Consider the following 49,494-nt stretch of genomic DNA (forward strand, 5'->3'; position numbering starts at 1 on the left):
GTCGAGTACAACCGCACCCGCCTGCGCAAGCATCCCGTCTACGGGTACGTCACCCCCGTTGAAACCAGGGCGCTGACGGCGCAAGACCTCACCCCCGCAGCGTAACCACCCGCTGTCCAGGCTCAAGGGGGAACTTCAGCTCTGGGACATCTGGTCGTGGCGGCACGAAGTCATGCTCGACACGGGCGTCACACCTCGGCCCGGACTTGCCGAAGCCATCGCCGGACTCCAAGCCGCAGGAACAGCTCGGGTCTACATGGCGACCGTCACCGGATCGCAGAGACGTTTCACGCTCTTCCTGTCGGAAGACCTCACCCAGTGCGTCGCCTGCTGGTGACTACCTCATTATGTTAGGACCTCTAACTCCTGCTTAATTAATTCCTTCCTTACCGACGCCGAACCGGGCACCATGCGGTTCCGGCTCTACTCACCTGCCCGCCCGCCTGGCCCGGCATGCCCGGCGCCGATGGCTCCGAGTCGAGGCCACCTGGCCCTGGGCAAGCGCGTTCACCACCGCCTGGAGCAGGATCTCCAGCCTCCCAACCATCACCTGACTGCCGGCCCCCGCCCCGACGAAGACCAGAACGGGGGGCATCACCACCCCGCGCCCTTGGAACCCGGCGCAGCCGCAGCGACACGTGACGCACCCAGACCTCTCCACGAGGACAAACCAGGGTGAACCGATCACCTCACCAAGACCCCATCACCACTGACGAATCGGGTCAGGTATCGGCGGCGCCGGAAGGAATATCCGTCAGCAACCACCCAGCCCGAAAGCACCATCTGAGTTGCCTCAGACAGGCCGCATCACCTGGGCCAGACCCTTGGGAGTGTCCTTCACCTCCGGCGGCGGGCCTGGGTTGCTCTGATAGACCACACCAGCGACAGTGATCCTGCCCGTCGCCTCGGACACCGGCAGATGCTCAGTCCGGCCGTCGGCCGGGCCACCGACGAAGGTCACCAGAACAGTGATAGAGCTCGGGTCCATCGAAGCCGTCGCCTCCAGATGCTCGTGTCCGCCGTGAGGTCGGGCAGAAATCCCCGATCCACCACAGCCTACGAGCAAAAACAGCAGGCAAAAACAGCCTGCAACTCTGACTACGTGCACTCCCACATTCTGCCAGGCACAGGGCCACACGCCTACGGGAGACCGGAAGCCCTTCCTGGAGGCGCCGGGGCCCCCTGTAGTAGGGCCGTGAGACGAACGTTCTGGGCAGCCACTTCGTGGGGGCTGTACGGCCCCACCGCTCCCCGGGCGTGGTTGGGGGACTTGACCAGCCGCGCTCAGCGCGGCCGTTCTCAGTGTCCGTGAACACCGCGATCCGGTCGGCGAGCGCCAACCGGACCTGCCGGCGGCTTGTCGCATGCCGCTCCCAGCAGGCCCTCCGGGAGTGGCCCAACTTCGAGATCTATTGATCCGAAACGGTTTGGGTTCTGGGTCGTTGGCGGGGTGTGAGCGATCTGGTGGGGGACGCGCGGCATCTGTCGCCGTCGGCGCAGGAGGCCCTGCGGCTGCGGGCGGTGGCCGCGTTGGTGGCGGGCCGGAACCGTGAAGACGTGGCGGCAGTCTTCGGCGTGTCACTGAAGGCCGTCGACATCTGGTGGGCGAAGTGGCAGGCCGGCGGGCGAGAGGCGCTGGTCATGCAGCCGCGGGGCAAGCCGGTCGGGGTGCACCAGATGCTCGGGGAGGCCGAGCAGGCCGCCGTACGGCAGGCGGTCCTCGACCACCGCCCCTGTGACGTGGGCTTGAGCGGGCAGCTGTGGACGCAGCGGCTGATCGGTGACCTGATCGCGAAGCTGTACCGGGTGCGGATGACCGAACCGGGGGTGGGCAAGTACCTGAAGCGGTGGGGGCTGTCCTTCCAGCGCCCGGACAAACGGGCCGTCGAACAGGACCCCGAGGCCGTGCGCCGCTGGCACCAGGAGACCTGGCCGAAGATCCGCGCGAAGGCGAAGGCCGAAGGCGGTGAGATCCTCTTCGCCGACCAGGTCGGCATCCCATCCGGCCAGGTCACCGGCCGCACCTGGGGAGAGAAGGGGAAGACGCCCGTCGTGCGGCGGAGCGGGAACCGCTTCTCCGTGAACGCGATGTCGGCGATCAGCACCAAGGGCCGGATGCACTTCATGGTCTTCACCGAGAGCTTCACCGCGGAGGTGATGTGCCGCTTCCTGGACCGGCTCGCCGGTCACTTCGACCACAAGGTCCACCTCGTCGTCGACGGACACTCCGCCCCCCGGTCCAGGAAGGTGCGCGACTGGCTCGCCGCACACCCCGACGACGTCGAACTGCACTTCCTGCCGCCGTACTCGCCCGAGCTGAACCCCGACGAGCTGGTAAACGCCGACCTCAAGCACAGCCTGCCCCTGCAGCACCAAGCCCGCGATCAAGCCGAACTCGCCGCCGAAACCCGCCGCCTCTTCCGCCGACACCAGCGCCAGCGCCAGCCGCACATCGTCCGGGCTACTTCGGCGGCCCACACGTCCGCTACGTCCTGGACGAGAACCCCATGAGTTTCTGATCAATAGCCGAGTGTGGCGGGGCGGCCCCAACGGCAAGATGAGTCACTCGCCGAAAATCACCATGTGCGTCGGCGGCTGCCCAGGAGCAGGGGCAGGAGGCCGGAATTCGCCGGTAATGAGCACATCTCGCACAGCACGGAGAACACTCTTCACCGCCTCTCCTTGGTACTCGTTGAATGTAGGTGTAGCTTGAAGCATGATTGATCCGTTCGGCAGTGGAGAGATCACCCAGAATGCGCCCGAATCTCGCAAAACATTCACACCGCCCAAGGCGCGCACCACCTCTCCAGGAATCGTCATCAGCCATGAGTAGCCCCTAAGACACTCGCGCCACCGGGGAGTATTTAGCGTCGGAACGCGGGCAGGCCCCCGCAAGTAGCGTTCGAGCTCGGTGGCTCCACCCGCGTGATCGTAAGACAAGTGGCCGAACACTACGTCATATTTACTGCACACCCAGTTAGATGCCGCAAGTAGGCGCGCATGCTCAACCCTAGCGGTTTCCGGGCCAGTCAGCATCGCATCGTCGACGTGATACCTCAATTTCACATAACTCGGCAGCTCCTCGTCGAAGGACACCGAGAAACGCAGGTCCGAGTTCCCGACCTCACCACGCTCCGAAAACTCTCCTATTTCCGCAATGACCGATTCCGGACGCCCATCGATGCAACGCTCAAGCCAAGGCAGAAATTTCTGAGAATAGGGTTTACTAAGCACCTCAAATGTTCCCGCAGGGGAGACAGTCAAGCGCCCCCATAGCGCCCCGCCGCCACCGGGCGAAGCCCCCTTCCCCCTGGGCCGGAATCCAGCTGCAGAGAGGAGATCCGAAGGGGGATCACCCTCACCCTCTATTGCGACCGAAGCTCGGAATCCTTCAGTGAGCCACGCGAACGCAGCCGCCTCCAAATACCCCCCCTCTTCACCGTACACTGTGAATTCGGCGACAAGGCCGTGACTAAGGCCGGAATTAATTGAAGAGAAGACGTCCATCTAGAACTCCAGAGTTTCACTGAGCGCGGGCGGGAAATCGAACAAACTCATGAACACCCTGCCCCGCACCTATCACCGGGAACACGCCCATCTCGAATGATAGTAAAAGCTCTCTTCGAGGCCGTGAAGCGCATGGCGCAAAATCTTCTGATTGGAACTGGCAGGCACGGGCGGCTACCACTCCATGCTTCCGCGCAAGTTCAGCCCAGGGCTGCGCATGAGGCCGACGTCGGCTACCGCGCCATGATCAGCATGCTGGCCCGCCACCGTGAGTGGCTGCCGCGAGCCATACCGCAGGGCAGGCTAGCCTGGAACATTCAACTCAACTCCGATAGATCCAGATTCCCAGTCCGCTAGGGCAATCCGGAAGCTTAGGGGCGGCCCTTTGAAGTGCTCGACCGCGATAAATCCGTTTTCAGGCGGTCGTTTTCATCGCGCATTTCTGTAATTCAGGGTTAACCTGACAGACCAGTAGGATCGGTCAGCATCCTGCCGAGTACATAGATTACTCCCGCCGTAATGGCACCCAGTGCAACATCGCGCTGCTGTTGCGGCGTCGGCTGCCAAGCCTGAACTGTAAGCGGTGCAGGCACAGTTACCGGCTCCATCCCCTCCGGAGATCTCCCTCTCGGCAATTGCCTACGCGTCCACCAGCCGACCACCCCTTTATACTTGCTGCCTGTTCGCACAGAAGCCGGGCGTGTTCGAGTTGATTGCGCGACCAGCTGATTTCGAGCGTTCAGCGGGTCCACTGTCGCCACTTGCGGAAGTTCCCAGCCTCGGTGCACGGACCGACCAAATGGTTTCTTCTGCTCTATCTTATTCAAGGCATTAATATAGCGATCCAGTGTCGCTGGTCCATCGGTCTCGGCTTGAATGGCGGACTTCATCTCCCAGACATATATGTCATCCTCAAAGACCATGACGATGTCGGCCCAGCCTCCCTTGCCGTTCTCACGCTGCGCACCTGGTATCCAGTATTCGGTGTGCACCTGCACTTCGGGGTTGTGCGCCCACTGGGCACGTAGGAAAGCGGCCACAGCCGTGACTGCAGCGTCGTGCCTGGTCTTGTCCGCTGCAATTTCGGCACCCGACCGGCCCTGCTGCTTTGAAGGAGACTCGTTTACTCCGCCCCTGGGCTTGCCGCTTCCCTCGCCAGTCTTCTTACCCGGACGCTCTGTGCGGCCGGTGCCGTCGTCGAGGCCGAGGCCGGTGGGGTCGCTGAAGGTGACGGGGTTTTGGGCTGCGTAGCTGTAGCCGTTGAGGGTTTGGGGCTTGTCGATTTCGAGGAGGGGGTCGGCGCTGATGAACTGGCCCAGGGTGGGGTCGTATTCGCGGGCGCCGATGTGGGTGAAACTGGTGGTGGGGTCGATGTCGCCGCCGACGAAGCCCTTGTGGCCGGGCCAGAAGGCCGGGGCCGCGCCGCGGGGGGCGCCGTACGGCAGCGTCTTGCGGCGGTTGAAGGTGAGGGTGGTGGCGCTGACGGAAAGGACGTTGGTGTTGTGGTGGTCGGCTACCAGCAGGCGGACCTTGCCGTCGTTGCTGGTGCGGATCGCCGAGCCGCCGGGGACCGTGTAGTAGCGGGTGCCTTCCAGGACATTGGTTGCCTTGGTCAGGGCGAGTTCCTGGCCACCGGGCAGGTAAAGGGTGGTCTTGTCCGGGTCCCGCTTGAGGATGCGGGTGCCCTCGGCGTCGTACAGGAAGCTCGTGGTGGCGCCGGAGACGGTGGAGCTGGCGAGCTTGCCTTCGTCGTTCCAGGTCAGGGTCTGGGCCGGGCCGGAGGCGGTGTCCTTGAGGGTGAGGTTGCCGGTGACGTCGTAGGCGTAGGTGTCTTTGCCGGTGGCGCCGCCGGTTGCGGTGACGCTGCGGACGCCGTGCGCCTGCGCCGCTCCCTCCGTGGTGGGGTAGGTGTAGGTGCGGGTGGTGTCGGCGGTGACGGGGCCGGCCTTGTGCTGGGTTTCCGTCTTGCGCTGGCCGGTGTCGGTGAAGGTCCAGCTGGTCCAGTACGGGTCGACGCCGCCGAGGTTCGGGGTGCCGGTGCCGTCCACGGGCTTGGTGGCGCAGGCGTCACCGGTGGTCCAGGCCTCGGTCATGCGGCGGGCCCAGTCGTAGCTGAAGCACTGGTCGTCGACGGTGGTGGCGTCGTTCTGGGCGTCCCGGATCCGGGTGATGTTGCCCGCCGGGTCGTAGGTGTAGGCCAGACGTGACAGGAGGGAAGGACCGGCTGCCTCACGGTCGACGTCGACACCCATAAGGCGGCGGGTGGAGGACTCGTAGGTGAGGGTCTGGATGACCCGCTTGCCGAGGTTGCCGAGATGGGCCTGCTCGAGTTCGCCGAAGGGACTGTAGGCGGCGCCGCGCAGGTAGACCTGGGCGATGGTCCCCGCAGTGTTGGTGCCGCTGACGATGGACAGCTGGTCCTGGGCGCCGTACTGGCTGGTGACCGTCTCCTGGGGCAGAGCGGTGGTGGCGTGGGTGTTGCCCGTGGTGTAGGTGGCGGTGCTGGGCAGGCCGTTGACCGCGGTGGCGGTGGTGGCGACCGTGTAGGTGCCGGCGAGTTCTTCTTCGCCGGTGACGGAGGGGACGGTGACCGTGGTGCCGGTGGGCCGTCCGGCGGTGTCGTAGCCGGTCACGGCGGTGGTGTACGCGGCTGCCGGTGTGACGGAGTTGTCGTACCGGATGGAGCTGGCGGGCATGCCCTTGCCGCCGGTGGCGGTGTCGTAGGTCCATTCGGCCAGCTTGGTGCCGGTGACGGAGTCCTTGCGCAGGCTGGTCTTGCGGCCCAGCTCGTCGTAGGTGGTGGCCAGGGTGACGTCGCGGTCGTCCTTGACGGTCTGGATCCGTCCGTCCGTGCCGTACGCCGTTGCGACCGTGCCCTTGTCCGGGTCTGTCGTGCTGGTCTGGCGGCCGCGGAGGTCGTAGGTGTAGGTCCAGGAGTTGTGCTTGGAGGCGTCGGTGAGTTTGGCGAGGCGGCCGGCACTGTCGTAGGTGCGGGTGGTGGCCTCGTACTGGGTGGCCGCGGCGCCGATGAGGGGGTTGCGGTCCTTGTACTGGCGCGTTTCGGCGATGCGGCCGCGGACGTCGCTGACGGTGAGGGTGGCGGTGCCGCCCGCCGGGGGCACACTGGCCGTCCAGGTGGGGCCGTAGGTGTGGGTGGTGCGCCACTTCTCGACGTTCAGGGAGAGCGTGATGGCGGCGGCGGTGCGGCCGCGGTTGTCGTATTCGGTGAGTGTGGCGCTCGGGATCTGGTTGTCGGTGACCGAGAGGATGGTCTGGGAGACGGGGTTGCTGTTGAAGTACGGAGCGTTGGTGCGGAAGGCGCGGCCGTGGGTGTCGTAGAAGGAGTCGGTGATGACGCGGCCGGCGGTGCTGATGGCGTCGGTCTGGGTCTGGCGGGCTCGCAGAAGTGAGTCGTAGAGGGTGACGGAGGTGCGCCAGGTGCCGTTCTCGTGCAGCGCCTTCGTCGTCACGGTCGACGGCGCGGTCGCGGAGAGGTTGTAGGTGTGGGTGACGTTGGGTTCGTCGGTGGTGGCGCGGCCAGCGCGCCAGCCCTGGGTGAGGCGGCCGAGCGCGTCATAGGCGCTGGTGGTGGTACAGCCGTTGGCGTCGGTCGCGGTCAGGGTGAGCCCGCGCATGCCGTCGAAGGTGCTGCTGCTGGCGTACCCCTTGGGGTTGGTGACGGTGACCTTGGTGGGCTGTGCGCCAGTGGTGGGGGTGTAGGCGGTGGTGCTGGTCTGGCCGTCCTGGCCCTTGACGGTGAGTGCGCGGCCGTACTGGTCGTGAGTGGTCTCGGCCAGCGTTTCCCACACCGGTGCGCCGTCGAGGCCGAACCGGGCTGCCTGCTGCGTCTTGGTGACGTGGGCCTTGCCTACTGCGGGGGCGGCGCCGGCGGCCTTGTTGTCGTAGAAGGTGCGGGCCTTGCCGGTGATCGCGGTGTTCGCGGGGGCGGTCTCGCAGGCCGTGTGGCTGCTGGTGGTGACCTCGTCCGGGTAGGCGATGAGCCAGTTGGTGGTGTCGGGAGTGACGTAGCTGGTGCGGGTGCACTGCGCCTCCACCTCGCCGGCGCCGTCGTCGCCTGCGCTGGTGAGCAGGCCGTAGGTGGTGTCGTAGCCGCGGCGGGTGGTGAGGGTGCGCCAGGTGCCGTCGTCGAGGAGGGTCTGGTCGGTTTCCTTGACCGTGCCGGAGTATTGGGCGGTCTTGGCCGGGAGGGTCGGCGCCGGGGTGGTGGGCTTGTCCGGGTCGGTGATGCCCTTGACCGTCTGGGTGGCGGTGGCGGCCGACTCCCAGGGGGTGTAGAGGGTCTTCTCGACGACCTTGCCGCCGGTGCCGTCCTTGTCGTAGGTCCAGTCGCCTGCCTTGCGGCCGGCGAAGTCCTCGCGGTCGGTGATGCCGTTGATTTTGGCGACGGTGCGGGCGGTGCCGTCGGCGAGGGTGTCGCCTGCCATGCCGAGGAAGTAGGTGCTGGAGGTCTTGACCCGGTTGACGGTGCCGACGTAGGTACGGACGGTGCCGTAGCCGCGGAAGTCGCTCCAGGAGCGGTGCTTGTCGAGGGTGAACTCACTGGTGTCGCGGCGCCAGTGGGGTCCGTTGACGTACTCGTAGGTCGTCGTCTTGGACTCCGAGCCGGTGCCGGCGGTGGTGTCGTCCTCGACGATGCGGTTGACGAGGTATTTGTGGAACCAGTCCTTGACCGGGTCGACGGCGCCGTCCGGTGTCCACCAGGACGGGTAGCAGCGCTTGGTGTTGGTGTCGGCGGCCGGCAGCGCGGTCGGGGTGCACTCGGCGGGGGTGTAGGTGACCAGGGTCTGGCCACCGGTTTCGTTGGTGACCTGCGTGATGCGCTTCTTGTACAGCGGCGGGCGGCCCTCGGCGGCGTCGACCCGGTTCGCCATCATCTCGCCGCCGAAGACGGTCTTGGGCAGGGTGATGTCAGCGACCGTGCCGGCCTTGCCGGTGCGCTGGATGGAGTCCAGCCACAGGGAGGGGGTGGAGGTGTCTCCGGTGGCGGGGAAGGACTGGGTGAGGGTCCAGGTGTCGACCGGCTGCAGTGCGGTGCCGACGAGCGAGTAGGTGTTGATGCTGGTCAGCCGCTTGCGGTCCCAGAACGAGGGAGACGCCTGAAGGCACTCGGTCGCGACCTTGCAGATGAGGTCGACCGGTGTGTCGGGCCAGCTGGCGGCGTGGGCCGCGTCGAAGGTGCAGTCCGACAGGCAGCGGTCGGACACGCCGAAGGTGACCCGGCCGGCCGGGAGGGCGGTGGAGTACACCGCGCCCGCGCGCAGGCCGTAGTCGATCTTGGCGAGGTAGCCGCCGCGGGTGTAGGCCACCGGGGCGTCGAACTTCTTGTTCTTCGCGTAGTAGCCGGCGCCCTTGGCGTAGTAGAGGGCCATGGCGTTGCCGTGCGGGTCGACGACGTAGTCGAGGTTCCAGCGCCAGCCCTGCTGCTCGGCGGAGGCGGCGAAGGTGGACTCGTGGCCCTGCTCGCCGGAGTGGTTGCCGAAGACGGGGACGGTGTAGACGGAGTCCGTCTCGTCCTTGCCGGTGCTCCAGCCCGGCAGACGGTTCTTGCCGAACCAGTACTGGGTGCCGTCGAGGGTGGTCACCCGCCAGTACTCGGAGTCCTCGTCACCGGAGTTGTTCGGGCTCGTGTCGTAGATGCGCTCGACGCGCGAGCCGTCGTCATTCGCGAGCTTCCACGTGCCCTTACCCGCGTCCCAGACCAGCTCGTTGGAGGAGCCGTTGAGGGAGAGGACGGCGTTCTCGGACTTCCAGCACAGGTCGCCGGTCTTCTCGGTGTTGTTGCCGCCCTGCTTGTCGTTCTCGCACGAGGCATAGCGGCGCTCGATGAAGCCGGGCGAGTACTCCCAGCCTTCGCCGATCCAGGAGGGCTGGTTGTTCGTGGAGGCCGTGCGTCCGTCCACGGCTGAGGAGTTGTAGGAGAGCTGGACCTTGGGGGTCAGACCACCGGGCGCTGCAGGGATGTCGATGGGCACGCTCCAGCCGAAGCCGCCGGAGTTGCCGCCCGCCGACCAGGAGCCGGAGGGGGAGAGTGAGGTCGCCTTGAACGAGCCTTCCGCTCCGTCGGTGCCTGCGGTCGCCGCGAGGACGGTCGCGCCGGTGGGCGCGGCAGTGGGCGCGGCGGCCATGGCTGCGGCGCCAGCGGTCGTGGCCGTGCCCGTGGCCGTCGGTTGTGCCAGGGGGACGGTGGCAGTGAGCGTGTGCTTGCTGGTGTTGTTCTTCGTCGGCAGCAGGGTGCGCGTGCGGCACTCGGCCTTGGCGGGGGTGGTCAGGGCGCAGGCGGGCAGGGTGACCAGCTTCAGGCGGGAGGACCAGCCGGCACCGTAGGCGCCGCGGATTCGGCTGTAGTCGATCTCGAGTTCGGCGCGGCCGGTTGTGGCCTGGGCCTTGGTGCGCTGCACCGACAGAAGGAGGCCTTCGACGCCCGCCTTCTGCGCGGTCTTGCGGTCCTTGAGGGTGACGCGCAGGTGGTCGGCTGCGGGTTTGGCCGCGGGTGCTGCCGCCTTCGGTGCCGCCGTCGGGGCTGTGCCGATGCGGACCGGCAGCCCGCCGATCGTGTGGAGCGCCTTTGCGGCTGTGGTGCCGGTGAGGGTGACGTCGGCCTGGCCTGCCGTCGGCCAGGTGGTGGGGGGCGGCGTCCACCGCTGGGGCGTGGGCTGCGGGGCGGATTGGGTGGACCGCGGCAGGTCTGTGCCGTTGACCGAAGGGGTCTTTGGTACGTCGCGGACTGTGAATCCGGGGTTGGGTGCTGCCCAGGCGGGCGCTGTCAGGAGGGAAATGCCGAGTGCCATGGATATGGCTCCGGTGAGACCGGTGCGCAGGTGTGCCCCTGCCTGTCTACCGGGTCGCTTGGAAAACGGCATGGCGAAGCCACGGCGCAACGACATTGAAAACCCCACCCCGATGAAGCCAACTAAGCAGAAGAACTCCCGCATCCAACATCGTCAGGGGTACTTGTGGCAACCAATCGCTTGATGGTGACTCATTTTCCAGGGCTCACGACGGCCTTGAAGCGTACATGCGGGATCTATGGGTCGTGACGCTCCTACCAGCAGGTTTGCTTCTTAATCAGACCAAACCTGATCAGCATCGTGGTCGCTGCCAGAACCGGAATTCACCACTCCGGATCTCGTTTCCCGGTCGCTGAGCGCTCCTTGGGCGCATGGATTCGGCGGCGTGCGGCTGCGAGGGGTTCGGCACCCCGGGGGCAGTCTGGATAGAGTCGCGGGCCGTTGGGCGTGATGTTTCCACTCTGCGGCTTCCCATCCAGCGCAGTCACGCCCTGGAAAGGAATCTCCATGAAACGTCCCAACCTCAGGCACCGAAGATCACGTTCTCTTCTTTTCCTGCTCGCACTGGCCCTTCCGCTGACTGCCGCGAACTCCCTCGCCTTTCCCGAGAAGTCCGTCGCTGCGGAGGACAACTCTCCTCTTGCAAAAGAGGGTTACGAGGCGACCGCGTACGCCGAGGCGGCCAGGAGCGGTCAGCGGGTGGAGATACTCGACCGGCGCGAGGAGACGGTGGAGGTCTTCGCGAACCCGGACGGCACCACCACCCGCCGGGCTCATGCCACGCCCGTCTGGTCGAAGCTTGAAGGCACCTGGCGCAAGACCGACCCGACGCTCACCAAGCGGCCGGACGGCACCGTCGCTCCCCTCTCCCCGACTTTCGCGATCACGTTCTCCGGTGGCGGGAACAGTCCGCTCGCCACCATGGACAGGCAGGGCAAGAAGCTGTCGCTGACGTGGCCCTCGGCGCTGCCGGAGCCGGTCCTGGAGCAGAACACCGCGCTGTACCGGTCGGTGCTGCCGGGGGTCGACCTGAAGGTGATCGCCGAGGTCGACGGGTTCGCCGAACATCTGGTCATCCACAGCGCCGAGGCCGCCGCCAACCCGGCCCTGAAGAGCATCACCTTCGGCGTCAAGGCGGAAGGGGTGACCCTGGACGAGGACGCGGGCGACAACCTGATCGCCCGGGACCCGGCCGGCAATGTTGTCTTCAGCGCGCCGCGCCCCAAGATGTGGGAACAGCCCGCTGCGGCGGAAGCCGAGCCGGCTCCCACCGCCAAGACGGCCGCCTTCACCAGCTTCAGCAGTGTTGCGGCCGAAGAGCAGGACCCGCAGCCGCAGACCGCGCCGGTGGGCGCCGATGTCACCGGCAGCACCCTCACCCTGACACCGGACCCGGCGCTGCTGGCCTCGGCCGACCAGTTTCCTCTGATCGTGGACCCGGCCTTCACCGGCGGCTACCGGGAGCGGTGGGCGGTGGTGTACTCGGCCACCCCCTCGGACTCGTACGTCAACGGATCGGGATGGAACTCCGACCGTCCCGCCGACGAGCCCCGCATCGGCTTCAACGGCACCGGCAGAACCCGGTCGTTCTTCGCCATGAACACCACCGGCCTGGAGGGCGCCACCATCCTCGACGCCACCTTCGCCGTCGAGCAGACCCACTCCTGGGGGTGCAGCGCGTCCGCGGCAGGACCGACCGAGCTGTGGGCGACCGACCCCATCAACACCGCCCCGACCTGGAACAGCCAGAACACCAGCTCGTTCTGGAACACCCTGCTGGACGCCGACTCCTTCGCCCACGGCAACCCCACCTACTGCCCCGGCGTCCAGGGCCACGACTTCCGCAGCGCGGCCCTGAAGAACTACGTGCAGCAGACCGCCTCCAGCAAACTCGGTTACCTGACTCTGGGGCTGCGCGCGGACTCCGGCTACGAGGGAAGGGTCGACAGCTTCAAGCGCCTGCGCAACAACCCTGTCCTGGAAGTCACCTACAACTACCTGCCTACCGTGGACACTTCGGCGGCCTTCGAAGGCACCTGGGCCCCGGGCGGTGAGGACAACAAGCAGGTCGCCTGCGGGGGTGTGATCGGCAACAACGGTCTCGCTCTGACAGCCAAGGTCACCGACAAGGACGGTGGCAACGTCGGCGCCTACTTCACCGTCCGCAACGCGAACAATGCTGTCGTGTCCTTCGGACCGAATCCGTCACTGTCCACGGTGGCCTCCGGCAAGACCGCCTCGGTCACCATGCCCCACTCGCAGCTGGCCAACGGGAAGTACTCCTGGACGGTCCAGGCAAAGGACCAGGAAGGAACGGCCAGCGCCGTCACCACCGCCTGCTCCTTCACGGTCGACCGGATCGGCCCCGACAAGGCGGTCACGGTCCGCACCCTGGACGGCAAGGACCCTGCTTCGGACACGGACGTGGTCAAGTTCCCCGCCCGGCACGCGGCGCAGCTGAAGCTCTCGCACACCGCGAGTGACCTCGCCGGATTCTGCTATGCCATGGACCGCGAACTGGCCGTGTCCAGCTCTCGGTGCTACCGCGGAACGTGGGTGGATGCCGCCGCTGACAACTCAGCCACCATCACCGTCACCCCCACCGGCAGCCCCGCGAGCAAGCTCACCGTCATCGCCTACGACGACGCCGGCAACCATTCGCCGGTCGACGGCACCCTCGACAGGGTCAGCCTGAAGACCACGCCGTACGACTTCGTCTACTCCCCCGGCACCGGCCCTGGATCCGGCGGCTACCGGCACGACGTCGCCGGCGACCTCAACGGCGACGGCTACGCCGACCTCATCACCACCAGCCAGCCGGCCAGGCTCTTCCTGTATCCCGGCAACGGCACCGGCAGATTCGCCGGCGCAGGGCAGCAAATCGGCGACGGCGGCTGGAGCGCCGCGCTCATCGCCCACCGCGGCGACTACGCCAACTTCACCGACCCAAGCCTGCCGCCCGACGGGTACGAGGACTACATCGTCCGCCTGCCCGACAACAAGCTCTGGCTCTATCCCAACAACGGGCTCGGCGTGCCGTGGGTCCACACCCGGCAGGAACTCGTCCACCCCTACGACGGTGACTGGAGCCGCCTGAGGCAAGTGATCGCCTCGGGCAACATCGACGGCAAGCCCGGCAACGACCTGGTCACCATCGAATGCATCGACGCCCCATGTTCCAACTCCAAGCTCTGGCTCTACAGCGGACGGCAGATCGCTGACGGCACACCCGACCAGAACACACCGTTCGACCTGGTCAACCGCGCCCAGATCAACAGCAGCGGCTGGACCCACTACACCAACGTCGCTCTCGGCGACGTGACCGGCGACGGCGTCCCCGACCTGGTCGGCCGCAACCCGAACATGGGCCAGCTTCTGCTGTTCGCCGGCAAGCCCACCGACGGCGCCTACCTCCTGCACCCCTACCAGGTCTACGGGACCAGCGGCTGGGACAGCGCCAACCGGCCACGCCTGACCTCGCCGGGCAACATCCACGGCACCGTGAAAACCCTCACCGACGAGGACGACGGCCACACCATCACCTACCGCCAGTTCCAGCCCACCCCCGGCGAGGAAACCGGAGGCATCTGGGCCACCACCCCGGCGGACAACCGCACCATCACCTACGTAGACGACGCAGGCACCACCAAGACAACCACCTGCCCCAACGGCTGCCTCCTCTTCTACCCCGGATGGACCGCCGACAGCCCCAACCGCCTGCCCAAACTCGTCGGCACGAGCGCCTGGGCCACCACCGTCATCAACATCTACTAACCCCTCGCCGACCCGTCCTCCGCGCGTCATCGACCGAGGCGCGGAGGACACCGCGCACAGAAACCACTACCGGAGATCACCAGCGCTTCGAACCGACCTAGATCGGAACGATGTCCGGCGCCCCCAGTCGCGCCGCGTCCGCCGTCAGGTCGTCCGGCTGACGCTGCGACTCCCGTTCCGCCTCGACCCGCTTCTCGTAGTGGGCCACCTCCTTCTCCAGGTGCGCGGAGTCCCAGCCGAGGACCGGCGCCATCAGCTCGGCGCACTCCCGCGCGACCCGGGTGCCCCGGTCGAACGTCTCGATGGAGATCCGGGTACGCCGGGTGAGGACGTCGTCCAGATGGCGCGCGCCCTCGTGGGAGGCGGCATAGACGACCTCGGCGCGCAGATAGTCGTCGGCGCCGCTGAGCGGCTCCCCGAGGCCGGGGTCCTCGGCGATGAGCTCCAGCAGTTCGTCCGTCATCGATCCGTAGCGGTTGAGCAGATGCTCCACCCGGACCACATGGAGGCCGGTCCGGGCGGCGATCCGGGCCCTGGCGTTCCACAGCGCGTGGTAGCCCTCGGCGCCGAGCAGGGGGACGTCCTCGGTGACGCAGGCCGCGACGCGCTGGTCGAGACCGTGCACCGCCTCGTCGACGGCGTCCTTGGCCATCACGCGGTAGGTCGTGTACTTGCCGCCGGCGACGACCACGACCCCGGGGACCGGGTGGGCCACGGTGTGTTCGCGGGACAGCTTGCTGGTGGCGTCCGACTCGCCGGCGAGCAGCGGGCGCAGACCCGCGTACACGCCCTGGACGTCGTCGCGGGTGAGCGGCACCGCGAGGACCGAGTTGACGTGCTCGAGGAGGTAGTCGATGTCGGCGCTGGAGGCCGCCGGATGGGCCTTGTCGAGATCCCAGTCGGTGTCGGTGGTGCCGACGATCCAGTGGCGTCCCCACGGGATGACGAAGAGGACGGACTTCTCCGTGCGCAGGATCAGGCCGGTGGTGGAGTGGATCCGGTCCTTGGGCACGACCAGATGGATGCCTTTGGAGGCCCGTACGTGGAACTGCCCCCGCTCCCCGATCATCGCCTGGGTGTCGTCGGTCCACACCCCGGTGGCGTTGACGATCTGCTTGGCGCGGATCTCGTACTCCCCGCCCGCCTCGACGTCCCGTACCCGTGCGCCGACGACCCGTTCGCCCTCGCGCAGGAAGCCGACCACGCGGGCCCGGCTGGCCGCCTTGGCGCCGTAGGCCGCGGCGGTGCGGACGAGCGTGGTGACGAAGCGGGCGTCGTCCATCTGGGCGTCGTAGTACTGCAGCGCCCCGACCAGCGCGTCCTTCTTCAGGCAGGGCGCCACCCGCAGGGCGTGACGGCGCGTGAGGTGACGGTGCACCGGAAGGCCACGGCCGTGTCCTGAGGAGACCGACATCGCGTCGTAGAGCGCGACGCCCGATCCCGCGTAGAAGCGCTCCCATCCCTTGTGCTGCAAGGGGTAGAGGAAGGGGACCGGCTTCACCAGATGGGGTGCGAGCCGTTCGAGCAGCAGTCCGCGCTCCTTGAGCGCTTCCCGTACGAGCGCGAAGTCCAGCATCTCCAGATAGCGCAGGCCGCCGTGGATCAGCTTGCTCGACCGGCTCGACGTGCCCGACGCCCAGTCGCGCGCCTCCACGAGCCCGGTCGAGAGGCCTCTCGTCACCGCGTCGAGGGCGGTCCCGGCGCCCACCACTCCGGCGCCCACGACCAGCACGTCCAGTTCACCCTCGGCCATGGCCGCGAGCGCCTCGGCGCGCTGCGCGGGTCCCAGTGTCGCTGTCCTCACCGCTGCCTCCCGTCGTCCCCCATGTGGGTCGGGCTCACAGATTCGATTCTGGCTCCGCTCAGCGACTTCAGCCACCGCCTGTGGATATCTCCGGGTCCCTGGGGGTGACGGGGACATCCACAACCGGACAACACTCGGTGCACTCGCGGCACCACAATGCCGCATATCGGTCATATTTACGCCTAGTCTGACATTGCGTTCGCCTCGTTCTGTCCACCGGGCTTGCGCGTCTCGTGCCCTCCGGCTACAGGGAAGGACGGCCCCATATGCCCGCCGACCTCGCCGTCATCGGCCTCGGCCACCTCGGACTACCGCTCGCCCAGGCCGCCGTAGCCGCCGGTATCGACACCATCGGCTTCGACACCGACCCCCGCGCCGTCTCCGAGCTCGCCGCCGGGCGCCCACCCGTCGACGGCTCCCTCACGGCCTCGGAGATCCGCCGGATGCTCTCGGGGGGCTTCCGGCCGACCACCAACCCGGCCGAGCTGGGCCGGGTCCGTACCGCCGTCATCTGCGCCCCCACGCCCCTCGGCGCGGACCGCACACCCGACCTCGGCGCCGTCGCCGACGCGGCCCGCGCCCTCGCCGCCCGGCTGCGCCCGAACACCACGGTGCTGCTCGAATCGCCCGTCCACCCCGGCACCACCGAGGGCCTCCTGCGCACCCTGGTCGAGGAAGGCTCCGGTCTGCGGGCCGGCCGGGACTTCCATCTGGCGTACTCCCCCGGCCGTGTCGACCCCGGGAACCGCGGCCACGCCTACGCCACCACCCCCAAGGTCATCGGCGGCCTCACCCCGGCCTGCACCGAATCCGCCGCCGCCTTCTACGGCCGGCTCACCGACAAGGTGGTACGCGCGCGTGGCCCCCGCGAGGCCGAGACGGTCAAGCTCCTGGAAACCAACTTCCGCCACGTCAACATCGCCCTGGTCAACGAGATGGCCGTGCTCTGCCACGACCTGGGCGTCGACCTCTGGGACGTGATCCGCTGCGCCGAGACCAAGCCCTTCGGCTTCCAGGCCTTCCGCCCCGGCCCCGGCGTCGGCGGCCACGGCGTCCCCGTCGACACCATCGGCGCCCACCGGCCCCTGCGCCTGGTCGAATTGGCGAGCCAGGTCAACGAACGGATGCCGCGCTACGTCATCCAGCGCTGCGCCACCCTCCTCAACGAGCACGGCAAGTCGGCCCGCGGCGCGCGTGTACTGCTCCTCGGCGTCACCTACAAGCCCGACCTCGCCGACTGCGAGGCCTCCCCCGCCCCCGAGATCGCCCGCCGCCTGATGGACCTGGGCGCGGTGGTCAGCTACCACGACCCGTACGTCGCGGACTGGCGCGTACGCGACCTCCCCGTCCCGCGCGCCGACTCCCTCTACGACGCCGCCGCCCACGCCGACCTGACCGTGCTCCTCCAGCACCACCGCACGTACGACCTCCAGGGCCTGGCGGTCAAGGCGCAGCTCCTGCTCGACACCCGCGGCGCCACCCCGGCGGGAGCGGCCCACCGCCTCTGACCCGCCCAGGCACGGAAAAGGGCCCCGCACCGGCCGGTGCGGGGCCCTTTCCGTACGCCGTAGATCAGCGGCTGTGCTGCGAGTCCGCGACGGTCACCTCGACGCGCTGGAACTCCTTGAGCTCGCTGTAGCCCGTCGTCGCCATCGCCCGGCGCAGCGCGCCGAAGAAGTTCATCGACCCGTCCGGGTTGTGCGACGGACCGGCCAGGATCTCCTCGGTGGTCCCGACGATGCCCAGGTCCACCAGCTTGCCGCGCGGCACGTCCTCGTGGACGGCCTCCATGCCCCAGTGGTGCCCCTTGCCGGGCGCGTCCGTGGCACGGGCCAGCGGGGAGCCCATCATCACGGCGTCGGCGCCGCAGGCGATCGCCTTCGGCAGGTCACCCGACCAGCCCACACCGCCGTCGGCGATCACGTGCACGTACCGGCCGCCGGACTCGTCCATGTAGTCACGGCGGGCCGCGGCCACGTCGGCGACGGCGGTCGCCATCGGGACCTGGATGCCCAGCACGTTACGGGTGGTGTGCGCGGCGCCGCCGCCGAAGCCGACCAGGACGCCCGCGGCGCCGGTCCGCATCAGGTGCAGGGCCGCGGTGTACGTGGCGCAGCCGCCGACGATGACCGGGACGTCGAGCTCGTAGATGAACTGCTTCAGGTTCAGCGGCTCGGCGGCGCCGGAGACGTGCTCCGCGGAGACGGTCGTGCCCCGGATGACGAAGATGTCCACACCGGCGTCGACGACGGCCTTGGAGAACTGCGCGGTGCGCTGCGGGGAGAGCGCGGCGGCGGTGACCACACCGGAGTCGCGCACCTCCTTGATGCGCTGCCCGATCAGCTCTTCCTTGATCGGCGCGGCGTAGATCTCCTGCAGACGGCGGGTGGCGGTGGCCTCGTCCAGCTCGGCGATCTCGTCGAGCAGCGGCTGCGGGTCCTCGTAGCGGGTCCACAGGCCCTCGAGGTTCAGCACACCCAGGCCGCCCAGCTCGCCGATGCGGATGGCGGTCTGCGGCGAGACGACCGAGTCCATGGGGGCGGCCAGGAAGGGAAGCTCGAAGCGGTAGGCGTCGATCTGCCAGGCGATCGAGACCTCCTTCGGGTCCCGGGTGCGCCGGCTCGGTACGACGGCGATGTCGTCGAACGCGTACGCCCTGCGGCCGCGCTTGCCGCGCCCGATCTCGATCTCAGTCACGATGTGTGGCCTTTCCCTCTACGTCTGCGCCTACCAGTATCCCCGACACACACAGGAGGGGCGGCCCCGGGAATCCCCGGTTCCGCCCCTCCACGCGCGTGTGGGTCCTTCTTACTACTTCCTGCTGTAGTTCGGCGCCTCGACCGTCATCTGGATGTCGTGCGGGTGGCTCTCCTTGAGACCCGCCGAGGTGATCCGGACGAACCGGCCCCGGTCCTGGAGCTCCGGCACGGTCCGGCCGCCGACGTAGAACATCGACTGGCGCAGGCCGCCGACCAGCTGGTGGACGACCGCGGAGAGCGGGCCGCGGAAGGGCACCTGGCCCTCGATGCCCTCGGGAACCAGCTTCTCGTCGGAGGCGACGCCCTCCTGGAAGTAGCGGTCCTTGGAGAAGGAGCGCTGCTCACCGCGGGACTGCATGGCGCCCAGCGAGCCCATGCCGCGGTACGACTTGAACTGCTTGCCGTTGATGAAGAGCAGCTCGCCCGGGGACTCCTCGCAGCCCGCGAGCAGCGAGCCGAGCATCACCGTGTCGGCACCCGCGACCAGGGCCTTGGCGATGTCGCCCGAGTACTGCAGACCGCCGTCGCCGATGACCGGGACACCGGCCGCCTTGGCTGCGAGCGAGGCCTCGTAGATCGCGGTGACCTGCGGGACGCCGATGCCGGCGACCACGCGGGTGGTGCAGATGGAGCCGGGGCCGACGCCGACCTTGATGCCGTCCACACCGGCGTCGATCAGCGCCTGGGCGCCGTCGCGGGTGGCCACATTGCCGCCGATGACATCCACGGCGGAATTCGACTTGATCTTGGCGACCATCTCGCCGACCAGCCGGGAGTGGCCGTGGGCGGTGTCGACGACGATGAAGTCGACGCCCGCCTCGATCAGAGCCTGGGCCCGCTCGTAGGCGTCACCGGCGACACCGACGGCCGCGCCGACGAGCAGCCGGCCTTCCTTGTCCTTGGCGGCGCTCGGGTACTTCTCGGCCTTGACGAAGTCCTTGACCGTGATGAGGCCCTTGAGCAGCCCGGCCTCGTCGACCAGCGGCAGCTTCTCGATCTTGTGGCGGCGCAGCAGCTCCATGGCGTCCACGCCGGAGATGCCGACCTTGCCCGTGACCAGCGGCATCGGGGTCATGACCTCGCGCACCTGGCGGCTGCGGTCCGACTCGAAGGCCATGTCGCGGTTGGTGACGATGCCGAGCAGCTTGCCTGCCGCGTCGGTGACCGGGACACCGCTGATGCGGAACTTGGCGCAGATCGCGTCGGCCTCGGCGAGCGTGGCGTCCGGGTTCACCGTGATCGGGTCGGTGACCATGCCGGACTCGGAGCGCTTCACCAGGTCGACCTGGTTGGCCTGGTCGGCGATGGAGAGATTGCGGTGCAGCACACCGACGCCGCCCTGGCGGGCCATGGCGATGGCCATCCGGGACTCGGTGACCTTGTCCATGGCGGCCGAGAGCAGCGGGATGTTCACCCGCACGTTCTTGGAGATGTACGAGGAGGTGTCGATCTGGTCGGGAGCCATGTCGGACGCGCCCGGCAGCAGCAGCACGTCGTCGTAGGTCAGCCCGAGTGTCGCGAATTTCTCGGGCACTCCGTCGACGTTTGCAGTCATGACACCTTCCCCAAATGGCCTTGATCGGTGCGGATGTCCATGCTAACGGGCTGCGAGGGTGTCTCATTCCACGATCAAGATCACTCAGCAGATTTGTGTGTTCGTACGTGTACGAGACGACGTACGGGCGCCCGCTACTGCTCCGCGAGGGCGCGGAGCCGGCTCAGCGCGCGGTGCTGGGCGACCCGTACCGCGCCCGGGGACATACCGAGCATCTGGCCGGTCTCCTCGGCGGTGAGCCCGACGGCGACCCTCAGCACGAGGAGCTCCCGCTGGTTCTCCGGGAGGTTGGCCAGGAGCCGCTTGGCCCACTCGGCGTCGTCGCTGAGCAGGGCGCGCTCCTCGGGGCCGAGCGAGTCGTCGGGCCGCTCGGGCATCTCGTCCGAGGGCACGGCGGTCGACCCGGGGTGGCGCATCGCGGCCCGCTGGAGGTCGGCGACCTTGTGCCCGGCGATGGCGAAGACGAACGCCTCGAAGGGGCGGCCGGTGTCCTTGTAGCGCGGCAGCGCCATGAGGACGGCGACGCAGACCTCCTGCGCGAGGTCCTCGACGAAGTGGCGAGCATCACCGGGAAGCCGGTTCAGTCGCGTACGGCAGTAGCGCAGCGCGAGGGGGTGGACCCGGGCCAGGAGATCGTGCGTGGCCTGCTCGTCGCCCTCGACGGCACGGTGCACGAGTGCACCGATCTCCCCCGGCCCTACGGGCGTGGGGGACCCCGTCTCGTCGTCGCGCATCGGTCCATGGTGCCTTGACGCCCGCTCGTTCGTGGCATCGCGTCCACTGTTGTGCACCGAAGCGTTATGAGCAGGTGCGCCGGAACTCATCCCCTGCGCCCTCCCCTTCCGCTCGATCGACTCGTCCCCGAGGAACTCCACACCTCAAGGATGCGGCATCCGGGAGGGAAGTGACACAAGCCGTCGCCGCCTTGGGCCCCGGGGCCCGCCCCGCCCGCCCGACGGCGGACGGGGATCCGGCCGGTCACGCGGCTGGGAGTGCCTTGTGGATCAGGCCGGATCAGCGGCGTCGGGAGCCCGGCAAGAGCCACAAGACACGACCTAGCGGACCAGGCCCCAGCGGAATCCGAGCGCGACCGCGTGCGCCCGGTCCGAGGCGCCCAACTTCTTGAACAACCGCCGCGCGTGCGTCTTGACGGTGTCCTCCGACAGGAAGAGCTCGCGGCCGATCTCCGCGTTGGAGCGGCCGTGGCTCATGCCCTCGAGCACCTGGATCTCCCGGGCCGTGAGCGTGGGGGCCGCGCCCATCTCGGCCGAGCGCAGCCGCCGCGGGGCGAGCCGCCACGTCGGGTCGGCCAGCGCCTGGGTGACGGTCGCGCGCAGCTCGGCGCGGGACGCGTCCTTGTGGAGATAGCCGCGGGCACCGGCGGCCACGGCGAGCGCCACGCCGTCCAGGTCCTCGGCGACCGTGAGCATGATGATCCGCGCGCCGGGGTCGGCGGAAAGCAGTCGGCGGACGGTTTCCACACCACCCAACCCGGGCATGCGCACGTCCATCAGAATCAGATCCGAGCGGTCCGCACCCCAGCGGCGGAGTACTTCCTCGCCGTTGGCCGCGGTGGTCACGCGCTCGACGCCGGGCACGGTCGCGACCGCGCGGCGAAGCGCCTCTCGGGCAAGCGGGGAGTCGTCGCAGACGAGGACGGATGTCATGGCCGCCCTCCGCAGCTGATGCGCGTCACCTTGAGCCTCCAGGGCTGGTACGTATCGTCACCTGTGCGGTTGACGCTCTCGGACACCTGCCCGATCGCTTGTTCTTTCAACCGCCTCCGCACTCTCAACGATGGTCACTCGAAAGAGTTACGGGTCGGACGGCGGCCTTCGGCACTCTATGTGAGGGAGCGTATGCGGAGCAGAGCGTCGCAGGTCATCCATCCTCGATGTCAAGCTATGCCCCATTTAGCCTGACTTCTTTCCATTTCGAGGTGTCTGCGACTAGATTCGCAATGAGTCATATTTACATCTACTTAGACAGTAGTTGTACGGTCGGAACGGATCATCAGCCGTCCGCCGACCACCGACGGACCCGTCGGCCCACCGTTGGCCCCAGCTATCAGCCATCCACCCGACTATCCGTTCAGCACGGTTTCAAGGGGACAAGCGCAATGGCAGATTTCTCCCGCCTTCCCGGACCCAACGCCGACCTGTGGGACTGGCAACTCCTCGCCGCCTGCCGTGGAGTGGACAGCTCTCTGTTCTTCCACCCGGAGGGGGAGCGCGGCGCGGCACGGAGTGCGCGTGAGAACTCGGCGAAAGAGGTCTGCATGCGGTGCCCGGTCCGCGCGGAGTGCGCGGCGCACGCACTCGCCGTACGGGAGCCGTACGGCGTGTGGGGCGGCCTCACCGAGGACGAACGCGAGGAACTCATGGGACGGGCGCGCAACCGCCTGGTCACGGCGAGCGCATCGAGCGCGGCCGGCGCGGGGCGCACCTGAAGGAACGTTTCTGCACAACGCCTGCACAACACCTGGACACGTACGCCTGAACAGCGGCCGGCCCGCCGCGCGTGGGGACGCGTGCGGCGGGCAGGGGCGTGACGTGCGGGAGGGAGGGGACTTACGCGCGCGCGGCCGCGAGGGAGAGCTGGTCGAGGGTGGCCGCGACGGCCGGGACCTGGGCGAGGTCCGGCAGGGTGAGGGCGACGATCTCACGCTCCACCGCCGGCTCCACGGCGACCGTCCGCGCGCCACGGGGGCGTACCGACTCGATGGCCAGTCCGGGCAGTACGGCGACGCCGAGCCCGGCGGAGACGAGTCCGACCACGGCCGGGTAGTCGTCGGTGGCGAAGTCGATGCGGGGGGTGAAGCCCGCGTTCTCGCAGACGTCGACGAGCTGGCGGCGGCAGCGCGGGCAGCCGGCGATCCAGGATTCCCCGGCCAGTTCGGCGATGGCGACGGCGCCCGCCTCTGCCAGGCGGTGGCCTTCGGGGACCAGGCCGACGAGACGGTCGGCGAGCAGGGGGCGGACGACCAGGTCGTCCCACTCGGTGGCGTTGGCGCCGTACCGGAAGGCGAGGGCCACGTCGCAGTCGCCCTCGCGGAGCATCTCGACCGAGCGGGGCGGCTCGGCCTCGACCAGGGAGACGCGGGTGCCGGGGTGGGCGGCGCGCAGGGCGGCGAGGGCGGTGGGTACGAGTGTGGAGCTGCCGCTGGGGAAGGAGACCAGCCGGACCCGGCCGGCCCGCAGGCCCGCGATGGCGGCGACCTCCTCCTCGGCCGCGGTGAGTCCGGCGAGGATGCCCGCGGCGTGGCGTACGAGCGCCTCGCCGGCCTGGGTGAGGCGCATCTCGCGGCCGGTGCGGATCAGCAGGGGGGTGCCGGCGGACGTTTCGAGGGCCTTCATCTGCTGGCTGACGGCGGGCTGGGTGCAGCCCAGCTCGCGCGCGGCGGCGGAGAAGGAGCCGGTGGCGGCGACGGCGCGCAGGACGCGGAGATGACGAGCCTCGATCACCCTCTGAGCATAAGTGAAGCTTGGGCTTCGCAGCCAATGCCCAGAGGAATCTTTGAGCAGGGGTCACTTAGAGTGCCGGTCATGAAGGTACTCAGCGTCAACGTCGGAGAGGCCAGGGCGGCGGAATACACCGATGCGCCCGGTGGGAGGACAGGCATCGACAAGCGGCCGGTCCAGGGGCCGGTGCGGGTGGTGGTCCCGGGGCCTTCTGGGACCGGGGGGAGCGGGATCGTCGGGGACAACGTCTGCGACCTGCGCTTCCACGGCGGTGAGGACCGCGCCGTGACCGCCTTCGCCCGGGAGGACCTCGACGCCTGGGAGCGCGAGCTGGAACGGCCGCTGACCAACGGCGGGTTCGGCGAGAACCTCACCACCACCGGCCTCGATGTGAACGGCGCGCTGATCGGCGAGCGCTGGCGGGTCGGCTCGGGCGTGGTCCTGGAAGTGACCGGCGGACGCATTCCCTGCCGTACGTTCGCGGGTTTCCTCGGCGAGAAGGGCTGGGTGCGGCGGTTCACGCAGGCGGGCCGGCCGGGCGCGCTGCTGCGGGTGATCGAGCCGGGCGAGCTGGCGGCGGGCGACGCGGTCGAGGTGGTCCACCGTCCCGACCACGGCATCACGGTCTCCCTGCTGTACCGGGCCGCGACCACCGAGCGCGCGCTCCTGCCCGGCACTCTGGTGGCGGCCGAGTGGATGGAGTCCGGGTTCCTGGAGATCGCCCGGTCGTACGCGGCCAAGTACGGCTCGTAGCGGCTGAAGGCCGTCCCCTCCCGGGCCGTGCGGGCCCGCGGCCTGGGGGCGTTACCGTGCCGCGTATGACGACTGCACTGATTACAGGAGCGACGGCCGGCATCGGCGCCGCCTTCGCGCGGCGCCTCGCGGCGGACGGACATGACGTGGTGCTGGTGGCCCGCGATGTGAAGCGGCTTCGCGAGCAGGCCACCGAACTGCACGACCGGCACCGCGTGGAGGCGGAGGTCCTGGTCGCCGATCTGTCGGAGGAGGAGGGGATCGCGGCCGTGGAGGCGCGGCTCTCCGACGCCCGCCGGCCGGTGGATCTGCTGGTGAACAACGCCGGGTTCGGCAACAAGGGCCGGTTCCTGGAAGTGTCCATGGCCGACGAGTTGAAGATGCTGAAGGTGCACTGCGAGGCGGTGCTGCGGCTGACGTCCGCGGCGGCGGAGTCGATGCGGGAGCGCGGCCGGGGCGGTGTGGTCAACGTCGCGTCGGTGGCGGCCTTCGTCCCGCGCGGCACGTACGGCGCCTCCAAGTCCTGGGTCGTGCAGTTCACCCAGGGCGCGGCGCGGGACCTTGCGGGCAGCGGGGTGCGGCTGATGGCGCTGTGCCCGGGGTTCGTACGCACGGAGTTCCATCAGCGGGCCGGGATGGGGACGGACAACATCCCCGGCTGGCTGTGGCTCGACGCCGACAAGCTGGTCGGGGTGGCGCTGACCGATCTGGCGCGGGGCAGGACCGTGTCGGTCCCGGACCCGCGGTACAAGGCGCTCATGGGTGTGGTGAAGCTGGCCCCGCGCGGCCTGCTCGGCGGTGTGAGCTCGAAGGCGGGGCGTAAGTACGGGCCGAAGTAGGGGCCGGCGCGGGGAAATTCAGGGGCCTACGGGGCGGGGTCGAGGGCCAGCGCGGTCGTCGTTCCGTCCTGCCAGGTCACCTCGATCGTGCCGCCGTCGATCCGGACCGTGGCGAGGGTGGCGACGGGGGCGGGCTCGGGCTCCGCGGTGAGGGAGGCGAGCGCGACGAAGAGCGCTCGGGGGCCGGTGACCGTGCCGTGCAGGGCGGCGGTGCGTGAGCGGGGGCCCTGGAGGGTGGAGCCGGTGTCCATCTCGACCGTTTCCGTACGCCGGGCGTAGCCGTGGACGGGGTGGAGCTGGGCGGTGGGGCCGCCGGGGGTGGTGGCCCAGCCGGTCTGGCGTACGGGGGTGCCTTCGGGGGCGCCGGTGACGAGATGGGCGCGGACCTCGGCGCGGCCGTGGGCGAGGGTCGCCGACAGGATCTGGATGCCGCGCAGCGGGGTGTGGCGGGAGGCGGCCCAGCCGGGGCCGGTGCCGTGCGGGGTGGCCGGGCCGCGGGTGGTGACCTTGCCGCCGACGACCAGGGCGAAGTGGTTGTCGGCCTGGTCCCCGGGGGCGGTCGGGCCGGTGCGGGTGGAGTAGGCGAAGCGGGCGTAGAGGGGGTCGTCGGTCCGGTCGCGGCCGGGGGCAGGGGCGGCGCCCGCGTTGCTGCCGTGGTTGTGGAGCCGTACGAGTCCGTCGGCGGCGGTGGACTGGATGAGCAGGCCGGGCGCGGCGAGCGGGGTGACGGCGTCGGCGGTCTCGGCGGGGAGGGGCTGTTCGGGGTCGGTCCAGGCCGGGTGGCCGGGCGGCAGCAGGAGGCCGAGGAACCCCTTGGCCGCCCAGTAGGGGGAGGCCGGGCCGGAGTAGCTCTGGATGACGGGGGCGTACGGGCCGTGCCAGCCGAGGGTGAGCAGGCCGCGGTCGTCGGTGGCGCCCCGGTCGAGGAAGTGGCGCAGGGTGCCGGAGGCGAGGCGGCGGGTGGCGCCGGGGGTGAGGGGGGTGTGGCCGGTGAGGGTGCCGAGCCAGGGGGCGGCGGCCGCGGCGAAGCGGTAGGTGAGCGAGCGGCCGTACGGCATCGGGGAGCCCTCGGCGTCGAAGAGCCGGACGTATCCGTCGAGTTGGGCGCCCAACCGGGGGCCGTAGCGGTCGAGGAGATCCTGGTCGCCCGCGAGGTGGGCGTGGAGGACGGGGTAGAAGTGCAGGGCCCAGGCGTTGTAGTGGTCGAAGGCGCGGTTGTCGCCGTCGCTGTACCAGCCGTCTCCGGCGTACCACTGCTCGATCCGGTCGAGGGAGCGTTCGAGCGTACGGGCTGCGCGGTCGGTCTCGATGCCCGCCTCCAGCAGGAAGCCCGCGACCGTGAGGCCGAAGAGCCACCAGTTGTTGTCGACCGGTGAGGGGTCGAGGGCGGGCAGCAGCCAGTCGACGGCCTGTTGGCGGGTGCGGTCGTCGAGGGTGTCCCACAGCCAGGGGCGGGTGAGGCGCAGGCCCAGGGCGACGGAGGCGGACTCGACGACGGCCTGGCGTACGTCGGCCATCAGCGGCCAGGCGTCGGGGGTGCCGGGCGCGCGGCCCTCGCCCGGGCGGGGGCCGGTGCCGGCTGCGAGGCCTTCGGCGTAGCGGGCGAGGTGGCCGTGCGGGTCGTCGCCGGAGGCGCCCGCGACGCGCAGGGCGGCGAGGAGGAACGTACGGGCGTGGCCTTCGAGACCGTCGGAGCGGGGGCCGGACCAGCTGGGGCGGGGGCCTGGGAGGGCGATCAGGCCGTGGCGCGGGGAGGCGTAGGGGCGTACGGCCAGCAGGAGTTGGTCGGCGGCGGCCTCCCAGTGGGCGCGGGTCCAGCCGGTGTACGGACTCAGCACACGGTTCTCGGGTGGCGTGGGCATGATGCTCCCCTGGAGGCGGACTGCTGCGTCGCCGGAATCATGAACACGGTTCTGATCGAGCGTCAATGGATCGGACCGAATGATCGAAGCTCTCATCGTTCGATCAGCTTGGACTAGGGTCTGGCTACCCGGGACGACGCTCGACCGGGCCACCACACTGCGAGGGGGCTTCCGCCGTGCGCGAGAGTGCTGCGATACGTCACGACCGTCTGCTGGCCCTGGTGCGGGAGCGGGGTACGGCCCGGGTCTCGGAGCTGGCCGCGCAGCTCGGTGTCTCGCCGGTGACCGCGCGCCGCGATGTGGAGGCGCTGGCCGGGCGGGGGCTGCTCGACCGGGTGCACGGGCAGGTCTCCTGGCCGGGCCCGCAGGGTGATCCCGGCCGGACGCGGTCCGGCGAGGGGCTGGTGCTCGGGCTGCTGGCGCCGTCCTCCACCTACTACTTCGCCGAGGTGATCAAGGGGGCGCACGAGGCGGCGGCGCGGGTGGGGGCGCGGCTGATCCTGCGCATCTCCGACTACCGGCCGCAGGACGACCGGGCCCGCACCGAGGGCCTGCTGGCGGCGGGGGCCCAGGGGGTGCTGGTCGCGCCGGGGTGGCGAGGGCCTGAGGACAGGGCCGCGTACGGCGACTGGCCGGCCGAACTGGCCGTACCGGCCGTGCTCCTGGAGCGGCGGGCCGCGCCCGGCTCGCCGCTGGACGGGCTCGACCGGGTCGCGTCGGACCACGGGCACGGGGTGCTGCTCGCCGTGCGGCACCTCGTGGGCATGGGGCACCGGACGCCGCTGCTGGTGGCCCGTTCGGACAGCCCGACCGCGCTCGCGGTGCGCGCCGGGTACACCGACGCGCTGGCGGCGCTGGGGCTGGAGGCGCCGGGGCCTGTGGTCGGTTCGGTGCCGGCCGAGCGGGAGCCGGAGCGGTTCGAGGAGGCGGTCCGCACGGTGCAGTCGGCGGTCGCGTCGGGGGCGGTGACGGCGGCGCTCGTGCACAACGACGTGGACGCGATCCGGATGGTGCAGCGCCTGGCCGAGCTGGGCGTGCGGGTGCCGGGGGACCTGGCCGTGATCGCGTACGACGACGAGGTCGCGGCCCTGGCGGACACCCCGCTCACGGCGGTGGCGCCGCCCAAGCACGAGGTGGGGCGGCACGCCACGGAGCTGCTGATCGAGCGGCTGACCGGGGACGGCGAGGGGGACGGGGAGACGCCCCGGCGGCATCTGTCGCTGCTGCCGCGGCTGCGGATCAGGGCTTCGTGCGGGGCGGCCGCGCCGCTCCGAGCCATCGGTGGGGCCGCGCCGCTCTGATCACCCTGCGAGGGCGCGGACCACTCTGATCGATCTGTGCTTTTTTCGATCAATCAATCGTTCGCTCTTGACTTCGGTCATGTCTGGTTCAAGGATCGCGGCCAACCACCCTGCCGCCCTTCGTCAGGAGCCGTGCTGTGAACCGTAGTTGGAGCAGCAGTTGGAGCAGAACGACCCGTGCCGTGGCCGCCACCGCCACCGCTCTCGCCGTACTGACAGCCTGTGGCGGCGGTGAGGACACCTCGGCCAAGGGGGCCGGCGGCAAGCCGGTGACCATCACCTTCTGGGGCTGGGCCAAGGGCTCCAAGGAGGTGGTGGACGCCTTCAACGCCTCGCACACGAACATCCGGGTGACGTTCGAGGAGATACCCTCCGGCAACGCCGGCGGCTACGCCAAGATCTCCAACGCGGTGAAGGCGGGCAACGCACCGGACCTGGTCTCGATCGAGTACCCCTCGCTGCCCGAGTTCGTCAGCGCCGGCTCTCTCCAGGACATCGGCGCCCACTTCACCGAGGACGACCGTAAGAAGCTGCTGCCGCAGGCCGTCGACCTCACCACCCTCGGCGGCAGGACCTGGGCCGTCCCCTTCGACGCCACACCCCAGGTCTTCTACTACCGCAAGGACCTCTTCGCGAGGTACGGCGTCCAGGTCCCCAAGACCTGGGACGAGTTCAGGGCCGCAGCCGAGAAGGTGAAGAAGGCCGACGCCAAGGCCAGGATCGCCACCTTCTTCCCCGACGACCCGACCACCTTCGAGGCGATGGCCTGGCAGGCCGGCGCCCAGTGGTTCAAGGCCGAGGACGACACCTGGAAGGTCGACACCACCGACCCGGCCACCACCAAGGTCACCGCCTACTGGCAGGGCCTCCTCGACGCCGGGCTCGTCCACAACAACGCCTCCTTCAGCCCGGAATGGACCGGCTCGCTGAAGAACGGCGGCACGATCGGCTACCTTGGCGCGTCCTGGGGAGCGGGCGTCCTCAAGGGCACGCTGCCCGAGCAGAGCGGAAAGTGGGCGGCCGCACCGATGCCGAGCTGGGACGGCAAGCCCGCCAGCGGCATGCTCGGCGCTCCACCTTCGCCGTGACGGAGGGCAGCGAGAAGGCCGCCGCCGCGGTCGAGTTCGCGAAGTGGATGGCCACGTCGGAGGAAGGCGTCAAGGCCCGGATCGCCTCCGGCACCTCCAGCGCCTTCCCGGCCGCCACCGCCCTGCGTCCGGTCGCCCAGAAGGTCTTCGACACCGGCTTCTACGGCGGGCAGGACCTCTACGCCCTCTTCGAGCAGGCCGGCACCTCGATCCGTACGGACTGGGCCTGGGGTCCGACCACCGGCACCACCAACACCGCGATCAAGGACCGGTTCGGCAAGGTCAAGGGCGGCGGCACCACCCTCGCGGAGGGGGTGAAGGCCGGCCATGACGCGACCGTGGCCGAACTGACCAAGCGCGGTCTGAAGGTCGAGGGCTGACGGCGATGAAGGCCCGCACCCGCGCCGCCACGGTCCTCCTCGCCCCCTTCTTCACCCTCTTCACCGCGGTGCTGGTGGTGCCGATCGGATACGCGGTCTGGCTCAGCCTCTTCACCGAGAAGCAGTCGGGCCTGGGCTTCGGCGGATCCGAGACCGTCTTCAGCGGCCTCGACAACTACCTGGCCGCGCTGGGTGACCGGGCCTTCCTCGACGGCTTCGGCGTACTGCTCGCCTACTGCCTCCTCTACATCCCGCTGCTGCTCGCCGGAGCCCTCGCCCTCGCGCTGCTCCTCGACTCCGCCCTGGCCCGCGCCCGCCGCTTCTTCCAGCTCGCGCTCTTCCTGCCGCACGCCGTTCCCGGCATCATCGCGGCGCTGATCTGGGTCTATCTCTACACGCCCCAGCTCTCCCCCGTCGTGCGCGCCATGGAGTCCGGCGGCATCGGCTTCGACTTCTTCTCCCCCTCCGGCGCCCTCCCCTCGGTGGTCAACATCGCGCTGTGGGAGTGGCTCGGCTACAACATGGTGATCTTCTACGCGGCGCTCCAGGCCATCGACCGGTCCGTCCTCGAAGCGGCGACCGTGGACGGCGCCGGGTCCTGGCGGATCGCCCTGAGCGTCAAGCTCCCCCTCATCCGCGCCTCGCTCGCGATGGTCGCGCTCTTCACCGTCATCGGCTCGCTGCAGTTGTTCACCGAGCCGCTGATCCTCAACAAGGGCACCGGATCCGCCGTCAGCTCCACCTGGACGCCGAACATGTACGCCTACAGCGCCGCCTTCGACCGCAACGACTACGGACTCGCGGCCGCCGCCTCCGTACTCCTCGCGCTCACCGCCGCCCTGCTGTCCTTCGCGGTCACCCGCGTCACGGGGAGGAGGGCCAAGACCGCATGACGTCCCGCCGCGCCACCCACCGCCTGCTGTCCCGGGCCGCCGTCAACGGAGCGCTGCTCCTCGCCGTCGTCTACATGCTCTTCCCCCTCGTCTGGCTCGTCACCGCCGCCACCAAGGACGCCGGGGGCCTGCTCGCGGGCGACTCCTTCTCCTTCGAGGGCTTCGACCTCGGCGGCAACCTCGCCCGGCTCGCCGCCCACGGCGACGGCGTCTACTTCCGGTGGTATCTCAACAGCCTGCTCTACGCGGGCGGCGGCGCCCTCGCCTGCGCGCTGATCAGCGTCGCCGCGGGCTACGCCTTCGACAAGTACGACTTCCCCGGCAAGGAGAAGCTGTTCGGGATGGTCCTGCTCGGGGTGCTCGTCCCCACCACGGCACTGGCCCTGCCCATGTACCTGCTCGCCAGCGAGGCCGGGATCGTCAACACCTACTGGGCCGTCCTCGTCCCCGTCCTCGTCAACCCCTTCGGGGTCTACCTCGCCCGGGTCTTCAGCGCCGGCTACATCCCCGACGAGGCCCTGGAGGCCGCCCGTATCGACGGCGCCGGCGAGCTGCGCGCCTTCTGGTCCATCGGGCTGCCCATGGTCATGCCGGGCTTCGTGACCGTCTTCCTCTTCCAGTTCACCGCCATCTGGAACAATTTCTTCCTCCCGCTGGTGATGCTGTCGGACCAGAAGCTCTTCCCGCTGAGCCTCGGCCTGTACGCGTGGAACAGCAACGCCCACGCCGAACCCGGCTTCTACCCCCTCGTCGTCACCGGTTCGCTGCTCGCCGTCGTCCCCCTCGTCGTCGCCTTCGTCTCGCTCCAGCGCCACTGGAAGGCCGGTCTCACCGCCGGCAGCGTCAAGTGAGGAGCTGCGGATCTCCACCATGCACCACACGACTGACAACCGGCCCTCCGTGCTGCTCGTCATGGGCCCGGACATCGCCGACCGCCTGTTCACCGACGCCCACCGGGCCCGTCTGGCCACACTGGCCCGTACCGACCCGGGGCTCGTCGCCCACGACCTCGACTCCCCCGCGCTCGCACCCGCCCTCGCCACAGCCGACGCCCTGCTCACCTGCTGGGGCGCGCCGCCGCTGACCGCCGAGGTCCTCGACCGGGCGCCCCGGCTGCGGGCCGTGATCCACGCGGCGGGCTCGGTCAAACACCACATCACCGACGCCTGCTGGCGGCGCGGCCTCACGGTCACCTCGGCGGCGGCCGCCAACGCCCTGCCGGTCGCCGAGTACACGCTCGCCACGATCCTGCTGGCCGGCAAACGGGTCCTGCCCGCCGCCCACCGCTACCGCGAACTGCGCGCCGGCCACGACTGGCGCCGGGAGCTGGACGACGCCGGCAACTACGGCCGTACGGTCGGCATCGTGGGCGCGTCCCGGATCGGCCGCCGCGTCATCGAACTGCTGCGCCCGTTCGACCTGACGGTCCTGCTCCACGACCCGTACGTCACCGCCGCCGAGGCCAAGACGCTCGGCGTCCGCCTCGCCTCCCTCGACACCCTGTGCGCCCGCAGCTCGGTGGTCTCGGTGCACGCCCCCCAGCTGCCGGCGACGTACCGCATGATCGGCCCCCGCCAGCTGGACCTGATGCGCCCGGGCACCACCCTCATCAACACCTCCCGCGGCTCCCTCCTCGACGAACCCGCGCTCCTCCCCCACCTCACCTCGGGCCGCCTCCACGCGGTCCTGGACGTCACGGACCCGGAACTCCCACCGGCCGACTCCCCGCTGTACGACCTGCCGAACGTGCTGCTGACCCCGCATGTGGCGGGGTCGCTGGGGAACGAGCTGCACCGGATGGCGGACTGGGCGCTGGACGAGCTGGAGCGGTTCGGGAGAGGGGAGAGGTTCGCGGATCCGGTACGGGCGTCAGATCTGGCGCGCTCGGCGTAGAGCGGCGACGACCATGGGGACGGTGCCCGGTTCGGCCCGGAACAGCTCCGGCAGGGCGTTGCCCCACCAGCCCGCCATCAGGGCCCGGCCCAGGAACACGCGCGCGGCGGCGGGCGGGGCGTGGAACGCCACGGCCGCGAAGGCGCGCCCGGCGGCGTCCTCGTCGCCGGCGAGGATCAGGGACAGCGCCACGCGTTCGGCCTCCTCGAACCGGCCCGCGGCAGCTTGCTCGCCGGCCAGCCAGACCAGCCGGTCCGCCACTTCGTGGACGCCGGAACACCCGACGACGACCTTCCTCGCCTCCTCCCAGTCGCCGACCGCCGTGAAGGCCGCCGCGACGGTCTGGACCTCGTCAGCCGCGCACGGCGCCGCACGGAGCCGGTCGAGAGCGTCGATGACGACCGGAGCGTCGACGCCGTACGCCCCGGCCTCGACCAGCGCCGGAACCAGCTCCCCGGCCACACGCCGGTCGGTGCGCAGCAGCTCACCGGCCTCGTCCAAGGCCTCACCGAGCACCTCGTCCGCCTCCTCGTCCCGGCCATCGGCCCGCAGGGCCAGGACGACGGCCGCCAGTCCCGCGATGCGCCCGTGAACATGGGCGCAAGCGCGGACCAGACGCCTTGCCCGTGCGTACTCCCCTGCCTCGACGAGAAGTTCGGCCACACCGGTGCGCACGCTCACCTCGTGCTCGGGTGTGGTGGCCTGCCCGACCAGCGCTTCGGCACGGCCCGGCTCCCCCGCCCGTACGAATCCCTTCGCCAGAGCCAGCGCCGCGCTCGGCCAGGGGTCCCGCCCAGCGCAGAGATCCAGCAGCCCGGCGGCGCGTTCGACCTGCCCCGCGGCGGTCAGCACCCGGATCCAGCAGTGCGCGTCCCAGCGCGAGACCGACCATGTAAGGCGCTGCTCCGGTGGGACGTAAGTAGCCTCCATCAGCGCCAGTGCGTCCGCCGTGTGCCCGGTGTCGGCCAGCGACTCGGCCACCGGATCCACATCGTCCACGCCGACCGGCGACAGCTCGGACCGGGCCACGTACTCGGCGTGCGTCAGCACCTCGTGCGCACGGCTCTCCTGCCCCGCCTCTCCCAGAGTGCGGCCGACCATGATGAGCGTGTGGATCCTGACGTCGATGTCGTCGATCAAGTCCGCGAGACCGAAGGCGGTGTCGAAGTCGCCGGCTTGCGCCTGCCCCTCGGCCTCATACGCCTGGGCGGCCTCTTCGGCCGGAGTTCCTGCCAGCGAGGCGGCCAGGGCTTCGCCCCGCTCCCGCTCGCCCGACGCGACCAGCAGTCCGGCGAGCGCTGCCAGCGCGTACTCCTGGGCGTCCCCGACACAGATTTCCCCTTGGATCAGCCGTACCGCCCGGTCCGGGTCGCCTCCCCGAGCGATGCTCAGGGCGATGACCTCCCACGCCTTGTCCCTCAGATGCCGCTTGGTGATGAGCGGGACGAGCAGCGCGGCCCGGTCCGGTTCGCCCGCCTCGGCCAGGGCCGTCGCCGCCTCCACCGGATCGGTGGTCTCCACGGCGGCCGCCTGCGCCTCGTCGAACAATTCCCGGGCCTGCGCGGGCGACTCCGGGCGCAGCAGCTCGGCGACCCCCGCCAGGACCACCGCCCGCAGCTCGGGTTCGACGTCACGCGCCAGCTTCACCGCCTCGTCCCGGTGCCCCCCACGCACCATCGAGCGGGCGATCTCGTACATCACCCGCGCGTGGGCCTCACGGGAGCGCAGCCCGCGGCGCGCCGTCAGCGCCCACCGGTACTGCCCGGCGCGCGCCACGATGGTACCGATCGAGACCAGGCCCTCCTCCCGCAACCCCGGCCCGCCCGCCCTCCGTACCTGCTCCTCCGTCTCCCGGAGCAGCGCGAAGGCCCGGCGGTGCGCGCCCTGCCGGACGAGCTCGTCGGCGACTCCGATCAACGCCAGATGGCGCTCGGACAGGCGGGACAGGCTCCGTGCCAGCGCCTCGGCCCGGGCTGTCCGTCCGAGCGCCGCCCAGGCCACCGGGAGGGCGCCGGGCACAGCTCCGTTGCGGTGCCGGAGTTCCTCCCGCTTCATCGCGAGCCGGAGCAGGAGCCGCAGGTCGGTCGCTCCGCGCGCGATGGCGCGTTCGCCGGTGTCCCGCAGCTCGCCCAGGGCCACCGCGTCCCCGCCCGTCGCCTCCAGCAACCGGTCGTGCCGTACGGCGTCCAGTGCGCACGCCGTCATCCGCTCCAGATCACCGTCCGACCGCAGCAAGGAGAAGTAGCCGCGCAGCAGATACTCCGGTGTGGCCGGGGGCCAGCCGCGCTCGCGCCAGTCCGCCGCCCAGGTGTGCAGCCTGCCCCGGAGGCGGGCGAGCTCCCGCTCGCCGAGCATCTCCCGCGCCTGGACCTGGAGTTCCTCGTGCGCCAGCAGGTAGGCCTCGCCCCGGGTGGCGAAGGTACGTCCGGGGCCGGTGCGCAGTATGTCGCGTACGTGGTACGGCACCGCGTCCGTCAGCTCCGCCAGGTCGTCCGCCGTCAGGCCGCCGCCCGCGGCCGCCAGCAGGGCCAGCAGGTCGTACGCGAGACCACCGGCCCCGAGCAGGCGTTTGAGTTCGCGTTCGGCCTCGGCGCGGATCGCGCGGGCGTGCGGGGACGGCTCCAGGGCCCGGACCGTGTCGGGGGCGCGGAGCGGGTGGTCGTGGGGGACATCGCCGGGCAGGGGAGGGTTCAGCCGGCCGGCCACGATCGTCCGTAACGCGGTGGGGAGCAGGCTCGCGATCGAGTGCGCGTCCGGGCCCGTCGTCACGCCCCGGTCCTCGTCCAGGCCGTCGACCAGCAGGACAAGCCGTTCGCCGCGCCGCGCGCAGGCCTCCGCCGCCTCCCCGTACAGGCGGAGAAGATGGGCCTCGCGGGTGGCGGCGGTGAGCAGTGCCGGGAGGCCCTCGCCGACGATTTCGGCGAGCTGTTCCAGGACGACGTCGACATAGGCGACGACGTCGTTCTGCATGCCCAGGCGCGCCGTGATGAAGAACGGCACCACCCGCACCCCCTTCGGCGGATGCAGGGCGAACCACGCCATCAGGGCCGTCTTGCCCGCCCACGCACCCGCCCGCCACCAGGCGTACGACGGGCCCGAGCCGGCCAGACAGAAGGCGGCGAGCTCGGCCAACTCGCGCTCGCGGCCGATCAGTTCGGGCGGGGCGATACGGCGGACCTGTTCCGCGTACGCCGAGCGGACCGGTGGCGGGGCCAGGGTCAGGTGGTTGTGGTCGCCGGTGACGACGACGCCCGCGTCCCGGCCCACCGCGACCGACCGTCTCCCCCGTGCCTGCTGCATGGCGCCATGATGCCAAGGCCCCGACGGTGGGCGCGGCCTAAAATGGACGTATCCCACCCGGTCCGGGAGGCGTCATGAAATTCGCACAAATAATCGACTGCAAGACGCATCACTTCGACGACCTGAACCAGCTCATGGACAAGTGGGTCGCCCAGACGAAGGGCAAGCGGACCGCCACCCACAGCCTGGTGGCCAAGGACCGCTCCGACGCCTCCCACGTCGTGGAGATCGTCGAATTCCCGTCGTACGAAGAGGCGATGAAGAACTCCCAGCTCCCGGAGACGGACCGTATCTTCCGGGAGATGGTCGCGCTCTGCGACGAGGAGCCGACCTTCACGGACCTCGACGTCGTACGGGACGAGCAGCTGCTCAAGGCCACGGCCGCGCGGTTCTTCGAGCTGGCCGCCGTGCGGGGTGAGCTTCCCCCGCTCGACGAGGTCTTCGCGGAGAACTACCACGACCACGACCCGACCAACCCCCAGGACGTCATCGGGATGGATGCCCTCCGCCACGAGCTCGACATGTGGCGCGGCGGGTTCGACTTCGAGTTCACCATCGAGGACCAGATCGCCGAGGGCGACCGGGTCTGCACGCGCTGGACCTGGAACGGCCTGCACAAGGGCGAGTTCATGGGGGTCGAGTCCACCGGCAAGAAGGTCTCCATGACCGGCGTCGTCATCCACCGCTTCCGCGTGGACGGCAAGATCATCGAGGGCTGGTGGCACTACGACCAGCTCGGGCTCATGGAGCAGCTCGGCGCGGTTGAAGCCTGAACGACAAGCCTGAACGACCTGAACGAGTCCGGCCGGGGCACGGCAGAAGCCCCCGCCCCCTGCGACAGGGGACGAGGGCTCCTCAGGGCCCGGAGACCAGAGCTCAGAGCTCAGAGCTCAGAGCTCAGAAGGCTCGCGGAGCGTCAGTGCGAGTGACCGTGGCCGTGGCCGTGGCCCGCGTCCGCCGGCTCCTCTTCCTTCTTCTCGACGACCAGGGTCTCGGTCGTGAGCAGCAGGGAGGCGATCGACGCGGCGTTCTCCAGCGCGGAGCGCGTGACCTTGACCGGGTCGATGACGCCGGCCTTCACCAGGTCGCCGTACTCGCCGGTCGCGGCGTTGAAGCCGTTGCCCTTCTCCAGCTCCGCCACCTTGGAGGTGATGACGTAGCCCTCGAGGCCGGCGTTCTCGGCGATCCAGCGCAGCGGCTCGACGGCGGCGCGGCGGACGACGGCGACACCGGTGGCCTCGTCGCCCTCCTTGCCGAGGTTGCCCTCGAGCACCTTGACGGCGTGGACCAGGGCGGAGCCACCACCGGAGACGATGCCCTCCTCGACCGCGGCGCGGGTCGCGGAGATGGCGTCCTCCAGACGGTGCTTCTTCTCCTTCAGCTCCACCTCGGTGGCGGCGCCGACCTTGATCACGCACACGCCGCCGGCCAGCTTCGCGAGGCGCTCCTGGAGCTTCTCGCGGTCCCAGTCGGAGTCGGTGGACTCGATCTCGGCCTTGATCTGGTTGACGCGGCCCTGGACATCCGCGGAGTTGCCGCCACCGTCGACGATGGTGGTGTCGTCCTTGGTGACGGTCACGCGACGGGCGGTGCCGAGCACGTCCAGACCGGCCTGGTCGAGCTTGAGGCCGACCTCCTCGGCGATGACGGTGGCGCCGGTGAGGGTGGCCATGTCGCCGAGCATCGCCTTGCGGCGGTCGCCGAAGCCCGGGGCCTTGACGGCCACGGCGTTGAAGGTGCCACGGATCTTGTTGACGACCAGGGTCGACAGGGCCTCGCCCTCGACGTCCTCGGCGATGATCAGCAGCGGCTTGCTGGAGCCGGCCTGGATGACCTTCTCCAGGAGCGGCAGCAGGTCCTGGATCGAGGAGATCTTGCCCTGGTGGATCAGGATGTACGGGTCGTCGAGGACGGCCTCCATACGCTCCTGGTCGGTGACCATGTACGGGGAGAGGTAGCCCTTGTCGAAGGCCATGCCCTCGGTGAAGTCGAGCTCCAGGCCGAAGGTGTTGGACTCCTCGACGGTGATGACACCGTCCTTGCCGACCTTGTCCATCGCCTCGGCGATGAGCTCGCCGACCTGCTGGTCCTGCGCGGAGAGCGCGGCCACGGCGGCGATGTCGGTCTTGTCCTCGATGGGACGGGCGGTCGCCAGGAGCTCGTCGGAGACGGCCTTGACCGCCGCGTCGATGCCCTTCTTCAGGGCGGCCGGGGAAGCACCGGCGGCGACGTTGCGCAGACCCTCGCGGACCAGCGCCTGGGCGAGCACGGTGGCGGTGGTGGTGCCGTCACCCGCGATGTCGTTGGTCTTGGTCGCCACCTCCTTCACCAGCTGGGCGCCGAGGTTCTCGTACGGGTCCTCGATCTCGACCTCACGGGCGATCGTGACACCGTCGTTGGTGATGGTGGGAGCGCCGAACTTCTTGTCGATGACGACGTTGCGGCCCTTGGGGCCGATCGTCACCTTGACCGTGTCGGCAAGCTTGTTGACGCCGCGCTCGAGGGCGCGACGGGCGTCCTCGTCGAACTTCAGAATCTTCGCCATGGGAGCGTTTCAGTCCTCTTCTGATACGAACAGCGCCCCGGGCGCCCGGATATGAGTCAGGGAGCCAGGGGCGCAGTTCAAAGCATCTGCTTCGGTGAATTACTTCTCGACGATCGCGAGCACGTCGCGAGCCGAGAGGACGAGGTACTCCTCGCCGTTGTACTTCACCTCGGTGCCGCCGTACTTGCTGTACAGCACGATGTCGCCGGTCTTGACGTCGAGCGGCAGGCGCTCGCCGTTCTCGAAGCGGCCCGGGCCCACGGCCAGGACGACGCCCTCCTGGGGCTTCTCCTTGGCGGTGTCCGGGATGACCAGGCCAGAGGCGGTGGTCTGCTCGGCGTCGAGCGGCTGGACCACAATGCGGTCCTCGAGCGGCTTGATGGCAACCTTGGAGCTGGTGGTCGTCACGATCCGACCTCCCCCTTCGGAGATCTCACGGGGTTAACTGTCTGAGGTGGCGACCAGGTGGATCCGTCGTCGCGGGTGCCGGACCTGCCCGTCGCTGTGTTGGCACTCTCCAGTGGGGAGTGCCAGAGCCGAGACTATGACTGCGATTAGCACTCGGTCAAGCGGAGTGCCAATTCACCACCCGCGAGCCGTCGCGCAGACCCCGCGGCGGCCGGTTCTCAGACGTAGTCCTCCAGCCTGGCCACGGCGTACCCCTTCGCCGTGACGGTCTTCATCACCTGGCGGATCATGTCCGGCATCGTGCCCTTCCAGTCCTCGCGGCCCCGGAAATGCGTGAGGATGATGTCGCCGGGGTGCAGGTCGCGGTCCCACTCGCGCCATTCCATCCGGTCCGGGAACGCCTCGGCCGCCCACAGCGGCACGGCCTTGATCCCGCAGGACTTGGCGGCGCGCAGGGTGTCCTGGTTGTAGTTGCCGTACGGCGGCCGGAAGAGGGGCGGCCGCGTGCCGTACCGCTTCTCGAGGTTGTCCTGCTGCCCGCAGATCTCCCGTTCCTGCTGCTTGTACGAGAGCGCGGGCATGTAGCGGTGGTTGAGGGTGTGGTTGTGCAGGGCGACCCCTGCGTCCCGCATCTTCTTGAAGTAGCCGTAGTCCTCCTTGACCAGGTAGTCGCTGAGGAAGGCGCTGTAGGGGATCTGCAGCTCGGACATCATCCGCAGCAGGGCGGGGTCCTTCTCCGCGCCGTCGTCGATCGTCAGGAAGACGACCTTCTCCTTGGTCGGCACGGTGGTGAAGACGGGCGGCAGGCCCTCGCCGGCGGTCTCGAAGCCCTTGCGGGTGGTGATGGCCGGCTTGACCGCGGGCGGCGGGGGCGCGGGCAGCGGCATCTTGGCGAGGCCCCACTTCTTGACGGCCCGCGCGCGGGCGGCCTGGGCGCGCCGGGTCCGCTCGACGTACGCGGCCAGGGCGCCGGCCGCGCCGCGCGCCTGCTGGGGCTGGCCGCCGGCGGGCGTCGCGGGCCCGGCCGCGCCGGAGCCGGGGGGCCGCTCGTCGGTGGAGTCGGCGCAGGCCGCGCCGAGCGCGGCGATCAGCGCGGCGGCGAGGGCGACCCGGACCCGCCGCCCCCGACGCATGTGCGCTCTTCGTACGGAGACCTGACACTCTGCGCCATTTTGTCGTACTAGCTGCATGGGGCCGCATCCTGTCAGCGCCGGGCCCCGGAGGAACGCCGACACCGCCGCCGCACGCGCACCATCCCTCGCCTGGCCCACAATGGGCCGCGTGACCGATCTTGCCGCCTTCCACGCCCTGCTCACCCCCGAGGGCCAGACCCTGCTCGCCGCGCTGCGCGACTACGACCCCGCCCAGGAGCTGGCCGTCGCCTCCCGGCTGCGCCGCGAGCACCCGGCCGAGCTGGTCACGGCGGCGATCGGGCAGGCCCGGCTGCGGCAGCGGGCGGTGGCGAAGTTCGGCGCCGAGGACGCGTACCGGATGTACTTCACGCCGAACGGCGTCGAGCAGTCGACCCGGGCGACGGTCGGCACGTACCGCGCCGAGCGCTTCAAGGACCTCGGTGTGCGCAGGGTGGCGGATCTGTGCGGCGGCATCGGCGGCGACGCCCTCGCCCTGGCGCGGGCCGGGATCTCCGTCCTCGCCGTGGACCGGGACCCGCTGACGGCCGAGGTGGCGCGGGCGAACGCCGGGGCGCTGGGCCTCGCCGGGCTGATCGAGGTGCGCTGCGCGGATGTGACGGAGATCGACACCGCGCCGTACGACGCCGTCTTCGTCGACCCGGCGCGACGCGGCGGACGCGGGCGGATCTTCGACCCGGAGGCGTACTCACCCCCGCTCTCCTGGGCGATCGGGGCCGCCCGCACCGCCCCGCACGCCGCCCTCAAGATCGCCCCCGGTGTGCCGCACGAGGCGGTCCCGCAGGACGCCGAGGCGGAGTGGATCTCGGACGGCGGGGACGTGAAGGAGGCGGTGCTGTGGTTCGGCACCCGCCCCGGCGCCCGGCGCGCCACCCTCCTGCCGTCCGGCGCGAGCCTGGTCGGCCGCGGGCTGCCCGATCCTGCCGTACGGGCCGTGGGCCGCCACCTCTACGAGCCGGACGGCGCCGTCATCCGCGCCCACCTGGTCGCCGAGGTGGCCGAGGAGCTCGACGGCGGGCTGATCGACGAGACCATCGCCTACATCACCGCCGACGAGCTGCGCCCGACCCCGTACGCCACCGCGTACGAGATCACCGACGAGCTGCCCTTCAACCTCAAGCGGCTCAAGGCGCTGCTGCGCGAGCGCGAGGTCGGCCATCTCACCGTGAAGAAGCGCGGCTCGGCGGTCGAACCGGAGGAGCTGCGCCGGAAGGTGAAGCCGAAGGGCCCGAACGCCGCCACCGTCTTCCTGACCAGGGTGGCCGGGGCACCGACGATGCTGATCGGACGGCCGGTCCAGCCGTGACACCTCACCCCGAGGGCATGTTCACCAGCTGGCCCCTCGCGCATCTCGTGGAGCTCGCGGCGGCCGGCGCGGACTCGGACGGCGTCCGGGCCGGTGCTCAGTACCGCTCGACGACGGGGCGTCAGACGTAGTCCTCCAGGCGGGCCACGGTGAAGCCCTGCTCCTGTATGCGGCGGAGCATGTTGACGGTCATCTCGGTCATCGTCGTCCCCTTGAGCTCGGACGGGCCGCGGAAGTGGGCCAGGATGATGTCGCCGGGGTGCAGCTTCTTGTCGCCGCGCTGGTACTGCATGTTCGTGATCTGCATGGACTCGCGCCACAGCACGATCGCCTCGACCCCGCACCGGCCGGCGGCGGCGCGGGTGTCCTCGTTCCAGTTGCCGAACGGCGGGCGCATGAGGCGCGGGGTGGTGCCGTACTCCTTCGCCAGCCTGGTCTGCTGCCCGCAGATCTCGCGCTCCTGGGCTGCGGCGCCGAGCGTGCGCAGGTTGGGGTGGGTGAGGGTGTGGTTGGCGACGCCGTTGCCGAGCTGCTGGAGCGGCTTGAAGTAGCCGTAGTCGGTGCGTATCGCAGAGTCGGTGAGGAACATCGTCACCGGGATCTTCAGCTCGCGCATCATCTCGACGAACTTCGGGTCCTTCTCGGCCCCGTCGTCGATGGTGATGAAGACGACCTTGTCCTTGGTCGGTATGTCACTGATCACCGGGACCGGGCCGCCGCCGCCCGTCCTGACCGGCTTGGTCTTCGGCGGGGCGGGCGGTGCGGCGAAGGGCTTGAGGCCCCACTTGCGGTACGCGGCCGCCGTGTCCGGCGCCGTGTCGGGGCCCTTGCCCGGGGCCTTGCCGTCGGCGGCACCGGCCGGCGCGGAGGCCGAGGCCGACGGGGTGGGAGCCGCGCCCACCGGGTCCACCGGGCCCTGGAGCCCGACCGAGCAGCCCGTCATGACCAGGGCGGCGGCGAGCGCCGCCCCCACGTACCGCTTGCGCACCTGTGAAACCCGCCGTCCGAACGCCTGAACCCATCCTGCGGAGAGGAGGACGGTTCATTCGAACGCGTGGTTGCCTGCGGAAGCGGGTCAGTCACCCGTCCCATGGGACTCGAAGCGCCAGCGGTGCACCGGACGCGTGATCAGGTCGGCCGCCGGTTCGGGCAGTTCCGGCAGCTCGGCGTCGAACGGCGCGTCCCACCAGGTGAGGACGAGGACGCGGTCCTGCGGCGCCGAGAAGAGCTCCCGGCGCAGCGGCTCGGCCGCGAGCTCCTGGGCCCGCGCCCACTCCAGGAGTTCGGCGCCGCGGCCCTGCACCGCGCGCGCCTCCCACATCAGTGCGACCGTCGTCACGAGTACAGGTTCTCCTTGCTGATCTCGTGCACGTGGTCGTGATCGTGGCCGTGGCCGTGGCTGTGGTTGCCGGGGACGTGCGGGTCGGTCACCGGCAGCGAGGAGTCCGCGGACAGCTCCAGGTCGGAGGCGGGCCGGTTGCGGGCCACCATCTCCGCGCCGAGCGCCGCCACCATCGCACCGTTGTCGGTGCACAGCCCCGGCCTGGGCACCCGCAGCCGGATGCCGACCCGCTCGCACCGCTCCTGGGCAAGCGCCCGCAGCCGCGAGTTGGCGGCCACGCCGCCGCCGATCATCAGGTGGTCGACGCCCTCGTCCTTGCAGGCACGTACGGCCTTACGCGTGAGCACGTCCACGACCGCCTCCTGGAAGGAGGCGGCGACGTCCCGTACGGGCACCTCCTCGCCGGCCGCCCGCTTGGCCTCGATCCAGCGGGCCACGGCGGTCTTGAGGCCGGAGAAGGAGAAGTCGTAGGCGGGGTCGCGGGGGCCGGTCAGACCGCGCGGGAAGGCGATCGCATCGGGGTCGCCCTCCTTGGCGAGCCGGTCGATGACCGGGCCGCCGGGGAAACCGAGGTTCAGCACCCGTGCGATCTTGTCGAAGGCCTCGCCGGCCGCATCGTCGATCGTCGCGCCCATGGGGCGTACGTCGGCGGTGATGTCGGGCGCGAGCAGCAGCGAGGAGTGCCCGCCGGAGACCAGCAGGGCCATCGTCGGCTCGGGCAGCGGCCCGTGTTCGAGCTGGTCGACGCAGATGTGCGAGGCGAGGTGGTTGACCCCGTAGAGCGGCTTGTTCAGCGCGTACGCGTACGCCTTGGCCGCCGAGACGCCCACGAGCAGCGCGCCCGCGAGCCCGGGACCGGCGGTGACGGCGATGCCGTCGAGGTCCTTCGCGGAGATCCCGGCCTGCTTCAGGGCGCGTTCGATGGTGGGGACCATCGCCTCCAGGTGGGCGCGCGAGGCGATCTCGGGGACCACGCCGCCGAAGCGGGCGTGGGTGTCGACGCTGGAGGCGACGGCGTCCGCGAGCAGGGTCGTGCCGCGCACGATGCCGACACCGGTCTCGTCGCACGAGGTCTCGATGCCGAGGACAAGCGGTTCGTCAGCAGCCATCAGTCAGTCTCTTCTGTTCCTTGAACGGTCAGTCGCATCACGAGCGCGTCGACGTTGCCCGGCTGGTAGTAGCCGCGCCGGAAGCCGATGGGCTCGAAGCCGAAGCGCTCGTACAGCTTCTGCGCCCGGGTGTTGTCCACACGGACCTCCAGGAGCACTTCCTCGCACTCGAAGGCCGTGGCGTACTGCAGCAGGTCGGTCAGGAGCCGGGCGCCGAGTCCCGTGCCCCACTGGTCGCGGGAGGCCGCGATGGTCTGTACGTCGCCGAGCCCGCCGGCCGACGCGAGGCCCGCGTACCCGACTATCCGGCCGTCGCCGTCCTCGGCGACGACATAGCGCCGGGAGGCGGCCGGGCCCCGGGCGTGCGCGAGCTCGGACCAGAACATCCCCGCGGACCAGGCGTCCTCGGGGAAGAGGTCGTGTTCGAGCTCCAGCACCGGTGCGATGTCCCACCAGCGCATCTCGCGCAGCACGGCAGCCGTACGGGTCACGAGGGGGTGACCACCTTGTAGTTCTTCGGCACCTGCGCGTCGGGGCGGCGCAGGTAGAGCGGGAGGGGCTCCAGGAATGATTCTCCGGCCTTCAGCCGCTCGGCGGCGAGCGCGGCGAGAGCCGCGGCCGACTGGTGCTCGGGGGCCCGGGCGTCGGGGAAGACCTCGGGGTAGAGCACGGCTCCCGCGCCGACCGCGGGGACGCCGGCGACCTGCTCGGCGATGTCCGCAGGCCGGTCGACGGCCGGCTCGCCGACCCGGGTGCGGAACCCTTCGTACCGCGCCCAGTAGACCTCCTTGCGGCGCGCGTCCGTCGCGACGACGAACGGCTCCTCGATGCCGGAGGCGTACGCCAGGCCGTCGAGGGTGCACAGGCCGTGCACGGGGACGCCGAGGACCGAGGCGAAGGTGTTGGCGGTCATCAGGCCGACCCGCAGGCCCGTGTACGGGCCGGGGCCGACACCGACGACGACGCCGGTGACCGCGTCGAGCGTGCGTCCGGCCTCGGTGAGGACGCGGTGGACGGCGGGCAGCAGCAGTTCCCCGTGCCGGCGGGCGTCGACCTGACTGGACTGGGCGACGACGGTCTCACCGTCGTGGAGGGCGACGGTGACGGCGGGTGTGGCGGTATCAACGGCGAGCAGGAGCACGCGAACAGCCTACGGCTCCGCGGCCCCAGGCACGCCGCCCCGCCCCTGTCGGCCCCGGCTGCTACCGTCACCACGGGTACAAACGTCTGAGAGGTGGACACCGTGGCAAGGAGCAGCTCGGGATTCGTGGCCGGGCTCACCGCGGCGGCGATCGCGGCGGTCACCTTCCTCGCCTACCAGGCGTCGGCCACCGTGCCGGCGGATCTGTCGGCGAAGCCGATGACCCCGGCGGCCCCGCCCGCCCCGTCGGCCGGCGGACCGCGCAAGCCGGTCAAGGATCCGCTGGCGATCCCCGCGAAGTCGGGCTCCGGCCAGCGTGTGGTCTACGGCCTCGCCGACCGCCGGGTGTGGCTGGTGGACGGCGCCAACCGCGCGACGCGGGCGTTCAGTGTCATGCCGAGCACGGTCAACCCGAAGCCGGGGACGTACGCGGTGACCTCCCGGTCCGGGCTGGTGCGCGGGTCGGACGGCGTGCGGGTCGAGCACGTCGTGCGGTTCACCACCGTCGGCGAGGTGCCGATCGGCTTCAGCGCGGCCGTGGACGGCACGCTGGCCAAGCCGGATCCCAACCGCCGCACCGGCGGCGTGCGGATGAAGCGGGCCGACGGCGACGCGCTGTGGTCGTTCGCGACGATCGGCTCGAAGGTGGTCGTGGTCCCGTAGGACCCCTCCGGTGGTTGAGGTCCCGTAGGACCTCTCCTCAATGGGGTGCGGTCCCCGGACCACTTCCCCCGATCGGGCTACGCGGCGTCGCGCCGCGGCTCATGCTCCTCGGTGACATCGTCGGGCTCGGTCTTCCGTGGCGGTGTCGACACCGCGCTGGCCGCCGCGCAGGACGCCAGCAGATCCGTCATGGACACCGCGGACTCCGGCCGCGGGGACGTGCGCGTGCGCGTTTCACGTTCACGCTCGGATGCCGGCATGGATGCCTCCTGAGGCTCCGGGGGCAGGCGTGGTTAGGTAGACCTAACCCGCTCGTAGGACCATGTCACCACGCTTGGTACGACCGGCGCAACATCTTGCCGACGTCTTGTCGGAACGTACACAGCTCCCCGGGAGCCTCGGAACTACACCAGCGTGAGGTCCTCGGTGGACCAGCGGCTGCCCAGGCCGCGCAGGGTCACCGTGCGCCGGTCGTCGTCGGTGTCGCCCACCACGCGGTGGATCAGCACGTGCAGCCGCTCCTCGGACAGGTCCTCGACCTTGCCGTCGCCCCACTCCACGACCACCACCGACTCGGGCAGCGAGACGTCCAGGTCGAGGTCCTCCATCTCGTCCAGACCCCCGCCGAGGCGGTACGCGTCGACGTGGACGAGGGCCGGGCCGCCGGTCAGGGAGGGGTGGACCCGGGCGATGACGAAGGTCGGCGAGGTGACCGCGCCCCGCACGCCGAGACCTTCGCCGAGGCCGCGGGTGAGGGTCGTCTTCCCGGCGCCGAGCTCGCCGGTGAGCATCACGAGATCGCCCGGGCGGAGCAGTTTCGCGAGACGCCGTCCGGTCTCCTGCATCTGCTCGGGCGAGTCGACGGCGAAGGTGGCCTCAGTGGTGGCCTGGCTCTGCGGTGCTTCCATACGAGCCAACGTTAGTCGCTGCCGGTACGGCCCCGACCCGCACGAGCAGGTCCGCGAGCCGGTCGGTCACCGCCTCCGGGTGCTCCAGCATCACCAGATGGCCGCCGTCGGGGACGATGACCAGCTCGGCGTCGGGCAGCAGATCGGCGATGGCCTCGGTGTGCGAGCTCGGCGTGACCAGGTCGCGGTCGCCGGCCAGGGCGAGCGCGGGCACCTCCTGGAAGATGTCCAGGGCCTCGGCCTTGTCGTGCTCGGTGAAGGCCGGGTAGAACTCCGCGACCACGTCGATCGGGGTCGACTCGATCATCCGCTCGGCGAACCGCGCGATGGCCGGGTCCACGTCCCGGGACGAGAACGAGTACCTCTTGATCAGCCCGGCGAACAGGTCGGCGGTGGCGCGGCGGCCCTTCTCGACCAGCTCCGCCTGCGAGCCGAGGGCCCGCAGCACACCGGGCAGGACGCGGCGTACGGCGTTGACCCCGGCGACCGGCAGACCGTAGTTGACCTCGCCGAGCCGTCCGCAGGAGGTGCCGACGAAGGCGACGCCGACGACCCGGTCCCGGATCAGCTCGGGGTGCTGGTCGGCAAGGGCCATCATCGTCATGCCGCCCATCGAATGGCCGACCAGGACGAGCGGGCCGGTGGGCGCGGCGGCGTCGATGACCGCCTTCAGGTCGAGGCCGAGCGAGTCGATGGAGACCGGCACCCCGGCCGGGCCCTGCTGCGCCACGCCGCGGGCCGAGCGGCCATGGCTGCGCTGGTCCCAGTGGACGGTACGGACCAGGCCGCGCAGGGCGGCGCGCTGGAAGTGCCAGGAGTCCTGGTTGAGGCAGTAGCCGTGGCTGAAGACGACGGTGACGGCGGCGGGCGCCTTGCGCCCGAACAGCCGGCGCCGGCGCGGGCCGGGGACCTCCGCCTCGACCTCGTCGACCTCGTAGTACAGCTCGGTGCCGTCCTCGGCGACGGCCCGGCCGGGCGTGCCCCGCAGGGTGCCGTACGGTCCCGCCGCATCGAGGGCGAGCCGGGCCTTGCGGCGGATCCCCCGGCCGACGGTCATCCGCTCCAGGGCGACGCCCGCGGCGGCCCCGGCGGCGATCACACCTATCGCGGCGCCCGCGAGGCCCGCGCGGCGCCAGTTGTCGGTGGCGGCGGCGACGATCTCCCCCGTACTGGTCTCGCTCACTCCCGCTCCCTACTGGTCCAGGACCTCATTCGCTTCGTCGAGCTCATTCAGGTAAACACGCGGAACCCTCGAACCGATCCTGGTGACGATCTCGTACGCGATGGTGTCGGCGGCCCGCGCCCAGTCCTCGGCCGTCGGCTCGCCCCGGTCCCCCGGCCCGAACAGCAGGGCTTCGGCGCCCGGCGCGGGCGTGTCGCCGCCGAGGTCGACCACGAACTGGTCCATGGCGACACGCCCGGCGACCGTACGGATCTTGTCGCCGACCAGGACGGGGCCGCGCCCGGAGGCGTGCCGGGGGATGCCGTCCGCGTAGCCGACGGGCACCAGACCGAGCGTGGTCTCGCGCTCGGTGACGTAGTGATGCCCGTAACTGACGCCGTGACCCGCGGGAGCGTGCTTCACCAGCGCGACGCTCGCGGCGAGGGTCATGACCGGGCGCAGGCCGAAGTCGGCCGGGGTGCCGATCTCGGGGCTGGGCGAGACGCCGTACATGGCGATACCGGGCCGTACCAGGTCGAAATGGGTCTCGGGGAGGGTGAGCGTCGCCGGGGAGTTGGCGAGGTGCCGCACCTCCGGCTCGATGCCCTCCTTCTCCGCGTACGCCAGCATCGTGCGGAAGACCTCGAGCTGCGCGGCGATGGAGGGGTGCCCGGGCTCGTCGGCACAGGCGAGGTGCGACCAGACGCCGGTGACCTGGACGAGGCCGTCCTGCTGCGCCTTCAGCGCCTCGCCGACGAGCTCGGCCCAGTCGGCGGGCTGACAGCCGTTGCGGCCGAGGCCGGTGTCGGCCTTGAGCTGGATCCGGGCGCGCCTGCCGACGGCGCGGGCGGCCTCGGTGACTTCGCTCAGCGCCCACAGGCCGCTGACGGTCATGTCGAGGTCGGCCTCGATCCCGGCGCCCCAGGGATCGCCGGGGGTCCACAGCCAGCACAGAATCCGCACGTCCCGCAGCCCGGCGGCCCGCAGGGCGAGCGCCTCGTGCGGCGTTGCCGTCCCGAGCCAGGTCGCCCCCGCCTGCAGCGCGGCCCGGGCACACCGAACGGCCCCGTGCCCGTACGCGTCCGCCTTGACGACGGCCATCACCTGGGTGCGTGGCGCGACCCGGGCGCGCAGCGTGCGAACGTTGGCACGCAGCGCCCCGAGGTCGATCTCGGCGCGGGCTCGCGGGGGCGGCGGTGTCTCAGTCATCGCGCCCAGTGTCTCAGGTGGCCGGTTCGGCCGGGGCGAGGGCCGGGGCGGGGGGTGTTGGGGTGGAGCGGGGTGGGGCGGGGCCGCGGCCGTTCCCCGCCGGGGCGGGGCGTGCGACCGGGCCCGGGGTGGGGCTGTCCGGCCGACGCGGGCCGGGACCGTGTGGCTGAGCCGGGCCGGGGCCGGGGGCTATCCCGCCAGGCCCGGGGCATCGGGGCGTCCGGCCAGCAGGGCCGAGGTCGCTCCGCCGGGCTCGGCCGGGGCCGCCCAGCCGGGGCCCAAGGCCGTGCAGGCGCGACTACGGCGGGGCCTCCGGTCAAGGCCGCGGCCGGGCCTGGCCGTGCGGCCGCGCCGGCCTGCCGGGGGGCGAGGCCGTGCGGGCGCGACTACGGCGGGGCCTCCGGTCAAGGCCGCGGCCGGGCCTGGCGGTGCGGCCGCGCCGGCCTGCCGGGGGGCGAGGCCGTGCGGGCGCAACCGAGGCGTGACCGCCGGCAGGAGCCAGCGCCGCGGCCAAGCCCCCAGCGTGCGGCCCGTGCGACCCGGACCAGAGTGGGGCCGTCCAGCCCGATCGC

37 protein-coding genes and 1 pseudogene are annotated in these 49,494 nt (G+C 70.4%); 15 read left to right on the plus strand and 23 right to left on the minus strand.

The window, feature by feature from the left end:
- Window positions 1–793: 793 nt before the first annotated feature.
- Entirely contained in the window at window positions 794–961 is a 168-nt protein-coding gene (locus tag IEZ01_RS31035) for a hypothetical protein (protein ID WP_229833302.1), read from the minus strand.
- 491 nt (window positions 962–1,452) lie between these two features.
- Between IEZ01_RS31035 and IEZ01_RS31040 the strand changes: the two genes are divergently transcribed.
- Entirely contained in the window at window positions 1,453–2,511 is a 1,059-nt protein-coding gene (locus tag IEZ01_RS31040) for an IS630 family transposase (RefSeq protein ID WP_229833303.1), read from the plus strand.
- 51 nt (window positions 2,512–2,562) lie between these two features.
- On the opposite strand, the gene IEZ01_RS31045 is transcribed toward IEZ01_RS31040, so the two are convergent.
- Together IEZ01_RS31045 and IEZ01_RS35770 are read right to left on the minus strand one after the other, a co-directional pair.
- The gene (locus IEZ01_RS31045) at window positions 2,563–3,507 is read right to left on the minus strand and encodes a hypothetical protein (RefSeq protein ID WP_158685702.1); all 945 of its coding nucleotides are present in this window, start codon (window positions 3,505–3,507) and stop codon (window positions 2,563–2,565) included.
- 455 nt (window positions 3,508–3,962) lie between these two features.
- Window positions 3,963–10,316 carry an RHS repeat domain-containing protein gene (locus tag IEZ01_RS35770; protein WP_189205031.1) on the minus strand — a complete coding sequence of 2,118 codons (6,354 nt, stop codon included), beginning with the start codon at window positions 10,314–10,316 and terminating at the stop codon, window positions 3,963–3,965.
- 507 nt (window positions 10,317–10,823) lie between these two features.
- Between IEZ01_RS35770 and IEZ01_RS31055 the strand changes: the two genes are divergently transcribed.
- Window positions 10,824–14,090: an FG-GAP repeat domain-containing protein gene (locus tag IEZ01_RS31055; RefSeq protein WP_158685701.1), complete on the plus strand. Its 3,267-nt coding sequence runs from the start codon at window positions 10,824–10,826 to the stop codon at window positions 14,088–14,090.
- Between the two features lie 97 nt (window positions 14,091–14,187).
- On the opposite strand, the gene IEZ01_RS31060 is transcribed toward IEZ01_RS31055, so the two are convergent.
- Window positions 14,188–15,894, minus strand: coding sequence for a glycerol-3-phosphate dehydrogenase/oxidase (locus tag IEZ01_RS31060; protein WP_028797858.1), 1,707 nt, complete (start codon window positions 15,892–15,894; stop codon window positions 14,188–14,190).
- A 266-nt stretch (window positions 15,895–16,160) separates the two neighbouring features.
- Between IEZ01_RS31060 and IEZ01_RS31065 the strand changes: the two genes are divergently transcribed.
- The gene (locus IEZ01_RS31065; RefSeq protein WP_189205040.1) at window positions 16,161–17,402 is read left to right on the plus strand and encodes a nucleotide sugar dehydrogenase; all 1,242 of its coding nucleotides are present in this window, start codon (window positions 16,161–16,163) and stop codon (window positions 17,400–17,402) included.
- A 64-nt stretch (window positions 17,403–17,466) separates the two neighbouring features.
- On the opposite strand, the gene IEZ01_RS31070 is transcribed toward IEZ01_RS31065, so the two are convergent.
- The 4 genes from IEZ01_RS31070 to IEZ01_RS31085 form a co-directional block, all read right to left on the minus strand.
- On the minus strand, window positions 17,467–18,591 hold the full coding sequence (locus IEZ01_RS31070; protein ID WP_019888831.1) for a GuaB3 family IMP dehydrogenase-related protein: 1,125 nt from the start codon (window positions 18,589–18,591) through the stop codon (window positions 17,467–17,469).
- A 114-nt stretch (window positions 18,592–18,705) separates the two neighbouring features.
- Window positions 18,706–20,208, minus strand: coding sequence for an IMP dehydrogenase (guaB, locus tag IEZ01_RS31075; RefSeq protein WP_028797857.1), 1,503 nt, complete (start codon window positions 20,206–20,208; stop codon window positions 18,706–18,708).
- A 134-nt stretch (window positions 20,209–20,342) separates the two neighbouring features.
- On the minus strand, window positions 20,343–20,942 hold the full coding sequence (locus tag IEZ01_RS31080) for a sigma-70 family RNA polymerase sigma factor (protein WP_019888829.1): 600 nt from the start codon (window positions 20,940–20,942) through the stop codon (window positions 20,343–20,345).
- 321 nt (window positions 20,943–21,263) lie between these two features.
- Window positions 21,264–21,875 carry a response regulator transcription factor gene (locus tag IEZ01_RS31085; protein WP_003948568.1) on the minus strand — a complete coding sequence of 204 codons (612 nt, stop codon included), beginning with the start codon at window positions 21,873–21,875 and terminating at the stop codon, window positions 21,264–21,266.
- Between the two features lie 452 nt (window positions 21,876–22,327).
- On the opposite strand from IEZ01_RS31085, the gene IEZ01_RS31090 reads away from it, so the two are divergent.
- Window positions 22,328–22,657 carry a WhiB family transcriptional regulator gene (locus IEZ01_RS31090; RefSeq protein ID WP_019888827.1) on the plus strand — a complete coding sequence of 110 codons (330 nt, stop codon included), beginning with the start codon at window positions 22,328–22,330 and terminating at the stop codon, window positions 22,655–22,657.
- A gap of 121 nt (window positions 22,658–22,778) precedes the next feature.
- Here IEZ01_RS31090 and IEZ01_RS31095 read toward each other — a convergent pair whose 3' ends face one another.
- On the minus strand, window positions 22,779–23,672 hold the full coding sequence (locus IEZ01_RS31095) for a LysR family transcriptional regulator (protein ID WP_019888826.1): 894 nt from the start codon (window positions 23,670–23,672) through the stop codon (window positions 22,779–22,781).
- 81 nt (window positions 23,673–23,753) lie between these two features.
- Here IEZ01_RS31095 and IEZ01_RS31100 point away from each other — a divergent pair, with 81 nt between their 5' ends.
- Both IEZ01_RS31100 and IEZ01_RS31105 read left to right on the plus strand, forming a co-directional pair.
- On the plus strand, window positions 23,754–24,422 hold the full coding sequence (locus tag IEZ01_RS31100) for an MOSC domain-containing protein (RefSeq protein WP_028797856.1): 669 nt from the start codon (window positions 23,754–23,756) through the stop codon (window positions 24,420–24,422).
- A gap of 65 nt (window positions 24,423–24,487) precedes the next feature.
- A complete protein-coding gene (locus IEZ01_RS31105; RefSeq protein ID WP_028797855.1) occupies window positions 24,488–25,261 on the plus strand; it encodes an SDR family NAD(P)-dependent oxidoreductase in 774 nt (257 codons plus the stop codon).
- A 26-nt stretch (window positions 25,262–25,287) separates the two neighbouring features.
- Here the strand turns inward: IEZ01_RS31105 and IEZ01_RS31110 are convergent, their stop codons facing one another.
- Window positions 25,288–27,123 carry a DUF2264 domain-containing protein gene (locus IEZ01_RS31110; protein ID WP_019888822.1) on the minus strand — a complete coding sequence of 612 codons (1,836 nt, stop codon included), beginning with the start codon at window positions 27,121–27,123 and terminating at the stop codon, window positions 25,288–25,290.
- A gap of 176 nt (window positions 27,124–27,299) precedes the next feature.
- On the opposite strand from IEZ01_RS31110, the gene IEZ01_RS31115 reads away from it, so the two are divergent.
- From IEZ01_RS31115 to IEZ01_RS31135, 5 genes and pseudogenes are all read left to right on the plus strand, one after another.
- Window positions 27,300–28,424, plus strand: coding sequence for a LacI family DNA-binding transcriptional regulator (locus tag IEZ01_RS31115; RefSeq protein ID WP_019888821.1), 1,125 nt, complete (start codon window positions 27,300–27,302; stop codon window positions 28,422–28,424).
- 182 nt (window positions 28,425–28,606) lie between these two features.
- Window positions 28,607–29,892 (plus strand): annotated as a pseudogene (locus tag IEZ01_RS31120) (ABC transporter substrate-binding protein).
- 5 nt (window positions 29,893–29,897) lie between these two features.
- On the plus strand, window positions 29,898–30,785 hold the full coding sequence (locus IEZ01_RS31125; RefSeq protein WP_189205042.1) for a carbohydrate ABC transporter permease: 888 nt from the start codon (window positions 29,898–29,900) through the stop codon (window positions 30,783–30,785).
- On the plus strand, window positions 30,782–31,636 hold the full coding sequence (locus IEZ01_RS31130) for a carbohydrate ABC transporter permease (protein ID WP_019888818.1): 855 nt from the start codon (window positions 30,782–30,784) through the stop codon (window positions 31,634–31,636). Before IEZ01_RS31125 ends, IEZ01_RS31130 begins: the two co-directional genes overlap by 4 nt.
- A gap of 19 nt (window positions 31,637–31,655) precedes the next feature.
- Window positions 31,656–32,678, plus strand: a complete 1,023-nt coding sequence (locus IEZ01_RS31135; protein WP_189205044.1) for a hydroxyacid dehydrogenase — start codon at window positions 31,656–31,658, stop codon at window positions 32,676–32,678.
- Here IEZ01_RS31135 and IEZ01_RS31140 read toward each other — a convergent pair.
- Window positions 32,655–35,978 (minus strand): hypothetical protein, encoded by a 3,324-nt coding sequence (locus IEZ01_RS31140; protein ID WP_189205046.1) that lies wholly within the window; start codon window positions 35,976–35,978, stop codon window positions 32,655–32,657. The two genes, IEZ01_RS31135 and IEZ01_RS31140, sit on opposite strands and share 24 nt — an antisense overlap.
- Window positions 35,979–36,052: 74 nt before the next feature.
- Here IEZ01_RS31140 and IEZ01_RS31145 point away from each other — a divergent pair, with 74 nt between their 5' ends.
- On the plus strand, window positions 36,053–36,751 hold the full coding sequence (locus IEZ01_RS31145; RefSeq protein WP_019888815.1) for an ester cyclase: 699 nt from the start codon (window positions 36,053–36,055) through the stop codon (window positions 36,749–36,751).
- Window positions 36,752–36,894: 143 nt separating this feature from the next.
- Here IEZ01_RS31145 and groL read toward each other — a convergent pair whose 3' ends face one another.
- The 3 genes from groL to IEZ01_RS31160 form a co-directional block, all read right to left on the minus strand.
- Complete coding sequence (groL, locus tag IEZ01_RS31150; RefSeq protein WP_019888813.1) at window positions 36,895–38,523, minus strand: chaperonin GroEL; 1,629 nt, start codon at window positions 38,521–38,523, stop codon at window positions 36,895–36,897.
- A gap of 99 nt (window positions 38,524–38,622) precedes the next feature.
- Window positions 38,623–38,931, minus strand: coding sequence for a co-chaperone GroES (gene groES, locus IEZ01_RS31155; protein ID WP_017239619.1), 309 nt, complete (start codon window positions 38,929–38,931; stop codon window positions 38,623–38,625).
- A gap of 218 nt (window positions 38,932–39,149) precedes the next feature.
- Window positions 39,150–40,064 (minus strand): polysaccharide deacetylase family protein, encoded by a 915-nt coding sequence (locus IEZ01_RS31160; protein WP_019888811.1) that lies wholly within the window; start codon window positions 40,062–40,064, stop codon window positions 39,150–39,152.
- A 139-nt stretch (window positions 40,065–40,203) separates the two neighbouring features.
- Between IEZ01_RS31160 and IEZ01_RS31165 the strand changes: the two genes are divergently transcribed.
- Complete coding sequence (locus IEZ01_RS31165; RefSeq protein ID WP_052185677.1) at window positions 40,204–41,388, plus strand: THUMP-like domain-containing protein; 1,185 nt, start codon at window positions 40,204–40,206, stop codon at window positions 41,386–41,388.
- Entirely contained in the window at window positions 41,385–41,519 is a 135-nt protein-coding gene (locus IEZ01_RS35775) for a hypothetical protein (RefSeq protein WP_267907322.1), read from the plus strand. Before IEZ01_RS31165 ends, IEZ01_RS35775 begins: the two co-directional genes overlap by 4 nt.
- On the opposite strand, the gene IEZ01_RS31170 is transcribed toward IEZ01_RS35775, so the two are convergent.
- From IEZ01_RS31170 to tsaB, 5 genes are all read right to left on the minus strand, one after another.
- Window positions 41,510–42,376, minus strand: coding sequence for a polysaccharide deacetylase family protein (locus IEZ01_RS31170; protein ID WP_189205050.1), 867 nt, complete (start codon window positions 42,374–42,376; stop codon window positions 41,510–41,512). The genes IEZ01_RS35775 and IEZ01_RS31170 overlap by 10 nt on opposite strands.
- A gap of 87 nt (window positions 42,377–42,463) precedes the next feature.
- Complete coding sequence (locus IEZ01_RS31175; protein ID WP_040875629.1) at window positions 42,464–42,709, minus strand: hypothetical protein; 246 nt, start codon at window positions 42,707–42,709, stop codon at window positions 42,464–42,466.
- A 14-nt stretch (window positions 42,710–42,723) separates the two neighbouring features.
- Window positions 42,724–43,839 (minus strand): tRNA (adenosine(37)-N6)-threonylcarbamoyltransferase complex transferase subunit TsaD, encoded by a 1,116-nt coding sequence (tsaD, locus tag IEZ01_RS31180; RefSeq protein WP_189205052.1) that lies wholly within the window; start codon window positions 43,837–43,839, stop codon window positions 42,724–42,726.
- Window positions 43,839–44,330 (minus strand): ribosomal protein S18-alanine N-acetyltransferase, encoded by a 492-nt coding sequence (gene rimI / locus IEZ01_RS31185; RefSeq protein ID WP_019888804.1) that lies wholly within the window; start codon window positions 44,328–44,330, stop codon window positions 43,839–43,841. The genes tsaD and rimI overlap by 1 nt, the downstream gene beginning before the upstream one ends.
- The gene (gene tsaB / locus IEZ01_RS31190; RefSeq protein ID WP_189205054.1) at window positions 44,327–44,980 is read right to left on the minus strand and encodes a tRNA (adenosine(37)-N6)-threonylcarbamoyltransferase complex dimerization subunit type 1 TsaB; all 654 of its coding nucleotides are present in this window, start codon (window positions 44,978–44,980) and stop codon (window positions 44,327–44,329) included. Before tsaB ends, rimI begins: the two co-directional genes overlap by 4 nt.
- A 102-nt stretch (window positions 44,981–45,082) precedes the next feature.
- Here tsaB and IEZ01_RS31195 point away from each other — a divergent pair, with 102 nt between their 5' ends.
- Window positions 45,083–45,643: a hypothetical protein gene (locus IEZ01_RS31195; RefSeq protein WP_106959978.1), complete on the plus strand. Its 561-nt coding sequence runs from the start codon at window positions 45,083–45,085 to the stop codon at window positions 45,641–45,643.
- A gap of 77 nt (window positions 45,644–45,720) precedes the next feature.
- Here the strand turns inward: IEZ01_RS31195 and IEZ01_RS31200 are convergent, their stop codons facing one another.
- From IEZ01_RS31200 to alr, 4 genes are all read right to left on the minus strand, one after another.
- On the minus strand, window positions 45,721–45,903 hold the full coding sequence (locus IEZ01_RS31200; RefSeq protein WP_019888801.1) for a hypothetical protein: 183 nt from the start codon (window positions 45,901–45,903) through the stop codon (window positions 45,721–45,723).
- Between the two features lie 144 nt (window positions 45,904–46,047).
- A complete protein-coding gene (gene tsaE / locus IEZ01_RS31205; RefSeq protein WP_019888800.1) occupies window positions 46,048–46,551 on the minus strand; it encodes a tRNA (adenosine(37)-N6)-threonylcarbamoyltransferase complex ATPase subunit type 1 TsaE in 504 nt (167 codons plus the stop codon).
- On the minus strand, window positions 46,520–47,734 hold the full coding sequence (locus IEZ01_RS31210) for an alpha/beta fold hydrolase (RefSeq protein ID WP_019888799.1): 1,215 nt from the start codon (window positions 47,732–47,734) through the stop codon (window positions 46,520–46,522). Before IEZ01_RS31210 ends, tsaE begins: the two co-directional genes overlap by 32 nt.
- A gap of 9 nt (window positions 47,735–47,743) precedes the next feature.
- The gene (gene alr / locus IEZ01_RS31215; protein ID WP_189205056.1) at window positions 47,744–48,922 is read right to left on the minus strand and encodes an alanine racemase; all 1,179 of its coding nucleotides are present in this window, start codon (window positions 48,920–48,922) and stop codon (window positions 47,744–47,746) included.
- Between the last annotated feature and the right edge of the window lie 572 nt (window positions 48,923–49,494).

Source organism: Streptomyces purpureus (assembly GCF_014648195.1).
In the GTDB taxonomy this organism is placed as follows: Bacteria; Actinomycetota; Actinomycetes; order Streptomycetales; family Streptomycetaceae; genus Streptomyces; species Streptomyces purpureus.

What these genes read in the sequence shown, in the direction of transcription:
- IEZ01_RS31045 (WP_158685702.1), bottom strand. Translation starts at nt 3,507, where the DNA reads ATGGACGTCTTCTCTTCAATTAATTCCGGCCTTAGTCACGGCCTTGTC.
- IEZ01_RS35770 (WP_189205031.1), bottom strand. Translation starts at nt 10,316, where the DNA reads ATGGCACTCGGCATTTCCCTCCTGACAGCGCCCGCCTGGGCAGCACCC.
- IEZ01_RS31055 (WP_158685701.1), top strand. Translation starts at nt 10,824, where the DNA reads ATGAAACGTCCCAACCTCAGGCACCGAAGATCACGTTCTCTTCTTTTC.
- IEZ01_RS31065 (WP_189205040.1), top strand. Translation starts at nt 16,161, where the DNA reads ATGCCCGCCGACCTCGCCGTCATCGGCCTCGGCCACCTCGGACTACCG.
- guaB (WP_028797857.1), bottom strand. Translation starts at nt 20,208, where the DNA reads ATGACTGCAAACGTCGACGGAGTGCCCGAGAAATTCGCGACACTCGGG.
- IEZ01_RS31080 (WP_019888829.1), bottom strand. Translation starts at nt 20,942, where the DNA reads ATGCGCGACGACGAGACGGGGTCCCCCACGCCCGTAGGGCCGGGGGAG.
- IEZ01_RS31085 (WP_003948568.1), bottom strand. Translation starts at nt 21,875, where the DNA reads ATGACATCCGTCCTCGTCTGCGACGACTCCCCGCTTGCCCGAGAGGCG.
- IEZ01_RS31090 (WP_019888827.1), top strand. Translation starts at nt 22,328, where the DNA reads ATGGCAGATTTCTCCCGCCTTCCCGGACCCAACGCCGACCTGTGGGAC.
- IEZ01_RS31100 (WP_028797856.1), top strand. Translation starts at nt 23,754, where the DNA reads ATGAAGGTACTCAGCGTCAACGTCGGAGAGGCCAGGGCGGCGGAATAC.
- IEZ01_RS31105 (WP_028797855.1), top strand. Translation starts at nt 24,488, where the DNA reads ATGACGACTGCACTGATTACAGGAGCGACGGCCGGCATCGGCGCCGCC.
- IEZ01_RS31110 (WP_019888822.1), bottom strand. Translation starts at nt 27,123, where the DNA reads ATGCCCACGCCACCCGAGAACCGTGTGCTGAGTCCGTACACCGGCTGG.
- IEZ01_RS31125 (WP_189205042.1), top strand. Translation starts at nt 29,898, where the DNA reads ATGAAGGCCCGCACCCGCGCCGCCACGGTCCTCCTCGCCCCCTTCTTC.
- IEZ01_RS31130 (WP_019888818.1), top strand. Translation starts at nt 30,782, where the DNA reads ATGACGTCCCGCCGCGCCACCCACCGCCTGCTGTCCCGGGCCGCCGTC.
- IEZ01_RS31135 (WP_189205044.1), top strand. Translation starts at nt 31,656, where the DNA reads ATGCACCACACGACTGACAACCGGCCCTCCGTGCTGCTCGTCATGGGC.
- IEZ01_RS31140 (WP_189205046.1), bottom strand. Translation starts at nt 35,978, where the DNA reads ATGCAGCAGGCACGGGGGAGACGGTCGGTCGCGGTGGGCCGGGACGCG.
- IEZ01_RS31145 (WP_019888815.1), top strand. Translation starts at nt 36,053, where the DNA reads ATGAAATTCGCACAAATAATCGACTGCAAGACGCATCACTTCGACGAC.
- groL (WP_019888813.1), bottom strand. Translation starts at nt 38,523, where the DNA reads ATGGCGAAGATTCTGAAGTTCGACGAGGACGCCCGTCGCGCCCTCGAG.
- IEZ01_RS31160 (WP_019888811.1), bottom strand. Translation starts at nt 40,064, where the DNA reads ATGCGTCGGGGGCGGCGGGTCCGGGTCGCCCTCGCCGCCGCGCTGATC.
- IEZ01_RS31165 (WP_052185677.1), top strand. Translation starts at nt 40,204, where the DNA reads ATGGGCCGCGTGACCGATCTTGCCGCCTTCCACGCCCTGCTCACCCCC.
- IEZ01_RS31175 (WP_040875629.1), bottom strand. Translation starts at nt 42,709, where the DNA reads ATGTGGGAGGCGCGCGCGGTGCAGGGCCGCGGCGCCGAACTCCTGGAG.
- tsaD (WP_189205052.1), bottom strand. Translation starts at nt 43,839, where the DNA reads ATGGCTGCTGACGAACCGCTTGTCCTCGGCATCGAGACCTCGTGCGAC.
- IEZ01_RS31200 (WP_019888801.1), bottom strand. Translation starts at nt 45,903, where the DNA reads ATGCCGGCATCCGAGCGTGAACGTGAAACGCGCACGCGCACGTCCCCG.
- tsaE (WP_019888800.1), bottom strand. Translation starts at nt 46,551, where the DNA reads ATGGAAGCACCGCAGAGCCAGGCCACCACTGAGGCCACCTTCGCCGTC.
- alr (WP_189205056.1), bottom strand. Translation starts at nt 48,922, where the DNA reads ATGACTGAGACACCGCCGCCCCCGCGAGCCCGCGCCGAGATCGACCTC.